Below are 56,256 nucleotides of genomic sequence, written 5' to 3' on the forward strand. Positions count from 1 at the left end.
CGGCGCCAATGGCCGCCATTTCGCTACTCAAGCTGAGCTGATCGACGCGGTTAGCGCCGAGAATGCCAGCGACACCACTATCTTGATCAAGGGCTCGCGCAGCGCTGCGATGGAAAACGTCGTGGCGGCATTGTGCGGTGCCAGCGGGGAGAAACATTAATGCTGCTGCTGTTGGCCGAGTATCTGCAACAGTTCCATAAAGGCTTCGCGGTCTTCCAGTACCTGTCCCTGCGCGGGATTCTGGGTGTGCTGACCGCGTTGTCGCTGGCGCTGTGGCTGGGGCCGTGGATGATTCGTACCCTGCAAATTCGCCAGATCGGCCAGGCCGTGCGTAACGACGGCCCGCAATCGCACCTGTCCAAGTCCGGCACCCCGACCATGGGTGGCGCGCTGATCCTGTCCGCCATCGCCGTCAGCACCCTGTTGTGGGCCGACCTGACCAACCGCTACGTGTGGGTAGTGCTGATCGTCACCCTGGCATTCGGTGCCATCGGCTGGGTCGACGACTACCGCAAGGTGATCGAAAAGAACTCGCGTGGCCTGCCGAGCCGCTGGAAGTACTTCTGGCAGTCGGTGTTCGGCCTGGCTGCGGCGGTGTTCCTGTACAAGACCGCGCCAACCAGCGTCGAGACCACACTCATCCTGCCGTTCATCAAGGATGTCACCATTCCGCTGGGCATTGGCTTCGTCGTGCTGACCTACTTCGTCATCGTCGGCTCCAGCAACGCGGTCAACCTCACCGATGGCCTCGATGGCCTGGCGATCATGCCGACGGTGATGGTCGGTGGTGCGCTGGGCATCTTCTGCTACCTGTCGGGTAACGTGAAGTTCGCCGAATACCTGCTGATCCCCTACGTGCCGGGCTCGGGCGAGCTGATCGTGTTCTGCGGCGCGCTGATCGGTGCCGGCCTGGGCTTCCTGTGGTTCAACACCTACCCGGCACAAGTGTTCATGGGTGACGTCGGCGCGCTGGCGCTGGGCGCCGCGCTGGGCACCATCGCAGTCATCGTTCGCCAGGAAATCGTGCTGTTCATCATGGGCGGCATCTTCGTTGTGGAAACCCTGTCGGTGGTGATCCAGGTCGCCTCCTTCAAGCTGACCGGCAAACGCGTGTTCCGCATGGCGCCGATCCACCACCACTTTGAACTCAAGGGCTGGCCAGAGCCACGGGTGATCGTCCGCTTCTGGATCATCACCGTGATCCTGGTGCTGATCGGCCTTGCAACCCTGAAACTGAGGTAGATGAGCGTGTCTTTGATCGCTTCCGACCAATTCCGCATCGTTGTCGGCCTCGGCAAGAGCGGCATGTCCCTGGTTCGCTTCCTGGCGAGCCGGGGCATTGCCTTTGCGGTCGCCGACACCCGCGAGCAACCGCCGGAACTGGACACCCTGCGCCGTGATTACCCGCAGGTGGAAGTGCGCTGTGGTGAGCTGGACGTGGACTTCCTGTGCCGCGCCAACGAGCTGTACGTGAGCCCGGGCCTGGCCCTGGCTACCCCGGCCCTGCAGCAGGCGGCCGCGCGTGGCGTGCAGCTGTCTGGCGACATCGAGCTGTTCGCCCGCCACGCCAAGGCGCCGATCATTGCAATCAGTGGTTCCAACGCCAAGAGCACCGTCACCACCCTGGTCGGCGAAATGGCCGCCAAGGCGGGCAAGCGCGTGGCGGTGGGCGGCAACCTCGGTACCCCGGCGCTGGACTTGTTGGCCGATGACGTCGAGCTGTACGTGCTGGAGCTGTCCAGTTTCCAGCTGGAAACCACCGACCAGCTCAACGCCGAAGTGGCCACCGTGCTGAACATCAGCGAAGACCACATGGACCGCTACAGCGGCCTGCCGGCCTACCACCTGGCCAAGCACCGGATTTTCCGCGGCGCCAAGCAGGTGGTGGTCAACCGCCAGGACGCCCTGAGCCGGCCACTGCCGGTGGAAGGCCGCCCATGCTGGTCCTTTGGCCTCAACCAGCCAGATTTCAAGGCCTTTGGCCTGCGTGAAGTGGACGGCGAGAAATACCTGGCGTTCGAGTTCCAGGCGCTGATGCCGGCGCGCGAGCTGAAAGTTCGTGGCGCCCACAACCAGAGCAACGCCCTGGCCGCGCTGGCCCTGGGCCATGCCGCAGGCTTGCCATTCGAGCCCATGCTCGAAGCCCTGCGCGAGTTTGGTGGCCTGGCCCACCGTTGCCAGTGGGTGCGCGAGCGTAACGGCGTGAACTGGTACGACGATTCCAAGGCCACCAACGTCGGTGCTGCCCTGGCCGCGATCGAAGGCCTGGGTGCCGACATTGAAGGCAAGCTGGTGCTGATCGCCGGTGGCGATGGCAAGGGCGCCGACTTTGCCGCGCTGCGCGAGCCGGTCAAGCGCTTCTGCCGCGCCGTGGTGCTGCTCGGCCGTGATGCCGAGCGCCTGGCCGAAGCCCTGGGCGATGGCGTGCAGCTGGTGCGGGTCAAGACCCTCGACGAAGCCGTGCAGCAATGCGCCGAGCTGGCCCAGGCCGGCGATGCGGTGCTGCTGTCGCCGGCGTGCGCCAGCCTCGACATGTTCAAGAACTTCGAAGAACGCGGGCGCCTGTTCGCCCAGGCAGCGGGAGGCCTTGCATGATCTTCGGCATCCTCAAGCCCTATCCGTCGCCGCTGATCAGCGGCCGTGGCATCGACCTGGACTTCGCGATGCTCGCCGGCTGCCTGGCACTGCTGGGCCTGGGCCTGGTGATGATCACCTCGGCGTCCTCGGAAGTGGCTGCGGTGCAGTCGGGCAACCCGCTTTACCACATGTTCCGCCACCTGGTGTATGTGTTCATCGGCCTGGTCGCCTGTGGCGCCACCATGCTGGTGCCGATCGCCACCTGGCAGCGCATGGGCTTCATGATGCTGCTGGGCGCCTTCGGCCTGCTGGTGCTGGTGCTGGTGCCGGGTATTGGCCGTGAAGTGAACGGCTCGATGCGCTGGATTGGCTTCAGCTTCTTCAACGTCCAGCCTTCGGAAATCGCCAAGGTGTTCGTGGTCGTCTACCTGGCCGGTTATCTGGTGCGCCGGCAGACTGAGGTGCGCGAGACCTGGATGGGCTTCTTCAAGCCGTTCATCGTGCTGCTGCCCATGGCTGCCCTGCTGCTGATGGAGCCGGACTTCGGCGCCACCGTGGTGATGATGGGTGCGGCCGCGGCCATGCTGTTCCTCGGCGGGGTGGGGTTGTTCCGCTTCAGCCTGATGGTGGTGCTGGCGGTTGTGGCGGTGTTCGTCCTGGTTCAGGCGCAGCCTTACCGGATGGCGCGTCTGATCACCTTTACCGACCCGTGGTCCGACCAGTTCGGTTCGGGCTACCAGTTGACCCAGGCGCTGATTGCCTTCGGCCGTGGCGAGTGGCTGGGCGTGGGCCTGGGCAACAGCGTGCAGAAGCAGTTCTACCTGCCTGAAGCGCACACCGACTTCGTGTTCTCGGTACTGGCCGAAGAACTCGGCGTGGTCGGCTCGCTGGTGACCATCGCACTGTTCGTGTTCGTCACCGTGCGTGCCCTGTACATCGGCCTTTGGGCCGAGAAGGCCAAGCAGTTCTTCGCCGCCTACATGGCCTTCGGCCTGGCGTTCCTGTGGATCGGCCAGTTCCTGATCAACATCGGCGTGAACGTCGGCCTGCTGCCGACCAAGGGCCTGACCCTGCCGTTCCTCAGCTACGGGGGCAGCTCGCTGGTGATCTGCTGCGCCTGCGTGGGCCTGTTGCTGCGCATCGAATGGGAAAGCCGCACGCACCTGGGCAGCGAGGAACACGAATTCAGCGAAAGCGATTTTGCCGAGGAGACCAGTCATGGCCGCTGACGGCAAGAACGTACTGATCATGGCGGGCGGCACCGGGGGCCACGTGTTCCCGGCCCTGGCCTGCGCCCGTGAGTTCCAGGCGCGCGGTTACAGCGTGCACTGGCTGGGCACCCCGCGTGGTATCGAGAACGAGCTGGTGCCCCAGGCAGGCTTGCCACTGCACCTGATCCAGGTCAGCGGCCTGCGCGGCAAGAGCAAGCTGTCGTTGCTCAAGGCGCCGTTCACCCTGGTCAAGGCCGTACTGCAGGCGCGGCGTATCATTCGCCAGCTCAAGCCCGTATGCGTACTGGGCTTTGGCGGCTATGTGACCGGCCCTGGCGGCGTGGCCGCACGGCTGTGCGGCGTGCCGCTGGTAATCCACGAGCAGAATGCCCGTGCCGGTACCGCCAATCGGTTGCTGGTGCCGCTCTCGGCGCGGGTTTGCGAAGCTTTCCCGAACACCTTCGAGGCCAGCGACAAACGTCGCACCACCGGCAACCCGGTGCGCCCGGAGCTGTTCATGGACGCGCAGCGCGCGCCCCTGGCCGAGCGCCGTGCACGCCTGTTGGTGCTGGGTGGCAGCCTGGGTGCGGAACCATTGAACAAATTGTTGCCTAAGGCCCTGTCCGAAGTACCCGCCGCGTTGCGGCCAGAGGTGTTCCACCAGGCCGGCAAGCAACACGCGCCGATCACCGCCGAGCGTTATCACGAGGTGGGCGTAGAGGCTCAGGTTGAGCCCTTCATCAAGGACATGGCCCAAGCCTATGGCTGGGCCGACATGGTGGTGTGCCGGGCCGGTGCCCTGACCGTCAGCGAGCTGGCGGCAGCGGGCTTGCCTTCGATGCTGGTGCCTTTGCCCCACGCAATCGACGACCACCAGACTCACAACGCTCAATATCTGGCCCAGGAAGGCGCGGCCTTCCTCATGCCACAAGCGACAACTGGCGCAGCGCAGCTCGCTGAACGCCTGAACGAGGTGCTGATGCAACCCGAAAAACTCAACGTCATGGCAGGCACCGCACGGCGCCTGGCCAAACCTGCCGCAACCAGCACCGTAGTCGATATTTGCCTGGAGGTGGCCCATGGTTGAGAGCCAGAAAGCCATGCCCCAGCCGAAGATGGGCCGCATCCGCCGTATCCACTTCGTTGGTATCGGCGGCGTGGGCATGTGCGGCATTGCCGAAGTGCTGTTGAACCTGGGCTATGAAGTATCCGGCTCCGACCTGAAGGCCTCGCCGGTCACCGAGCGCCTGGAGTCGTTCGGCGCCGAGATCTTCGTCGGCCACCGCGCCGAAAACGCCGCTACCGCCGATGTGCTGGTGGTGTCCAGCGCCATCAACCCGGCCAACCCGGAAGTTGCCACCGCCCTTGAGCGGCGCATTCCGGTGGTGCCGCGTGCCGAGATGCTCGCCGAGCTGATGCGCTACCGCCATGGCGTTGCCGTTGCCGGCACCCACGGCAAGACCACCACCACCAGCCTGCTGGCCTCGGTGTTTGCTGCTGGCGGCCTCGACCCGACTTTCGTCATCGGTGGCCGCCTGACCGCTGCAGGCACCAATGCCCAGCTGGGCACCAGCCGCTACCTGATCGCCGAAGCGGACGAAAGCGACGCCAGCTTCCTGCACTTGCAGCCAATGGTGGCCGTGGTTACCAACATCGACGCCGACCACATGGCGACTTACGAAGGTGACTTCAACAAACTGAAGAAAACCTTCGTCGAGTTCCTGCACAACCTGCCGTTCTACGGCCTGGCAGTGATGTGCCTGGACGACCCGGTGGTGCGCGAGATCCTGCCGCAGGTCAAGCGCCCGACCGTCACCTATGGCTTCAGCGAAGAGGCCGATATCCGCGCCATCAACGTGCGCCAGCAGGGCATGCAGACCCATTTCACCGTGCTGCGCCGTGACCGCGAGCCGCTGGAGGTGTCGGTGAACATGCCCGGCAACCACAACGTGCTCAACGCCTTGGCCACCATTGCCATCGCCACTGACGAAGGCATTACCGACGAAGCCATCATCCAGGGCCTGTCCGGCTTCCAGGGTGTTGGCCGTCGCTTCCAGGTATACGGCGAGCTGCCGGTCGAAGGCGGCAGCGTGATGCTGGTCGACGACTACGGCCACCACCCGACCGAAGTGGCCGCAGTGATCAAGGCCGTGCGCGGCGGCTGGCCAAGCCGCCGCCTGGTGATCGTCTACCAGCCGCACCGCTATAGCCGCACCCGCGACCTGTACGACGATTTCGTCCAGGTGCTGGGCGATGCCAACGTGCTGCTGCTGATGGAAGTCTACCCGGCGGGCGAAGAGCCGATCCCCGGCGCCGACAGCCGCCAGCTGTGCCACAGCATCCGCCAGCGCGGCAAGCTGGACCCGATCTACATCGAACGTGGCGTCGAGCTGGCACCGCTGGTCCAGCCATTGCTGCGCGCTGGCGACATCCTGATCTGCCAGGGTGCCGGTGATGTCGGCGGCCTGGCCCCGCAACTGATGAAAAGCCCGCTGTTCGCTGGCGCCAAGCAGGAGAAGAAGAAATGACCAGCGCCTACGAAAAACTGCACTCGACCCTGGACGTCAAGGCGTTCGGCCGCGTCGCCGTGCTGTACGGTGGCAAGAGTGCAGAGCGTGAAGTGTCGCTGAAGTCTGGCGCTGCGGTGATCGATGCGCTGACCACTGCCGGTGTCGACGTGGTTGCCATCGACGTGGGCGACGACCTGCTCGACCGCCTGCAAAGCGAGAAGATCGACCGCGCCTTCATCATCCTCCACGGCCGTGGCGGTGAAGACGGCAGCATGCAAGGCCTGCTCGAGTGCCTGGGCATCCCCTACACCGGCAGCGGCATCCTGGCCTCGGCGCTGGCGATGGACAAGCTGCGCACCAAGCAGGTGTGGCAGAGCCTGGGCATTCCGACCCCGCGTCACGCGGTGTTGGCGAGCGAAGAAGATTGTTTGCGGGCCAGCACGGAACTGGGCTTCCCGCTTATCGTCAAACCCGCCCATGAAGGCTCCAGCATCGGCATGGCCAAGGTGAACAGCGCCCAGGAACTGGTCGCCGCCTGGCAGGATGCCGCCAAATACGATTCCCAGGTACTGGTGGAACAGTGGATCCACGGCCCGGAGTTCACCATTGCGGTGTTGCGCGGCCAGGTGCTGCCACCGATCGCTCTGGGTACGCCGCACGTGTTCTACGACTACGACGCCAAGTACATCGCCAACGATACCCAGTACCGCATCCCGTGCGGCCTGGATAGCGTCAAGGAACAGGAACTGATCGACCTGACCGCGCGCGCCTGCGATGCCATCGGCATCGAAGGCTGGGGGCGGCTGGACGTGATGCAGGACGAGCAGGGCCGGTTCTGGCTGCTCGAAGTCAACACCGCACCCGGCATGACCGACCATAGCCTGGTGCCCATGGCGGCCCGCGCGGCCGGCCTGGACTTCCAGCAACTGGTGCTGGCAATCCTGGCCGAAAGCGTGGCGACGCGAGGTTAATAGCCATGCAAGGCGCGATGATACGTCAGCAGCAACCCGTTACCGGCCGCAGCAAGCCGGTGCCGCGTGGTGCCAGCAGGCTGGTGGCCGACGAGCCCGTATCGGCGCGCCTGCCGCGGCCAAGCCTGGGCGGCCTCAAGCGCCTGCTGTGGCCGGTGCTGCTGGTGGCGGCCGGCTTTGGTGCCTATGAGGGTGCCATTCGCCTGATGCCTTATGCCGACCGGCCGATCACCAAGATCGACGTGCAGGGTGACCTCAGCTACATCAGCCAGCAGTCGGTACAGCAGCGTATCGCGCCCTACGTGGCGGCGAGCTTCTTCAGTGTCGACCTGCCGGCGATGCGTGCGGAGCTTGAGCAGATGCCATGGATCGCCCACGCCGAAGTGCGCCGGGTGTGGCCTGACGAGGTGGTGATCCGCCTGGAAGAACAGCTGCCGGTGGCACGCTGGGGTGACGAAGCCTTGCTCAACAACCAGGGCCAGGCCTTCACCCCGCGCGAACTGGCCAACTACGAGCACCTGCCGCAGCTGGCCGGGCCGCAGCGTGCTCAGCAACAAGTCATGCAGCAGTATCAGGTATTGAGCCAGATGCTGCGCCCCCTGGGCTTTTCCATCGCTCGCCTGGAGCTGCGCGAGCGAGGCAGCTGGTTCCTGACCACTGGCGCGAGCAGCGCTGGGCCGGGCATCGAGCTGCTGCTGGGGCGCGACCATCTGGTGGAGAAGATGCGCCGTTTCATTGCCATATACGACAAGACACTCAAAGACCAGATCACCACTATCGCCCGCATTGATCTGCGTTATTCCAACGGACTTGCCGTTGGTTGGCGGGAACCGATTGCACCGACGACGGCCCAACCCGCCGTTGCGAAGAATTAGAGAGAGGCAGGACCATGGCAAACGCGCATAGCGGCAAAATGATCGTCGGGCTGGACATTGGCACCTCCAAGGTGGTGGCGCTGGTCGGCGAAGTGGGCGAAGACGGCACCCTGGAAATCGTCGGGATCGGTACCCATCCGTCCCGCGGCCTGAAAAAAGGCGTGGTGGTGAACATCGAGTCCACCGTGCAGTCGATCCAGCGCGCCGTTGAAGAAGCGCAGCTGATGGCCGGCTGCCGCATTCACTCGGCCTTTGTTGGCGTGGCCGGCAATCACATCCGCAGCCTTAACTCCCACGGCATCGTCGCCATCCGCGACCGCGAGGTCAGCCTGGCTGACCTGGAGCGTGTGCTCGACGCCGCCCAGGCCGTGGCGATTCCGGCCGACCAGCGCGTGCTGCACACCCTGCCGCAGGACTACGTGATCGATAACCAGGAAGGCGTGCGCGAGCCGCTGGGCATGTCCGGCGTGCGCCTGGAAGCCAAGGTCCACGTGGTCACCTGCGCGGTCAACGCGGCGCAGAACATCGAGAAGTGCGTACGCCGTTGCGGCCTGGAAATCGACGACATCATCCTCGAACAGTTGGCCTCGGCCTACTCGGTGCTGACCGACGATGAAAAAGAGCTGGGCGTATGCCTGGTGGACATCGGTGGCGGTACCACCGACATCGCCATCTTCACCGAGGGCGCGATCCGTCACACCGCAGTGATCCCGATTGCCGGCGACCAGGTGACCAACGACATCGCCATGGCCCTGCGTACCCCCACCCAGTACGCCGAAGAAATCAAGATCCGCTATGCCTGCGCCCTGGCCAAACTGGCTGGCGCCGGCGAAACCATCAAGGTGCCGAGCGTGGGCGACCGCCCACCGCGCGAGCTTTCGCGCCAGGCCCTGGCCGAGGTAGTGGAGCCGCGTTACGACGAGCTCTTCACCCTGATCCAGGCCGAACTGCGCCGCAGCGGCTACGAGGACCTGGTGCCAGCCGGCATCGTCCTTACCGGCGGCACCGCGAAGATGGAAGGCGCCGTGGAACTGGCCGAGGAAATCTTCCACATGCCGGTACGCCTGGGCGTACCGCACAGCGTTCGGGGGCTGAGCGACGTGGTTCGCAACCCGATCTATTCCACCGGCGTGGGCTTGCTCACCTACGGCCTGCTCAAGCAGTCCGAGGACATGGTCCTGACCGGTAACAGCAACAGCAGCAACAACAGCTATGGCGATGAACCGAAGGCCCCAGTGCTTGAACGCTTCAAGCGGTGGGTCCAGGGCAACTTCTAAGTTTCAAAGCAGTAGTGGTAGGCGCAACAACTAGAGAACTGTAAGGAGAGGGAAAATGTTCGAGCTCGTAGACAACGTCCCGCAAAGCCCGGTCATCAAGGTGATCGGCGTTGGCGGTGGCGGCGGCAACGCCGTCAACCACATGGTGAAGAGCAGCATCGAAGGCGTCGAGTTCATCTGCGCCAACACCGATGCTCAGGCGCTGAAAAACATTGGCGCACGCACCATCCTGCAACTGGGTACCGGCGTGACCAAGGGGCTGGGTGCCGGTGCCAATCCAGAAGTCGGCCGTCAGGCCGCACTGGAGGACCGTGAGCGCATCGCCGAGGTGCTGCAGGGCACCAACATGGTGTTCATCACCACCGGCATGGGCGGCGGTACTGGTACCGGCGCGGCGCCGATCATCGCCGAAGTGGCCAAGGAAATGGGCATCCTCACTGTTGCAGTGGTGACCCGTCCGTTCCCGTTCGAAGGCCGCAAACGTATGCAGATCGCCGATGAAGGCATCCGCATGCTGGCTGAGAGCGTCGACTCGCTCATCACCATCCCCAACGAAAAGCTGCTGACCATCCTGGGCAAGGATGCCAGCCTGCTGTCCGCCTTCGCCAAGGCCGACGACGTGCTGGCCGGCGCTGTACGCGGTATTTCCGACATCATCAAGCGCCCTGGCATGATCAACGTCGACTTCGCCGACGTGCGCACCGTGATGGGCGAAATGGGCATGGCGATGATGGGTACTGGCTGCGCCAGCGGCCCGAACCGTGCGCGTGAAGCCACTGAAGCGGCCATCCGCAACCCGCTGCTGGAAGACGTCAACCTGCAGGGCGCCCGCGGCATCCTGGTGAACATCACCGCAGGCCCGGACCTGTCGCTGGGTGAGTACTCCGACGTGGGTAGCATCATCGAAGCCTTTGCCTCCGACCATGCCATGGTCAAGGTCGGCACCGTGATCGACCCGGACATGCGCGACGAGCTGCACGTTACCGTGGTGGCCACTGGTCTGGGCGCGCGCATCGAGAAGCCTGTGAAGGTGGTGGACAACACCCTGCAGACCGCTCAGCAGGTGTACGAAGCGTCCAACCCGGCGCCGGTTCGCCAGGAACAGCCAGCGGTCAACTACCGTGACCTGGAGCGCCCGACTGTCATGCGCAACCAGGCCCATGCAGGTGCTGCTGCAGCCGCTAAACTGAACCCTCAGGATGACCTGGACTACCTCGATATCCCGGCATTCCTGCGTCGTCAGGCTGATTAATGGAATTTATCAGGGGTATAAAGGTGATTGGTATTCATCAAAGGTTGGGTCTGTTATCATCCCCAGCCTTTGTTGATACCTGTTCGCAATTTGCGCTGAAGCGGCCAATGCCATGATTAAACAACGCACCCTGAAGAATACCATCCGTGCCACAGGTGTCGGTCTGCACTCCGGTGAGAAGGTCTACCTGACCCTCAAGCCTGCACCTGTTGACACCGGCATCGTCTTCCGCCGCGCCGACCTCGACCCTGTGGTCGAAATCCCTGCGCGTGCGGCCAACGTCGGCGAGACAACCATGTCGACGACGCTGGTCAACGGTGACGTCAAGGTCGATACGGTCGAGCACCTGCTCTCCGCCATGGCGGGCCTGGGCATCGATAACGCCTACGTCGAGCTCTCCGCCTCGGAAGTGCCGATCATGGATGGCAGCGCCGGACCTTTTGTATTCCTGATTCAGTCTGCCGGCCTGGAAGAACAGGACGCAGCCAAGAAGTTCATCCGCATCCTGCGTGAGGTAACCGTGGAAGAGGGCGACAAGCGCGCCACTTTCCTGCCTTTCGACGGTTTCAAGGTGAGCTTCGAGATCGACTTCGATCATCCGGTGCTTCGCAACCGGACCCAGAGCGCCAGCGTCGACTTCTCCAGCACCTCGTTCGTGAAGGAAGTCAGCCGCGCGCGTACTTTCGGCTTCATGCGTGATATCGAGTACCTGCGCAAGCACAACCTTGCGCTGGGTGGCAGTGTCGAGAACGCCATCGTGGTCGATGAGGACGGCGTGCTCAATGAAGACGGCCTTCGTTACGAAGACGAATTCGTCAAGCACAAGATCCTCGATGCCATCGGCGACCTCTACCTGCTGGGCAACAGCCTGATCGGCGAGTTCAAGGGCTTCAAGTCCGGCCACGCGCTGAACAACCAGCTGCTGCGCAAGCTGATTGCCGAAACCGATGCCTGGGAAGTGGTCACCTTCGAAGATGCCAGCACGGCACCGATCTCGTACATGCGCCCTGTTGCGGCCGTGTAAGTTCGAACACTCTCTAGTTCATTAAGGCCACCTTCGGGTGGCCTTTTTTATGGCTTGCCCTGAGCGTGGGCGGCCAACCGTTCCAGCGCTGCGCGCAGCCTGGGGTCGGTGATGCCCTGCGCAGTGTCGCGCAGGCTTTCGGCGGCGCTGTTCGACAGCTCGGCGGCATGCCCGCTGCGCTTGGCCGGCACCAGCGGCGGCTGGACCTTGTACAGGATGCGCCTGAGGTTGCCGAAGGCTTCCATGGCCTGTAACGCCGCCAGCAAGCGCTTCTGCTGGTAACGCAGGCGCGTTGCCCAGTGGCCGTCGGTCACCACCAGCAACAGGGTTCCATCACGCCACGACGCTACGTGGCAGTGCTCGCGGGCGGCCGGTTGCAGCTGGCTTTCCAGTAGGCGCTGCAAATGCTCCAGGCGTTCGGCCTGGTTCAGCAGCAAGCGCAGTGGGCGCACCTGGCGTAGCAGGGCCGAGGGTGGTTGGGCGGGGGAGGGTTTGTAGGCCATGGGTATATGCATGAGGTTACAAGACCAGCAGTTTAACACCTCTATAGCCTGCACCGGCTTCTTCGCGGGCATGCCCGCTCCCACAGGTATTCTACAAGATTCGGGTCTGTAGTGATCCTGTGGGAGCGGGCGTGCCCGCGAAGAGGCCAGCACAGGCATCTAAAGATAAGACTAATTCTCGATACCTTTCATGTTGCCAAGCCTTGAACTCAGGGAAAATGCCCCTATCTAAAACAAGCCCCCGCCAAAACGCTGTAAAAGCATCGTGGAAATCCACCACTTTCCTCACCATCGTTTCCGGGTAGAATGCTCGTTCGCATGCGGCCTTAGGGCTGCACGGGCGACTCATGGGGCCGCCCTCCATCCCTACGTGTGGAAGATCCTGCCAATATGTTTGCGCCTTTGTTAAAGAAACTTTTTGGAAGCAAGAACGAGCGTGAAGTCAAACGCATGCTCAAGACGGTGAACATCGTCAATGCTCTCGAAGAGAAGATGGTGGCCCTCTCCGACGAGCAACTGCGTGGCAAGACCGCAGAGTTCAAGGAGCGCCTGGCCAAAGGCGAGACACTGGACCAATTGCTGCCCGAAGCCTTCGCCGTGGCCCGCGAGGCCGGCAAGCGCGTAATGGGCATGCGCCACTTCGACGTGCAGTTGATCGGCGGCATGACCCTGCACGAGGGTATGATCGCAGAAATGCGCACCGGTGAAGGCAAGACCTTGGTCGGTACCCTGGCCGTGTACCTCAACGCACTGTCCGGCAAGGGTGTGCACGTGGTCACCGTCAACGACTACCTGGCCCGCCGCGACGCCAACTGGATGCGCCCGCTGTACGAGTTCCTCGGTCTGTCCGTGGGCATCGTTTCGGCCTTCCAGCCGCCAGAGGAAAAGCGTGCCGCCTATGCGTCCGACATCACCTACGGCACCAACAACGAATTCGGCTTCGACTACCTGCGCGACAACATGGCGTTCAGCCAGGAAGAGAAGTTCCAGCGTGAACTGAACTTCGCCGTGATCGACGAAGTCGACTCCATCCTCATCGACGAAGCGCGTACCCCGCTGATCATTTCCGGCCAGGCCGAGGACAGCTCCAAGCTGTACATTGAGATCAACCGCCTGATCCCGCGCCTGACCCAGCACATCGAAGAGGTCGAAGGCCAGGTCACCCAGGAAGGCCACTTCACCATTGACGAGAAGAGCCGTCAGGTCGAACTGAATGAAGCCGGTCACCAGTTCATCGAAGAAATGCTTACCCAATCCGGGCTGCTGGCTGAAGGCGAAAGCTTGTACTCCGCGCACAACCTGGGTTTGCTGACGCATGTCTACGCAGGCCTGCGTGCGCACAAGCTGTTCCACCGCAACATCGAGTACATCGTCCAGGACGGCCAGGTCCTGCTGATCGACGAGCACACCGGCCGCACCATGCCAGGCCGTCGCCTGTCCGAAGGCCTGCACCAGGCGATCGAGGCGAAAGAAAACCTGAACATCCAGGCCGAGAGCCAGACCCTGGCTTCGACCACCTTCCAGAACTACTTCCGCCTCTACACCAAGCTGTCCGGCATGACCGGTACTGCCGACACCGAAGCGTTCGAGTTCCAGTCGATCTACGCCCTCAACGTGATGGTCATTCCGCCGAACAAACCTCTGGCGCGTAAAGACTTCAACGACCTGGTGTACCTGACCGCCGACGAGAAATACGCCGCGATCATCGCCGACATCAAGGAAAGCATGAAGCAGGGCCGGCCGATCCTGGTGGGTACCGCAACCATCGAAACCTCCGAGCACATGTCGAACCTGCTGAAGAAGGAAGGTATCGACCACAAGGTGCTGAACGCCAAGTACCACGAGAAGGAAGCCGAGATCATCGCGCAAGCCGGTGCCCCGGGTGCGCTGACCATCGCCACCAACATGGCTGGCCGTGGTACCGACATCCTGTTGGGTGGTAACTGGGAAGCCGAAGTGGCCGCCCTGGAAAACCCGACCGCCGAGCAGATTGCCCAGATCAAGGCCGACTGGCAGAAGCGTCATCAGCAGGTGATCGAGGCCGGTGGCCTGCACGTAATCGCTTCCGAGCGCCACGAATCGCGCCGTATCGACAACCAGCTGCGTGGCCGTTCCGGTCGTCAGGGTGACCCGGGTTCCAGCCGCTTCTACCTGTCGCTGGAAGACAGCCTGATGCGTATCTTCGCCTCTGACCGGGTGAAGAACTTCATGAAGGCACTGGGCATGCAGTCGGGCGAGGCCATCGAACACCGCATGGTCACCAACGCTATCGAGAAGGCCCAGCGCAAGGTTGAAGGCCGCAACTTCGACATCCGTAAACAATTGCTCGAATACGATGATGTGGCCAACGAGCAGCGCAAAGTGATTTACCACATGCGCAACAGCCTGTTGGCCGCCGAGAACATCGGCGACACCATCGTCGAATTCCGCCAGGAAGTGCTGGACGCTACCATCAGCCAGCACATTCCGCCGCAGTCGCTGCCAGAGCAGTGGGACGTGGCCGGCCTGGAAGCTTCGCTGGCCAGCGATTTCGCCATGAAGCTGCCGATCCAGCAGTGGCTCGACGAGGACGATCACCTCTACGAAGAGACCCTGCGCGAGAAGCTGCTGAGCGAGATCACCACTGCCTACACCGAGAAGGAAGACCAGGCGGGTATCGAAGCCCTGCGTACCTTCGAGAAGCAGATCCTGCTGCGCGTGCTGGACGACCTGTGGAAAGACCACCTGTCGACCATGGACCACCTGCGTCACGGTATTCACCTGCGTGGCTATGCGCAGAAGAACCCGAAGCAGGAGTACAAGCGCGAATCCTTCAGCCTGTTCCAGGAGCTGCTCGAGTCGATCAAGCGCGACACCATCCGCGTGCTGTCGCACGTTCAGGTTCGCCGCGAAGACCCGGCCGAAGAAGAAGCTCGCCTGCGCCGCGAGGCCGAAGAGCTGGCCAGCCGCATGCAGTTCCAGCATGCCGCTGCCCCGGGCCTGGAGAGCGAGCAGCTAAGCGAGGAGGGCGCTGAGGTAGCCGTCGCCGCCGCGCCGGTTCGTAACGACCAGAAGCTGGGCCGCAACGAGCCGTGCTGGTGTGGTTCGGGCAAGAAGTTCAAGCATTGCCACGGGCAGATCGAGTGATCTGACCTGAATGGGGCCGCTTCGCGGCCCTATCGCGACACAAGGCCGCTCCCACAGGGATAGTGCACAGCCACAATGCTGCGCAGTCCCTGTGGGAGCGGCCTTGTGTCGCGATGGGGCGCGAAGCGGCCCCGCTTTTCGATATCAACCGTATTTTCTAGGAGCGCTCTAATGGCTGTTGGTCTTGGTCCTTTGCCCACCCTGCACCCGGTTCCGGGTTTTGAACTCGGCATCGCTTCTGCCGGCATCAAGCGCCCGGGGCGCAAGGATGTGGTGGTCATGCGCTGTGCCGAAGGCTCCAGCGTGGCTGGTGTGTTCACCCTCAACGCCTTCTGTGCAGCGCCAGTGATCCTGTCCAAGCAGCGTGTACAGGGCACAGTGCGCTACCTGCTGACCAACACCGGTAACGCCAACGCCGGTACCGGTGCGCCAGGCCTGGTTGCCGCCGAGCGTACCTGCGCCAAGCTGGCCGAACTGGCCGGCGTGCCGGCCGAGTCGGTACTGCCGTTCTCCACTGGTGTGATCGGCGAGCCCCTGCCGGTCGAGAAGATCGAAGGCGCGCTGCAGGCCGCCCTCGACAACCTGTCGGAAAACCACTGGGCTGAAGCCGCCACCGGCATCATGACCACCGACACCCTGCCTAAAGGCGCCAGCCGCCAGTTCCAGCACGATGGCGTGACCGTTACCGTCACCGGCATCAGCAAGGGTGCAGGGATGATCCGCCCGAACATGGCCACCATGCTCGGTTACATCGCTACCGACGCCAAAGTCGCCCCGGCGGTGCTCAAGGACCTGATGCTGGACGGCGCCAACAAGTCGTTCAACCGTATCACCATCGATGGTGACACCTCGACCAACGACTGCTGCATGCTGATCGCTACCGGCAAAGCCAACCTGCCGGAAGTCACCGAAGCCAGCGGCGCGCTGTTCGAAGCGCTGAAAAAGGCCGTGTTCGAAGTGTGCATGGAAGTGGCCCAGGCCATCGTCCGTGACGGCGAAGGCGCGACCAAGTTCGTTACCGTGCAGGTCAACGGTGGTGGCAACCACCAGGAATGCCTGGACGTCGGTTACGCTGTGGCCCACTCGCCACTGATCAAGACCGCACTGTTCGCCTCCGACCCTAACTGGGGCCGTATCCTGGCTGCTGTTGGCCGTGCCGGCGTGCCAGAGCTGGATGTGAGCCTGATTGACGTGTACCTGGACAGCGTCTGCATCGCCAGCCAGGGCGGCCGCAGCCCGAGCTACACCGAAGCGCAGGGTTCGGCAGTGATGGCCCAGGAAGAAATCACCATCCGTATCGAGCTGGGCCGTGGCCAGTGCAGCGAAACCATCTGGACTACCGACCTGTCCCACGAGTACGTGAAGATCAACGCCGAATACCGTACCTGATGTAACTGGGGCCGCTGTGCGGCCCGATCGCGACACAAGGCCGCTCCTACATGAGTTCGCGCTGTATCTGTAGGAGCGGCCTTGCGTCGCGATGGGCTGCAAAGCAGCCCCAAAAAATCCAAACCGATGGAGCCGAACCATGAGCTATCACCTGATCATCGGCGACAAGCTGTATTCCTCCTGGTCGCTGCGTGGCGCCCTGGCCGTCGAACTGGCCGGTGTGCCCTACGAAGAATCGCTGATCAAACTCAACCAGCCTGACACCCGTCAGCGCATCCTCGCTTATTCCGCCACCGGCAAAGTACCGCTGCTCAAGACCGAGCACGGTGTGATCGCCGATTCTTTGGCAATCGCCGAATACCTCAACGAACGCCACCCCGAGGCCCAGCTGTGGCCTGCCGACGTGGCGGCCCGTGCCCAGGCCCGCTCGGCCTGCGCGCAGATGCACAGCGGCTTCTTCGCCCTGCGCGGTGCCATGCCGTTCGACCTGTCGCGCGACCAGGCGCTGGACAACCTGCCGCTGGACGTACAGATCGATATCGACCGTATCATCGCGCTGTGGTCCGAATGCCGCCTGGTGGCCAAGGACATCGGTCCGTTCCTGTTCGGCAAGCCGAGCCTGGCCGATGCCTTCTTCGCCCCGGTGGCCGTGCGCCTGCGCACCTACCGCGTGGAAGTTCCGGCCGAGGCGGCTGCGTACATCGAGACCATTTACCAGTGGCCAGCCTTCAAGGCCTGGCAGCAAGCTGGCCTGGCGGAGCGTGAAGTGTGAAACGGATTCATGTAGTCGCCGCGGTCATTCGTGGTACTGATGGGCGCATTCTGATCGCACGGCGTGCCGATACCCAGCACCAAGGCGGCCTGTGGGAGTTCCCTGGTGGCAAGGTGGAAGAGGGCGAAAGCGTCGAAGCGGCGCTGGCCCGTGAACTGCGGGAAGAGCTGGGCATCGAGGTGAGTCGTTCGCGTGCGCTGATCAAGGTCAGCCACGACTACCCGGACAAGCAGGTGCTGCTGGACGTGCGCGAAGTAGACACGTTCACCGGCGAGCCGCATGGCGCCGAAGGCCAGCCGTTGGAATGGGTGGCACCGCGCGATTTGCCGCAATATGAATTCCCCGAGGCCAACAAGCCGATCGTGGCTGCCGCGCGCCTGCCGGACCAGTACCTGATCACCCCGGATGGCCTGGAAGTGCCGCAGATGCTCAAGGGTATCCAGAAGGCGGTGGCCAGCGGCATACGCCTGATCCAGTTGCGTGCCCCGGATATGTACGACCCCAAGTATCGCGATGTGGCAGTGGATGCGGTCGGGCTGTGTGCGGGCAAGGCGCAGCTGATGCTCAAGGGGCCGCTGGAATGGCTGGGTGATTTCCCGTCCGCCGGCTGGCACCTGACGGCTGCGCAACTGCGCAAGTACGCGGCCAGAGGGCGGCCGTTCCCCAAGGAGCGCTGGCTGGCGGCGTCCTGCCATAGTGCCGAGGAGCTGGCGTTGGCCGAGCAGATGGACGTGGACTTTGTCACGCTGTCACCGGTGCAGGCTACCCAGACCCATCCCGACGCGGTGCCGCTGGGCTGGGATGAAGCACAGCGTTTGATTGCCGGGTTCAACAAGCCGGTTTATCTGCTGGGTGGAGTAGGGCCGAGTGAGCGCGTGCAGGCCTGGGATGCCGGGGCGCAGGGTGTGGCCGGGATCCGCGCGTTCTGGCCTGAGATTTGAGTCGGCTTTAATTGGGGCTGCAAAGCAGCCCCAAAATTATCAGCCCTTAGGCTTATCAGCAGGCTGCCACAAAACCTCAGCCACTCCTTGCCGCCGCCCAATGATCCGCGCCGCCACAAACAGCAGATCGGAAAGCCGGTTGATGTACGCCAAGCCAACCCCCTCCAGCGGCTCCACCGCATTCAACTGCTGACACCGCCGCTCGGCACTACGCGCCAGGCTGCGGCATACATGCGCCTGCGCCACTAGCATCGACCCACTGGGCAGAATGAAGTTCTTCAACGGCCCCAGCTCCTCGTTCCACACATCGATGGCTGCCTCCAGGCGCTCCACCTCCGCCAGGTTCAGCGCCTGGTAGCTGGGCATCGCCAGCTCGCCACCCAGGTCGAACAGGCGGTGCTGACAGGGTGCCAACACCGTGCTCACTTCCTCCAGGCCTTGTTCGGCCAGCCCCGCCAGCAGCAAGCCCAACTGGCTGTTCAGGCTGTCTACCTCGCCAATTGCTTCGACCCGTGGGTGGTCCTTGGGTACCCGGCGCCCGTCGCCCAGGCCGGTTTCGCCCTTGTCGCCGGTGCGGGTGTAGATCTTCGACAGGCGGTAGCCCATGTTATTTCTCCATTTCTGTCGGCGCCGTCGGTGCCGGCTGGCCGAGGGGCAGGCGCAGGGTGAAGCAGGTGCCCTGGCCGGGCGCGGACTGCACTTCCATCTGCCCCTTGTGGTTGTTGGTGATGATGAAGTACGAGACCGACAGGCCCAGCCCGGTGCCCTGGCCGATTTCCTTGGTGGTGAAGAACGGCTCGAAGGTGCGCTTGCGCACCCCCTCAGGCATGCCGACGCCGTTGTCCTCGACCTGGATTTCCGCCCATGGCGGATTCAGCCGGGTGCGCAGGGTGATACGCCCGGGCTCGCTGGGCTGTTGCCGCAGGTGGATGGCTTGGGCCGCGTTTTTCAGCAGGTTGAGCAACACCTGTTCCAGTTCGTTGGCAGTACAGGGCACTTGCCCCAGCAGGGGGTCGAACTGGCGCACGATGGCCTGGCCCTTGAAGTCGAAGCCGATGGCCAGGTCGAAGTCGTTGCCGGCAATTTCCACTGCCTGGTCGATCAGTGCCGGCAGGTCACAGGGCACCAGCTGGCGGTTGCTGCGGCGGCTGAAACTGAGCATGTGGGTGACGATTTTCGCCGCCCGGGCACCGGCCTGCTGGATGCCATCGAGCAGTTGCGGTACTTCGCGGCTTTCCAGGTAGCGGTTGACCGTGGGCAGGTCGATGTCCAGCTCTTCGGCCTGCTCCTGATTGCGCGGCAGGTCTGGCGACAGGCGCCGGCGGATGTTTTGCACGTTGTGCAGGATGGCGCCCAGCGGGTTGTTGATTTCGTGGGCCATGCCGGCAGCCAGGCCGCCGACCGAGAGCATTTTTTCCGACTGCACCATCATTTCTTCCAGCGACAGGCGCTGGGTGATGTCGTCGATGCGGATGACCACGCCACGGCCACCACCACCGGTCAGCGGGTAGAAGGTCAGGGCGTAGTGGCGCAGGTCTTCGCCCTTGGGCCAGGTGACCCGCTCGATCTTCGCCACCCGGTGTTTTTCCACGGTTTCCTTCAGTTGTGGCAAAAACGGCTTGAGCGGCTCGAAGGCGATGAAGATCGGCTGGTTCAGCGCTTCGTCCAAGGGCGTGCCGGAAAGCACCGTGGCTTCGTGGTTCCATTGGGTCACGTAGAGCTGTTCGTCGAGGGCGATCAGCGCCGAGGGCATGGAGTCGATGATGCTGTTGAGGTAGTTCTGGAAGCCGGTGAGCTTTTTCTCGATCTTGCTGCGAACCTGGACTTCCAGTTCTAGCTTGCGGTTGGTGTGGCGGGTTTCTTCGGCCAGGCCTTGGGCCTGGTCATAGGCATCCTGGAATTCGTCGCGGGTGCGCTTGAGCTGCTGCTCGCGGGCTTCGATACGCGAAAGCATGGTGTTGAAGGCCTCGGCGAGGCTGCCGATTTCGTCGTCGTTGCCGCGCTGGGCGCGCAGGGCATAGCTTTCTTCGCGGGTGACCTGGCGGCTGAGTTCTTCAAGCTGGTTGATCGGCTGGGTGATCAGGCGCTTGATCTGTCGGGCGACGACGATCCACAGCAAAATGCTGAACACCAGGATGCCCAGGCTGGCGCTGAGGGTGCCGGTGTAAAAGGCTGTGGGCAGTTCGCTGCTGGCCACCAGCAGCAGGTGCGCCGGCGGGTTGGCATCGCGCGGCATGCGGATCAGCTGGGTGCTGCGAAACTCCATCAGGCGCCAGCCGTCGATGTTGCGAAAACGCTTGGGTAGGGCCAGCGGCTCGCCGTGCTGCAACTGCGCCAGCATGCGGCCGTCGCCACCGTAGATGGCGGCGGCGCGCAGCGGTGTGTAGCTGTCCAGCTCCTTGAGCAGCGCACTGGCGGTTTCCGGGGTGTCGCCAGCGCGGGCTGACAACTGCGGGTTGGCCACCAGCCGGCCGATGGTCTGCAGCGCTTGGGGCGCCATGCTTTCCTGGGTGATCCAGTAGGCCGCGCTGATGAATGTGAGGTTGGCGACCAGCAGGATGGTCACCAGCAACACCAGCAGGGCCGCCAGCAGCTTCTGCCCGACCGGGAGGTTTTCCAGGCGTTGGCGCAAGGTCATGAGCTAGGCAATGTCCGTATCCGGTTGTAAGGGCCGCGTCAGTCGCAGGGCAAGCCGCGCACGCGCAGGTTATCGACCAGGCGCTGCAGCAGGTGTTCCAGCTGCTGCAGCTGCAGGCCATGACGGCCAGCCACGCGGCAGGCATGGCCAAGCAGGTAGTGCACCTCGGTGCGCCGGCCTGCACGCACATCCTGGTGCATGGAAGAGTAGTTGGCCGCAGTGGCGAGGATCACCCGCTGCACTTCTTCATCCAGCCCGTCCGCTGCTTGCGGCTGGCCGCAGCGGCGCAGCAGCTGGGCCAGTTCGGCGCACAGCGCCTCCACTTCAGCCAGGTGCCCCAGCAGCCCGCCGTTCTGGCAGTCGTGCAGTACGGTCAGCGGGTTGATGGCGCAATTGAGCGCCAGCTTGCGCCACAGGCGGGTGAGGATGTCCACCGTCCACTCGGCGGGGATGCCGGCCTGGTGCAGGTCATCGAACCAGGCCGGGATCGTCGGGTTGCGTGGGTCGCCCAGCCAGTTGAAGCCATGGCCGGCAAAGCGCACTTTCCAGTCACCCTCGCGAAAGGCGCCTTCGGTACTGGAGGCGAAGATGCAGCGTGCATGCGGTACCAGCTCGGCAACCTCATCCTGGCTGCCAAGGCCGTTCTGCAACAGCAGCACTTCGGCGCCTTCGGCCAGCCGAGGCGCCACGCTGGCAATGGCCGGGGCGGCGTCGTAGGCCTTGCAGGCCACCAGCAGGCGGTGGATCGGGCCATGTGCCTGCGCGGTTTCGGCGGGGATGGCGTAATGGTGGGGCTGGTCCTGTTCGACCAGGGTCAGGCCACCGGCCTGCTGGTAGGCCTGCAGCCGTTGCCCGTCACGCAGGATCAGGCGCACTGCCTTGCCTGCGCGCGCCAGGCGGCAGGCCCACAGGCTGCCCAGGCTACCGGCGCCGAGAATATGCCAGGTGCTGCTCATATGCGTTTCGCAACCCGTTATAATGAGCCCGCATTTTAACCGTCAAACCCAGCGCGCTCCATCGTCAGCCTGAGCGCGCTTTTATTTTGGGAGAACAACCATGCCTTCGTTCGACGTAGTATCGGAACTGGACAAGCACGAAGTGCAGAACGCGGTCGACAACGCCATCAAGGAGCTGGACCGCCGCTACGACCTCAAGGGCAAGGGCACCTTCGAGTTCAAGGACAAGGATCAGACCGTGATGCTCACCGCCGAGGAAGAGTTCCAGCTCGAAGCGATGCTGGAAATCCTGCGCCTGGCGCTGGTCAAGCGCAAGATCGACGTGAAGTGCCTGGAAACCAAAGACCCGTATCCTTCGGGCAAGGAAAAGAAGCAGGAAGCCAAGTTCCGCGAAGGCATCGACAAGGACCTGGCCAAGAAGATCGTTGCCACCATCAAGGATGGCAAGCTGAAAGTGCAGGCCGCCATCCAGGGCGAGCAGGTACGTGTAACCGGCAAGAAGCGTGACGACCTGCAGGAAGCCATCGCCCTGCTGCGCACCAAAGAGTTCGACATGCCGCTGCAGTTCAACAATTTCCGCGACTGATGCAGGTGCCGCCCGGAACCCCGATGGCCAAATGATGTCCATGGGGGCCGGGGCTGCGCAAACACGCGCGGCCTGTTCTACCGTGTACTTGCCGCTCGGCATCAGGAGATGAATATGGATTTGAACGCTGAAGTCGATCAGCTGGTCCGCCAATCGCAGACCTGGATCCCCTTGATCATGGAATACGGCAGCCGTGTGCTGCTGGCACTGCTGACCCTGGCGGTCGGCTGGTGGATCATCAACAAGATCAGCGCCCGGCTGGGCAAGCTGGTGGGCATGCGCAATGCCGATGTGGCGTTGCAGGGCTTCATCAGTACCCTGGCCAATATCGTCCTGAAGATTCTGCTGTTTGTCAGCGTTGCCTCGATGATCGGTATCGAGACCACTTCGTTCGTCGCTGCCATCGGTGCCGCGGGCCTGGCCATTGGCCTGGCGCTGCAAGGCAGCCTGGCGAACTTCGCCGGTGGTGTGCTGATCCTGATGTTCCGCCCGTTCCGCATCGGTGACTGGATCGAAGCGCAGGGCGTGGCTGGCACCGTCGACAGCATCCAGATCTTCCACACCGTGCTGCGCACCGGTGATAACAAGACAGTGATCATGCCTAACGGCAGCCTGTCCAACGGCATTATCACCAACACCAACCGCCAGCCGACGCGCAAGGTGGTGTTCGACGTGGGTGTGGATTACGAGGCCGACCTGCAGAAAGCCCGCCACGTGCTGCTGGAACTGGCCAAGGACCCGCGCGTACTGCCAGACCCGGCACCACAGGCCGTGGTGTCGACGCTGGGCGACAGTTCGATCACTGTATCGCTGCGCTTGTGGACCAAGACGTCCGATTACTGGGACGTGATGTTCATGCTCAACGAGCATGCGCGTGACCGGTTGAAGGCCGAAGGGATCGACATTCCGTTTCCGCAGCGGGTGATTCGTGTGGTGCAGGAGACTGCCGCGCAGTAACACCGCGTTAAAACCGGGGCGCGCAGCGGCCCCGGTTTTACACTTGTTCACAGCAATATCCCGCCATTTCTGGCATATAGCCTGACCCCAGCTGCCACACCCGATACGCCATCATGAAACCACTGCTGTACATCACCCCGCTGCGCGCCTTGTTGTTCGGCCTGACCCTGGCCCTGTTCGAGCTGCTCACCTACCTGGCCAGCGACGCGGTCATGCCGGCCATGCCGGTGGTGGTCGGCGAACTGAACGCCAGCCCCGAATACATCCCCCACGCCCTCAACCTGTACCTGCTCGGTGGTGTGGTACTGCAATGGCTGATTGGCCCGCTGGCTGACCGTTATGGCCGGCGCCCGTTGCTGCTGGTCGGCTGCGCGTTCTTCGGCCTGGCCTGCCTGGCCACCTTCTGGGTCCACGACATCGGCCTGTTCAACCTGCTGCGCCTGTTGCAGGGCATTGGCCTGGGCTTTGTGGTCACGGTCAGCTATCCGGCCTTGAACGAGGCCTTCAGCGAGGCGGATGCCGTGCGCATGATGGCTCTGCTGGCCAACATCGCCTTGTTGTCGCCACTGCTCGGGCCGTTGGTGGGCACCTTGCTGCTGCAGTGGCTGGACTGGCGCTGGCTGTTCGTGGCCTTTGCCATCGGCGCGGTGCTGGCCTGGGTGCTGTTGTACCGCCTGATGCCGGAAACCCTGGGCGTGGAGCGCCGTGACGGCTCGCGCCTGGCGTTCACACCCATCCACTTGCTGCCGCTGCTGGCCGGGTATGCCCAGTTGCTGGCCAACCGGCGCTTTGTCGCTGGCAGCGCTGCCTTGGGCCTGGTCGGTTTGCCGTTGATTGGCTGGATTGGCCTGTCGCCGGTGCTGCTGATTCACGATGAGGGGCTGAGCACCATGGAATATGCCTTGTGGCAGCTGCCGGTGTTCGGCGGGCTGATCCTCGGCAACCTGATCATCAACCGCATCGCCGATCGCTACCCACTGCCGGCCTTGGTGCGTGGTGCGCTGTGGCCGTACCTGGCAGGATTGAGCCTGATGGTGCTGGCGACCTGGTACTGGCCGAGCGTGACCAGCGTGGTGGCGGGCATGTCGCTGTATGCGCTGGGGTTGGGCGTGGCCAACGCGGTGCTGTACCGCATGACGTTGTTCTCCAGCGAACAGAGCAAGGGCCTGGTATCGGCCATGCTGGGGATGATCACCATTGCCTTGCTGGGGCTAGGCGGGGCGCTGCTGGCGATGATTGGTGCCGGTGCCAGCTTGCTGCACTTTGCCCTGGCGGCAGGTGTGGCGGGGGCCTTGGCGCTGTGGCCGCTATGGTTTGTAGTGGGTGGGCGGCCTGGTGAAGGGGCTGTCGCCCAGTAATTTCTTATCGCCTGTACTGGCCCTTACGCGGGTGAACCCGCGAAGAGGCCGGTGCAGGCGGTGCAAATCTTTCAGGGCCGCTCAGCCGCTGAATTTTCCTCTGCCACCGGGGTCCCGCGCCCGGCCTCCTGGCGCCACTGCAGGGCGATCAGGATCAGCGTAGGCACACCCAGCAATGCGGTAATCAGGAAGAAGTCGTGGTAACCGAACTTCTCCACCATAACCCCCGAATACCCGCCGATCAGCCGCGGCAACAGCAGCATGATCGAACTGAGCAGCGCGTACTGGGTCGCCGAGAACTTCAGGTTGGTCAGGCTCGACAGGTAGGCGACAAAGGCCGAGGTGGCCATGCCGGAACTGAAGTTGTCCAGCGAGATGGTCACCACCAGCATTTCCAGGTTCGGGCCCATGTCGGCCAGCATCAGGAACAGGATGTTGGTGCCGGCCGAGGCTGCGCCGCCGAGGAACAGGATTGGCATGATGCCGAAGCGCACGATCAGCAGGCCGCCGACCCCGGCGCCGACCAGGGTCATGATCAGGCCGAAAATCTTGCTGACGCTGGCAATCTGGTCCTTGGTAAAGCCCATGTCGATGTAGAACACGTTGGCCATCACGCCCATCACCGTGTCAGACATGCGATAGGTGGCGATCAGGCCGAGCAGCAGCAGGGCCTGCCAGCGGTAGCGGGCAATGAAGTCGTTGACCGGCGTCAGCACCGGGGCCAGGCCGCGACGCCCCAGGCTCGACAGGCACGCCCAGGTCAGCAGCACGTAGAGGATCAGGCGCAGGAAGGCGCGGTCTTCCAGCAGCAGGTCCAGCGGCGTGGCATCGCCAGAGACGACAGTGGACCAGCCGGTGTTGAACATCTGGGTGAAGCTGGCCGGTACCGACACCAGCAGAATGATCAGCACGAACACCGAGGCCAGCTGGTGCACCAGCCCGTAGCGCGCCGCTGACAGCTGTGTACGCATGGGCACGGGCGGCTCGCGCATGATCAAGGTGGTGAACACCGCGGGCAGCATCATCACGCCGAACATGACGTAGGTGCCGGCCCAGGCCTTGTGCAAGTAGCTGAAGCCGGTGGAGCCGAACCACTCGGCAAAGAACAGTGCGCCGGCTGTGGCAAGCAGGGCGGCCACCCGGTAACCGGCCATGTAGCTGGCGGCGAGCGCTGCCTGGCGCTGGTCGTCGGCGATTTCCAGGCGGTAGGCATCGACGGCGATGTCCTGGGTGGCCGAGGCGAACGCTACCAGCACCGCCATGGCGATCAGCCATGAAAGGTGTTGTTGCGGGTCGCACAGGCTCATGCCGACCAGGCCGATCACCACCAGCGACTGCGACAGCAGCAGCCACGAACGCCGACGCCCAAGGCCGCCGAGCAGCGGCAGGCGCCATTGGTCGAGCAGCGGCGACCACACCCACTTGAAGGCGTAAGCCAGGCCGATCAGGCTGGCATAACCGATGGTCTCGCGGGCCACGCCTGCTTCGCGCAACCACACCGACAGGGTCGAGAACACCAGCATGTAGGGCAGGCCGGCGGCGAAGCCGAGCAGCAAAAGTACCAAGGTTGACGGGCTGGCATAGGCAGCAAGCGCAGCGCGCCAGGTTTTACGGGGCATGGGCCAACATCTGCCTCAAGTTTGCTAAAACAAAGCGCGCACTCTAACCGCTGTGCTCCATTGGGCGCCAGCCATGGCGCGTCATATCCACACGATTGTTGGTTACATTTACACCTTCCGCGCGTAACCGCGCCCGTTGTTCGTCCCCCGACGGGGTACCCAGTGCCAGGCTCAACCGGCCGCCCGCGCCAAGCACCCGGTGCCAGGGCAGGCGGGTATCTGCGGGCAACTGGCCAAGGGTACGCCCGACCCAGCGCGCTGCACGCCCAAGCCCTGCCAGCTCGGCCAGTTGACCGTAGCTCACCACCTTGCCGGTCGGCACCTGGCCGAGTACCGAATACAGCACCGTTCGTCGGCCCTCGGCGGAGTCGAGGGCGTGCTCATATCCATCAGACATCACGCCCCCCTTGGGCTGCAGATGAAACCGGACCGGCGGTCTGGCAAATGAGAGTTGAACTCAACGGCATGCACCGGGTCTGTCCTTGCTCTAATCGTCGGTATCTGGATAATGCCCGGCTTTTTTCGTCAAAACGAACCCGTAGTCCGCAAACAAAAGCCTGCTTATGTATTTTAGATCCTTGTTGTGCCTGCTAGCTGCATCCCTGTGTGCCTCCCCGGTGTTCGCCGACACCGTGTGGATGAAGAACGGTGACCGGCTCAGCGGCAAGATCAAAGTCTTCGACGGTGGCAAGCTGCTGCTGGAAACCCCTTACGGCGGGTCCATCGCCCTGGACTGGAAGCAGGTCCAGACCCTGGAGAGTGACCAGGAGATGCTGGTCAAGCAGGACGCCTATACGGGTGAAAAGGCCAAGTCGCTGAAGGCCGCCGAACCCGGCAAGGTGACCTTGGCCAACGGCGAGGCGCCCAAGACCGTGGAGCTGGCCAGCATCGAGCAGATCATGAAGCCCAAGCCGCTGGTCGAGGACTTCGTGTGGAAAGGCAACGTCGACGTGGCCCTGGACTACAAACGCGCCGAGAACGACACCGACGACTATGACGTCAGCTTCAAGACCAGCGCCCGCCACGGTCGCTGGCGGCACAACGCCGAAGGCGAATACAACCGCGAGACCAAGGACGACGTCACCACCACCGACAACTGGAATGCCGAGTACGCCCTGGACCGCTTCATCACTGAGAAGTGGTTCTGGCAGGGCCGTGCTGAATACAAGCGCGACCGCATCGAAGACCTGGCCCGCCAGCGCACGGTCGGTACCGGCCCGGGTTACCAGTTCTGGGATGACGAGTTGGGCGCGTTCTCGCTGGGTTCGCTGATCAACCGTACCGACTTCGAGTACCAGGACGGCACCAAGGACAACTTCTATTCCGCCGCAGTGAAGTGGGACTACACCCGCTACCTGATTGGCAAGAACGTACAGCTGTTCACCAATGGCGAGTTCGCCAAGCCCCTGGGCGGCGTGGCCGACTATGCGCTGGATGCCGAGGTTGGCCTGCGCTACAAGGTCACCGAATGGGCCTCGCTCAACCTCAAGGCGGAGAAGGACATCATCACCGGTACGCGTGAGAGTGACCTGGACAAGACACGCTATACCGCTGGGTTTGGCGTGACCTGGTAGACCTTTGCGGCCCTATCGCGACGCAAGGCCGCTCCCACAAAGGTACGGTGTACGCCGGCCAAATGTGGGAGCGGCCTTGTGTCGCGATAGGGCTGCGCAGCAGCCCCATTGGCACTGGATCTGATAATGCTATCTTGTGCCCATCCAGTCCGCCGCCAGGAGCCATCCTCAAGTGAGTACCAACGCCATCCGCCCCGCCCGGGAACTGCTGCTCAAGGAATACCGCGGCGTGCTCTCGACCCATTCCAAGTCGATGCCTGGCTACCCGTTCGGTTCGGTCGTGCCGTACTGCCTGGACGCCCATGGCAACCCGCTGATCCTCATCAGCCGCATCGCCCAGCACACCCACAACCTGCAGAAAGACCCCAAGTGCTCGCTGCTGGTAGGGGAGCGCGAGGCTGAGGATGTGCAAGCGGTGGGCCGCCTGACCGTGATGGCCGAGGCGCACAAGCTGGTCGACGAGGCGGCCATCGAGGCTGCCGCCGAACGCTACTACCGCTACTTCCCGGACGCTGCCAACTACCACAAGGCGCACGACTTCGACTTCTGGGTACTGCAGCCGGTGCGCCACCGCTACATCGGCGGCTTCGGCGCGATCCACTGGCTCGACCAGGTGACCCAGGCCAACCCGTTCGCCGGCAAGGCCGAGGCAAGCATGGTCGAACACATGAACAGTGACCACGCCAACGCCATCGCCCACTACGTGGAGCTGACCGACCTGCCACGCCATGCGCCGGCGCAGATGGTCGGGGTAGACAGCGAGGGCATGCACCTGCGCATTGGCCAGGCGGTGTACTGGTTACCTTTCCCAAGCACTTGCAACACGCCGACACAAGTCCGCGAAGCCCTGGTTTTGCTGGCGCGCGCCGACCAGTGGCCGGTTGCGGCTGAAGTCGAGGGTTGAAATACCGAGCGCACGCATCCATCTGTAGGTCTTACAGGAAGGTTCTCTTCCGACGAGGAATGCTTTGATGCGTGCTTTTCTACTGTTGCTTCTACTGTTTCCCGTGCTGGAGCTGTTCGTCTTCGTGAAGGTCAGCGCGGCCATCGGGTTCTTCCCGGCGCTGCTGCTGATCATCGCCGGCTCCGCTCTGGGTGTGCTGGTGATGCGTGTAGCCGGGCTGGCCACCGCACTGCGCGCCCGCGAAAGCCTGCAGCGTGGCGAACTGCCCGCCGAGGACATGTTCCAGGGCATGATGCTGGCCGTTGGTGGTGGCCTGTTGCTGCTGCCGGGCTTCATCAGCGACGTGTTGGGCCTGCTGTGCCTGCTGCCATTCACCCGTCACCTGGCCGCGCGCAAGATGCGCGAGCGTGCCGAGGCCCAGGCCATGCGCCAGCGTGCCTTCCAGGACAGCCCGTTCCAGGCACAGCCGCGTGATGGCGGCCATCGCCCGAACGTGATCGAAGGCGAGTACGAGCGCCGCGACAAGTAACAAGTAATATCCGGGGGCCGCTTCGCGCCCCAATTCGCGACTCAAGGCCGCTCCCATAGGAGGTATGCGTCCCCTGTGGGAGCGGCCTTGAGTCGCGATCGGGGGGCGAAGCGGCCCCAGCTTTTTGCGGGCGCCACCGGCTAATGAAAAATTTTCTGAAACAAGCCTTGTAATTGAATATGGCGGCCTCATGTATGTGGTCACCGCAAGGTTTCTGGTGGCAACGCCAGACATGACACAGGTGGTTCGCCCATTGCGGGCCACTTCCCGGCAACGCCGGACAGCATCAACCCGCCGGTGTCGATACCGGCCGATGAAAACCACAATTTGGGAGAGATCGACAATGAAGCTTCGTCCTCTGCATGACCGCGTCGTTATCCGTCGCAGCGAAGAAGAATCGAAAACCGCTGGCGGTATCGTCCTGCCGGGTTCGGCCGCTGAAAAACCAAACCGCGGCGAAGTCGTTGCCGTCGGCACCGGTCGCATCCTGGACAACGGCGAAGTTCGCGCGCTGGCCGTGAAAGTGGGTGACAAAGTGGTTTTCGGCCCTTACTCGGGCAGCAACACCGTGAAAGTCGATGGCGAAGACCTGCTGGTCATGGCCGAGAACGAAATCCTCGCCGTTATCGAAGGCTGATTTCCCCGACTTCCCGTTACTCCAAAGAATTCCAAGGATTAAACGATCATGGCTGCTAAAGACGTAAAATTCGGCGATTCCGCTCGTAAGAAAATGCTGGTTGGTGTCAACGTTCTGGCTGACGCGGTAAAAGCGACCCTAGGCCCGAAAGGCCGTAACGTGGTACTGGCCAAGAGCTTCGGCGCGCCAACCATCACCAAGGACGGCGTTTCCGTCGCCAAAGAAATCGAGCTGAAAGACGCCTTCGAAAACATGGGCGCCCAGCTGGTCAAGGAAGTTGCTTCCAAGGCCAACGACGCTGCCGGTGACGGCACCACCACCGCTACCGTTCTGGCTCAGGCCATCGTCAACGAAGGCCTGAAAGCCGTCGCTGCCGGCATGAACCCAATGGACCTGAAGCGCGGTATCGACAAGGCCACCGCTGCCGTCGTCGCCGAGCTGAAGAACCTGTCCAAGCCATGCGCCGACTCCAAGGCCATCGCCCAGGTAGGCACCATCTCCGCCAACTCCGACAACTCCATCGGTGAAATCATCGCCGAAGCCATGGAAAAAGTCGGTAAAGAAGGCGTGATCACCGTTGAAGAAGGCTCGGGCCTGGAAAACGAACTGTCCGTTGTAGAAGGCATGCAGTTCGACCGTGGCTACCTGTCGCCGTACTTCGTCAACAAGCCAGACACCATGGTTGCCGAGCTGGAAGGCCCGCTGCTGCTGCTGGTCGACAAGAAAATCTCCAACATCCGTGAGCTGCTGCCAGTTCTGGAAGCCGTTGCCAAGGCCGGCCGCCCACTGCTGATCGTTGCCGAAGACGTTGAAGGCGAAGCGCTGGCTACCCTGGTAGTCAACAACATGCGCGGCATCGTCAAGGTTGCTGCGGTCAAGGCCCCGGGCTTCGGCGACCGCCGCAAGGCCATGCTGCAGGACATCGCTGTCCTGACTGGCGGCCAGGTCATCTCCGAAGAAATCGGCCTGTCCCTGGAAACCGCTACCCTGGAGCACCTGGGTAACGCCAAGCGCGTGATCCTGTCCAAGGAAAACACCACCATCATCGATGGTGCTGGCGCTGACACCGAGATCGAAGCACGCGTTAAACAGATCCGTGCCCAGATCGAAGAAACTTCCTCGGACTACGACCGTGAGAAGCTGCAAGAGCGTCTGGCCAAGCTGGCTGGCGGTGTTGCCGTGATCAAGGTCGGTGCCGGCACCGAAGTTGAAATGAAAGAGAAGAAAGCCCGCGTTGAAGACGCCCTGCACGCTACTCGTGCAGCCGTTGAAGAAGGCGTGGTGCCTGGCGGTGGTGTGGCCCTGGTTCGCGCCCTGGCAGCCATTGCTGAGCTGAAAGGCGACAACGAAGACCAGAACGTCGGTATCGCCCTGCTGCGTCGCGCTGTTGAAGCCCCGCTGCGCCAGATCACTGCCAACGCCGGCGACGAGCCAAGCGTTGTTGCTGACAAGGTCAAGCAAGGTTCGGGTAACTTCGGCTACAACGCTGCCACCGGCGAATACGGCGACATGATCGAGATGGGTATCCTGGACCCAGCCAAGGTCACTCGTTCGGCGCTGCAAGCTGCTGCTTCGATCGGCGGTCTGATGATCACCACCGAAGCCATGGTTGCCGACCTGCCAGAAGACAAGCCAGCTGCTGGCATGCCTGACATGGGCGGCATGGGTGGCATGGGCGGCATGATGTAAGCCAGCCTTACCCCCTGCACCATCAAAAGCCCCGGTTCGCGAGAACCGGGGCTTTTTCGTTTTCCTGTACTGGCTTTTGAGCCGTAAAGCGGCCCCTGGTTCAGGCGACGCTGCGCTCAGCGGCTGGCGCTTCGACCATACCCCGGCGATACAGAACCAGGTAATACGACCCCAACCCGATCAACCAGCAGAACACCCCCGTCCACACGTTGTGCGACAAGAAGTGCGCCCCCTGCAGCATCCTTCCCACGCCGAGTACCGAGCCAGCTACAAAGGCCACCGCCAATGCCACCCGTGCCAGGCGCGGCTTGCGATCACGCAGCATGAAGAACAAGCCGAACAGGCAGAACCCGGTAGCAGCATGCCCGCCCGGCCAGCACAGCCCTGGCTTGTCGGTAGCCGGCCGTGGCTCCAGCAGCTTGCTGTAGGTCTCGGTGCCGCCAAACTGGGTCAGGCTCCATGGGCACTGCACCTGGGTCACCTTCTTCAGCGGCGTGACAAACGCCGTGGACAGGCCCAGCGCCAGCACCAGGCAACCCAGTTCGCGGCGCCAGCCGAACAGGCGTTTCACGAAGAAGCTTGCGGCAAAGGTCAGCAGTGACATCACTCCCAGCAGGATCACCACTTGCTTGACCCGGTCATGCAGAATGTTTTCCAGCAGGTAACTGTGGCGGCCAATAAACTGCCCGGCAGCGGGGTCGAAGAACAGGTTGGCGATATCCATGTCGACGGAGGTCTGCTCCAGCAAGATCAAGGCCAGCGCGGTAGCCAGGGGAATCCCCAGGTACAGCCAGACATTGATCGGGCGAGGGCGGGTTGGTTGCTGCATGACGGCTCCAGGGCGCGAAAAAGATCGGGCATTGTCGGCCGCCCGCTATCCTGTGTCCGTGAAGGATCAGTGAAAAAACCGTCAAGGGCGGTGAATTTTCCCTGGGGCTGGCACCGTGCAGGCATAGGCCTTAAGCTGCGCCTGCCGCGCACCACAGCGAGAAGCGCCGCACAGGAGAACCCGATGCGCATTCTTTTGGTTGAAGACAACCGCGATATCCTGGCCAACCTGGCCGATTACCTGGGCATGAAGGGCTACACCGTCGACTGTGCCCAGGATGGCCTGTCCGGCCTGCACCTGGCTGCCACCGAGCATTACGACCTGATCGTGCTGGACATCATGTTGCCCGGCATCGACGGCTACACCCTGTGCAAGCGCTTGCGCGAGGACGCCCGCCGCGACACACCGGTGATCATGCTCACTGCCCGTGACCAACTGGACGACCGCCTGCAAGGCTTCCGCTCCGGTGCCGACGATTACCTGCTCAAGCCCTTTGCCCTGTCGGAGCTGGCAGCCCGCATCGAAGCGGTGCTGCGCCGTGCCCAGGGTGGTGGGCGCCGCACCCTGCAGGTGGCCGACCTCAGCTATGACCTCGACACCCTCGAGGTCAACCGCCAGGGGCGCTTGCTCAAACTCAACCCGGTCGGCCTCAAGCTGCTGGCAGTGCTGATGCAGAAAAGCCCGCACGTCTTGCGCCGCGAAGTGCTTGAAGAAGCCCTGTGGGGCGATGATTGCCCCGACAGCGACAGCCTGCGCAGCCATGTGCACCAGCTGCGCCAGGTGATCGACAAACCGTTCGAAAAACCGTTGCTACATACCGTCCATGGCGTCGGCTATCGCCTCGCCGAGGGCCGCGATGGAGTTTAAGCAAAGCCTTGCACAGCGCATCATCATCGCCTTTGCCCTGATGAGTGCGCTGGTGGCCGGGGCCTTTGCCTTCGGCATCGTTGCCACCGTGCACCTGGTTGAAGAGCGGCTGATTTCTTCGGTATTGGGTGGCGACCTGCAGCGCCTGCTGCGCATGGACAGTGTCGGCGACTGGAGCCATCGGCCACGCCCCGATCAGCTGTTCTACTTCAGCGGCGGGCGTGACGACTTTGAGCTGCCCAAGGACCTGCGCCACCTCGATCGGGGCTTTCACGAGGTATTCCGCGATCAGCTGTCGTACCACGCCATGGTCGAGATCGTCGATGGCCGCCGTTATGTGCTGCTGCAGGACCAGAGCGACTTCGAAGAACGTGAGCGCGTGCTGTTCGCCGTGGTGGTGGTGGGCTTCGTCCTTAGCCTGGTGTTGGCGGTCATCCTTGGCTGGCTGGTGGCGCGCCGGGTAATGGCGCCGGTGGTTCGCCTGGCACGTCAGGTGCGGCACCGTGACCAGCTGCTTGGCCTTGCCCCGCCGTTGGCGCCGGATTATGCCGCGGATGAAGTCGGCCAGCTGGCGGTGGCCTTCGACGATACCCTGGGCCGTCTGCGCGACGCGCTGACCCGTGAACGGCTGTTCACAAGTGACGTCAGCCACGAACTGCGCACACCCTTGATGGTGCTGGCCACCTCGTGCGAACTGCTGATGGAAAACCCGACGCTGGATGCCCGCTCGCGCAGCCAGGTGGAACGCGTGGCGCGGGCCACGGAAGAAATGCGTGAACTGGTCAAGACCTTCCTGATGCTGGCGCGGGCGCAGCGCGACGAGGGCGCGGTGGCATCGCGGGCGACCCTGCGTGAAGTGGCCGAAGAGCTCGTCGGTGTATGGCGTGACACCATCGAGCAGAAGGGCCTCAAGCTGTATTTCGACGGCCGGGTCAGCGCCAGCCCCGTACTGTACAACGCCACTTTCCTGCAGTCGGTGATGGGCAACCTGCTGCGCAATGCTGCCCACTATACCGACGGCGGCTATATCCGCCTGAGCCTGGAGCCCAATGGCTTCAGCGTTGAGGACAGCGGCGTGGGTATCCCTGAAGAGCAGCGCGAGGCGATGTTCCGGCCGTTCGTACGCGGTGATGAGCGGCGCGGCGAGGGCTTGGGCCTGGGCCTGTCACTGGTGCAGCGGATATGTGACGACCAGGGCTGGCAGGTCACCCTGACATCCACCTTGCCGCACGGTTGCCGTTTCCAGGTGAACCTGAGCAACACCGCAGTCAAAGGCGGCACAGGGGCTTTGGCCGAGTAATTTGTAGTAATACATTACTTGCTCCTTAACATTTTTTTCACATTGGCATGACCTGTTTCCAACGTCTGCCTACCTAATGTGGGAGGAATGGACCAGGAGATGCCCAATGCGTAACCCCATCAAGCTTGAGTTTTCCGAGAAGTACGACAAACAGCATGCCAAGGAGTACTTCCTCAAGCATCAGGATGGCCTGGCGCGGCGCCTTTCCCACAAGCGAGATGAACAACTGGCGCGTCGCGCCCTGGCCTTGGCCGGCGAACCTGGTTTGGTCCTTGACCTGCCGTGCGGGGCTGGCCGCTTCTGGCCGCTGCTGGCAGAAAAGCCAAACCGGGTGATCATTGGTGCCGACAACTCCGAGGCGATGATCGAGACCGCCTGTACTGCGCAACCACCAGAGGTGGTAGCCCGGGTACGTCCATTGCAAACATCGGCGTTTGCCATCGACCTGCCAGACAATTCGGTGGACAGCATTTTCTGCATGCGCCTGTTCCACCACATCGGCGAAGCCGCGCACAGAAAGACAATTCTGTCGGAATTCCAGCGGGTTAGCCGTGATAGTGTGATCCTGTCGTTGTGGGTGGATGGCAACTTCAAAGCCTGGCGCCGGAAAAAGCTGGAGCAGCGCCGCAGTGCCAAGGCTGAACAGGACAATTACCAGAACCGTTTCGTGTTACCGGCCGACACGGTCGAAGAAGAATTCAGAGCCGCCGGCTTCAGAATCCAGGAACGCCTCGACTTTCTGCCGTTCTATGCCATGTGGCGGGTCTATGTATTGCGTAAGGGGTAGTGTTTGATGGCTGTAGCCCAGAGAGGGGAGTCGCGGTTCGATTTTTACTGGCGCCAGCAGGGCGAGTGGGTCGAGGAACCTAACCAGCGACGTGGTGGCGAGAGTGGCGTGCAACGCCTCAACGATGCCAACGGCAAGCTGCTGTATGCCAAGCGTCAGGTTGGGCATATCTACCGCAGCCTGCTGCACCCTTTCGGCCGGCCGACCGTATTGCGTGAGCTCGATGCGCTGAACAGCTTCGAGCAACTGGGCGTGCGTGTACCACGCATCGTCTTCTGTGGTGCCGAGCGCGATGCCGACCACCAATGGCGGGCATTGCTGGTGAGCGAGGCGCTGGACGGTTTCATCGAACTCGACACCTGGCATGCCGAAGGTGCCCGTGAGCGTTACCCGCAGGTGGTGCATGAGCGCATGCTCAAGGACCTGGCGGACAACCTGGCGCGTATGCACCTGGGGCACTGGCAGCACGGCTGCCTGTATGGCAAGCATGTGTTCATCAAAGTGATCGGTGAGGGCGAGCAGGCTCGCGTCGAGGTGGCATTGCTGGACCTGGAGAAGTGCCGGCGGCGCATCAGCTGCCAGCGTGCGGCGGGCAACGACCTACGCCAGCTGCGTCGCCATTCGTCGTTGAACGATGCGGAGTGGCAAACGCTGCTCTATTTTTACCAGATGGCGTTTGGCAGCGCTGTCAAAGGGTTAGGGTAATGAAACTAGAAATAGCTCGAGCTTTATTCCTGATAGCTGGCCTGGCGGTGACCACCGTGGCGGTGGCTGCCTGGGAAGAGCCGAGGCCGACAGTGTTCAGCAAGGCCGAGATGGCTGACCAGTGCGTGTTGCCGCGGGATGTGAAACTGCAGCAGCATGCCAAGGTCGCGCCGGATCAGGACCTGTTGCTGTTCCTGTTCGGCATGCGCCAGGGATTGCGGCCGTTTGGCTGAACCCGGTGTGAGCTAGAGATGCCAGAGGCCCCGCTATTGCGGGGCCTCTGGCATTTTTGCATGTGCCTTGCGGGCCTCTTCGCGGGTGAACCCGCTCCCACAGTTACTGCACAGCACTTGAGTTCAGCACTATCCCTGTGGGAGCGGGTTTACCCGCGAAGAGGCCGGGTCAGGCAATCGATGTCTCCCTGGCCACTGCCTTGTGCGCCAGCAAGGTGTAGATACACGGCAGCACAAACAAGGTAAACAGCGTGCCGATCGACATCCCGGTGGCAATCACCGTGCCGATGTCGAAGCGGCTGACCGCCCCGGCCCCGGTCGCCAGAATCAGCGGCACCATGCCAAATACCATCGCTGCCGTGGTCATCAGCACCGGCCGCAGGCGAATTGCCGCCGCTTCCTCTATCGCTTCGCGCACGCTCAAGCCGCGCTCCTCACGCAGCTGGTTGGCGAACTCGACGATCAGGATGCCGTGCTTGCTGATCAGCCCGATCAACGTCACCAGCCCGACCTGGGTGTAGATGTTCATGCTCGATATGCCGAGGAACAGCGGTAGCAATGCGCCACAGATCGATAACGGCACCGTCACCAGAATCACCAACGGGTCGCGGAAGCTTTCAAACTGCGCCGCCAGCACCAGGAAGATGATCGCCAACGCCAAACCGAAGGTAACCCACAGCGCACTACCTTCCTGCACATACTGGCGGGCCACGCCGGCATAGTCGAAGGCGAAGCCTTCCGGGGCCTCTTCGCGGGCGATGTCCTGCACGGTCTTCAGCGCCTCGCCCAAACTGACCATGGGCACGCCCTGGATGATTGCCGAGTTCAGCTGCTGGAACTGGTTGAGCTGGCGTGGCCGGGCGCGATCGGTGAGGGTGATCAGTGTCGACAGCGGCAACAGCTGGCCTTGGTCGTTCTTCACGTAGTAGTTGTTCAGCCAACCGGGGTTGTCACGGTACGGCCGCTCGACCTGGGCAATTACCTTGTAGCTGCGGCCTTCCAGGGTGAAACGGTTGATTTCCGCCTCGCCCAGCAGGGTCGCCAGAGTGCCGCCCAGGGTGTCCATCGACACGCCCATCTGCGCCGCCTTGGCCCGGTCGATATCCACCACCACCTCGGGCTTGTCGAATGCCAGGTCGATATCGAGGAAGGCGAACTTGCCCGACTCCTGGGCCCGGGCCTTGATGCGCTGGGCTACATCCAGCAGCGCCGGGTAATCGCCAGCGGTGTTGATCACGAACTGGAACGGCAGGCCCTCGCCAGTGCCCGGCAATGACGGCAGGTTGAAGCCGAAGATTTGCAGGCCGCCGATTTCCTCGAGCTTGGCCTGCACCAGCGGTAGCAGCTCCATCTGCGTGCGCTCGCGCTCGTTCCAGGGCTTGAGCAGGAAGCCGCCGATACCGGTCTGCACGCCATTGAAGCCGTTGATCTGGAACGACGAGTAGTACTCGGGGAAGGCCTTGAACAGTGGGGTGAACTCGTCGGTATAGGCGTTCAGGTAATCAAGGTTGGCCGTCTGCGGTGAGCTGCTCATCATGAAGATCACACCCTGGTCTTCGTTGGGCGCCAGTTCGTTCTGGGTGAACTTGAGCAGCACCGGGATCAGGCACAGGATGATCACGGCAAACACCAGCACCACCGGGCGGCTGTCGAGGGTGGCATGCAGCAGGTGCTGGTAGCGCACCTTCAGGCGTTCGAACAGCAAGTCGAGGCGGTGGGCCAGGCCGCTGGGGTTTTGTTCCTGGCGCAGCAGCAGGGCGCACATCATCGGTGACAGGGTAAGGGCAACGATGCCGGAAATGATCACTGCACCGGCCAGGGTCAGGGCGAACTCTTTGAACAAGGCGCCGGTGAGCCCGGTAAGGAAGCCGATTGGCGCATATACCGCGGCCAGGGTGATGGTCATCGACACCACCGGCATGGCGATCTCGCGGGCGCCCTCCAGCGCCGCGTCGAACGGCGACTTGCCTTCTTCCATGTGCCGGTGGATGTTCTCCACCACGACAATGGCATCGTCCACCACCAGGCCGATGGCCAGCACCATGGCCAGCAGGGTCAGCAGATTGAGCGAATAGCCCATCATCTGCATGAAGAACAGCACGCCGATCATCGACAGCGGGATGGTGACCACCGGGATCAGCACCGAGCGCAGGGCACCGAGGAACAGGAACACCACCACGATAACGATCAGCACCGCTTCGCCGAGGGTCTTGATCACCTCGTCGATGGAGGCCTGGATGAACAGCGTGGCGTCGTAGGCGATCGATACTTTCAGCGCCGAGGGTAGCTGGCTTTCCAGCTCGGGCATGATCCGCCGCACTTCCTTGATGACTTCCAGCGGGTTGGCGGCCGGGGTGGCCTTGATGCCGATGTATACCGACGGGGTGCCGTCGAACGAGCTGACCGTGTCGTAGTTTTCCGCGCCCATTTCGACCCGCGCTACATCGCCCAGCAGCACACGGCTGTCGCCGCTGGTCTTGACCGGCAGGGCGGCGAACGCCTCGGCCGACTTCAGCTCGGTGCTGGCGTTGATGCTGGTGACCACGTATTCGCCCTTCACCTCGCCAGCGGCGGAGAGGAAGTTGTAGCGGCGTACGGCATTGGTCACGTCGGTGGCCGAGAGGCCGAAACCGGCCAGTTTCACCGGGTCGATCCAGATACGCATGGCGAACACCTGGTTGCCGAGGATTTCCGCCTCGGCCATGCCCGGCAGGGTGGCCAGCTTGGGCTGGATCACCCGCGACAGGTAGTCGGTGATCTGCGGGTTGCTCATCTCCTTGCTGTAGAAGCTGAGGTACATCAGCGCCGAGGCATCGGCTGCTTCCTTGCTCAGCACCGGGTCTTCGGCGTCCTGGGGCAGCTTGTTACGCACTTCGTTGGCCTTGGCCAGCAGCTCGGTGAACAGCCGGTCACTGTCGGCACCGATGCGCGCATAGATGGAAATGATCGAGAAGTTCTGCCGGCTCACCGAGGTCATGTAGTCGATGCCTTCGGCGCTGGCCAGGCTTTGCTGCAGCGGCTGGGTGATGTAGCCCTGGATGGTTTCGGCGTTGGCCCCGGGGTAGGCGGTGGTCACCGTGATCAGGGCGTTTTCCATTTGCGGGTACTGGCGGATCTGCAGCTTGCTCCAGGCCTGGAAGCCCAGCAGCAGGATCAGCAGGCTGACCACGCTGGCCAGCACCGGGCGGCGGATGAACGGGTCGGTGAACGCCATGCCTGCCTCCTGTCAGTCCTTGCCCGCCGAGCCCTGTTCGGGCTTGAGGGCTTTGTCCTGGCCAATGCGGATCGCGGCGCCGGGGGTGAGCTTCAGTTGCCCTGCAGTGACCACCTGTTCCCCGGCCTGCAGGCCTTTGCTGACCACCACCACGCCATCGCGGCGCTCGCCGGTCTGCACGGTGCGTTGCTCGGCGACCAGCTGCGGCTGGCCCTTGTCGTCGTTTTCCGGCTTGCCGTCCTTGTCCTTTTTCGGCGTGGCGACGTATACCGAGTTGCCATACAGGGTGTAGGTGATGGCACTTTCCGGCACTACTACCTGCGGCTGCGGGTTGGGCAGCAGGATCAGCAGGCTGGCGAACATGCCTGGCAGCAGTTTGCCGTCCGGGTTGGCCATGGTCGCGCGTACCAGCAGGTTACGTGTGGCTTCCTCGACTTTGGGGTTGATGGCGCTGAGGCTGGCGGGGAAGATCTGGCCCGCGTAGGCGGCCACCTGCACCAGCACCTGCTGGCCCAGGCTCAGGTGCGGCAGGGCCTGTTCCGGCACGTTGAAGTCGACGTACAGGCTGGATGTGTCCTGCAGGGTGGCGATGACCGTACCGGCGGCCAGGTAATCGCCAACGTCCACCTGGCGGATGCCGATGGTGCCGCTGAACGGGGCGCTGATGCTCTTCTTGGTCTTCGATGCCTTGAGTTGCTCGACGATGGCCTGGTTGCGCCGGTACTGGGCGGTGAGGCGGTCGTACTCGCCACGGGAGATGGCCGAGTCGCCGACCAGCTGGCTGCCACGGCCGAAATCGACCTTGGCCAGGCCCAGGTCGGCCTGGGCGGTGCCGAGCAGGGCGGTTTCCTGGTCGTCGTTGAGTTGCAGCAGCAGTTGCCCGGCCTTTACCCGCTGGCCCGAGTCGAAGTGCAGGGTCTTGACGATGCCCTCCACCTCCAGGCTCAGCTCCACGCCCTGCAGCGCCTTGAGGCTGCCGACGGCGGGCAGGCGCTCCTGCCACTGGCGCTGTTCGGCCAAGGCCGCCGCCACGGTGATGGGCGGCTTGGGGGCACTGAACATCTGGATCTGCTGATAGATCGAGAAGGCCTTGTAGCCCCCCAGGGCCAACACGATCAGCAGAACCACGGCCAACATGATGAGCATGCGGCGGCGCAGCATAGGTCCGGTTCCTTGGATTCGGTTGTTATTCGCTTAGACACGACAACGGGCAATCCTGCCCACGTGGATGGGGGAATTATTGACTGTTTTTGCTTTGAAGGGGAATGAAATGCCTGTGCCGGCCCTTTCGCGGCTAAAGCCGCTCCCACAGGAACCGCGTAGTCAATGGGTAACGCGATCCCTGTGGGAGCGGCTTTAGCTGCGAAAGGGCCGGTTCAGGCAACAGAAAAATCAGACGAGATGCAGGTGGTTGTCCCAGAACCCGGACGGCAGGTTCATCGGTTGCCCGACCAGTTCGGCCTTGCGGCAATCATAGAACCGGCAGCGGCCCTGCCCGGAGGTGACGACAAAACCGTCTTTCACCGCGCCAACCCCCGCACAATCGGGCATCGGTGCATCCAGGCGCACCGCGCCGCTGTCCAGGTCCCAGACGAACAGGCGATTGGCACGTGGTGCGGTCAGCGCCACCAGCCGCAGCTCGCTGTGGATGGCAACGCTGGCGGTGTACTGGGCCATGGCCTGCAGTTGCCGCTCCGGTACCGGGAAGGCCTTGAACGGCTGGCCTGGGCGTTTGATCGCCAGCAGCTCGGCGGTTTCATCGGCATCGCCCATGAACTGCTGACAGGCGGCGATGGTGCCATCGCTGCCCACCGCCAGGTGGCGCACGCTGTTCATCTGCTGGGCCAGGGTTTCCTTGCTCAGCAGGGTGCCGTCACGCTGCATCAGCACCAGGCTCGGCTCCATGGCATTCAGGTTCATCTCGACCCGGCTCTCGGCCTCGGTACGGATACCGCCGTTAGCCACGATCAGCGTCTCGCCGTCGGGCAGCCAGGCCACTTCGTGTGGGCCGATGCCATGGGTCGGGATCTCGCCGGTATGCACCAGGCGCTCACCTTCGAAGCGGTAAACCCCGAGCACGCCACGCCCTGGGTCGGTGGTGTCGTTCTCGGTGGCGTACAGCCATTCGCCCCCCTTGTGCACCACCGCATGGCCGTAGAAGTGCCGGTTCGGCTGCGAGGTGACGGTTTGCAGCAGGCGCCCGTCGCGCAGGTCGACCAGGTAGCTTTCGGTACCGGGGCGGCGGGCGACGAACAATGCGATTGGCTGCTCGGGGTGGTGGATGATGGCATGGCAACGCTGGGCGACCTGGGTGCTGAACACCTGGGTGCCGTCCAGGCGGAAACCGACCGCATAGTGCTTGCCGTCGCCATCGTCACGCGCCGACAGCAGCAGGGGCTCGCTGCCTTTGTTGCGGAACAGGCTCCAGCCGCCCAGGGTGAGGGCGCTGAGCAATACGCTACCGAGTTTGAGGGCCTGGCGTCGCAGCATGATCAGTCACCGTCGTTGGCATTGAAGCCCAGCTGGATGTTCAACGCCTTGGCCAGCTCGCCTTCGTGCAGGCGGTGGACGGCGTTGAGGCTGTCGTAGAGCTGGTTGAGGGTTTGCTGGCCAGCGTCGTCGGCCAGCAGCTCACCCAGGGTTTTCTGGTTGTCGGCCAGCAGTTTGAGCGCGCTAGCGTAGGCGTCGTCGATCTTGTCCGCCAGCGCTTTCTGATCGCTGGGCAGCAAGCCGCGCAGGCCTTGGTTATCGACCCCGACCCAGACTGTTTCGGCAGCCTTGAGGGTGGCTTCCAGGCTCTTCAGCGAAGAATGGCTGCGCCAGGCTTCGGCCTGCAGTGGCTGCGGGATGCCCTTGCTTTGGCGGCCCATCGGCGCACCCAGCTTTTTCTTCAGGGTATCCAGGGCGGTGACCTGGGAGCGCAGCAGGTCGGCGATGGCCTCGTGGGAATCGGCGTAGCGCTGGTTGGGGAACTTGGTCATCTGCGACAGCATGCCGTCGGTGCTGTTCCAGCTCTTGAGGATGTCCTCGGCCAGGACCTTCTGGTGCTCACCGATAGCCACCAGCAGCGGGCAGTAGCGGGCTTTCTGCTCGGCGGTGGCGACGTCTGGCTTGCTGTCGAACAGGATGTATTCATAGGCGGAGAGGCCGCGTACCACCACGCTGGCCTTGCCCAGGGCAGCAGCATCGAGCGGCTTGTCGCCGTTGACCAGTTGCTCGACCTGGCGGCCGACCAGGTTCTTCTTGTCGGGCCAGAACTGTACCTGCCAGGCGCGGTTGCCTTCGGCCAGTGGGCCGACCAGCAGCGGTTGCAGCTCGGCCCAGGCTTTTTGCGCGTTGAGGAAGTCGGCGCGGGCCTTGTCCAGGGTTTCCTTGCCGTCGCAGTAGGCCAGGGCGCTGGCGGCCAGCGCGCGGTCGGCTTCTACCCAGCGGCTGTAGGTAGGCAGGATCACCTGCTTGGCAATGGCGGCGGAGGTCACGGCTTGCGGGTCCTGCGGCGAGCAGGCACCGAGGGCGAGTGCGGCGAGGCTGGTGAACAACAGTTTGGGTCGGAACATGCCCGGCTCCTTTGCGCGTTTTAAAGTGAGTTCAGGAACGCCAGCAACGCGGCGCGTTGCTCGGCATTGAAAGTGAGCACGAAATTGCGTGCCGCCTCGGCTTCGCCACCATGCCAGAGCACGGCTTCGAGCAGGTTGCGGGCACGACCGTCGTGCAGGAACTGGCTGTGGCCACTGACTGTTTCGCTCAGGCCGATGCCCCACAGTGGCGGGGTACGCCAGTCCTGGCCATTGGCGGCGAATTCGGTGCGCTCGTCGGCCAGGCCTGGGCCCATGTCATGCAGCAACAGGTCGCTGTAGGGGCGGATCAGCTGGTTGGCAAGCTCGGGTTCGGCGGCATTGGCGGCGGTGGTGAACTGCGGTGTATGGCAGGCCTGGCAGCCGGCCTGGTAGAACAGGTTCTTGCCCGCCAGCACTTGCGGCGAGCCCACATCCCGGCGGGCCGGTACGCCCAGGTTACGGGTGTAGAAGGTGACCAGGCGCAAGATGTTGTCGCTGACTTCCTTCTCGCCATCGGCACCGTCGCCGTTGGGCGAGGCCAGGCAGCCAGTTTGCGCCGGGGTGCAGTCGTCGTTGGGCTGCAGGGTGCTGGTCAGGCCCATGTCGCCGGCAAAGGCGTGCACGTTCTGCTGGTTGACGTTGGGCTGCCCGGCCTTCCAGCCAAAGCGGCCGACCACGGTCTTGCCCTGGGCGTCGTCCCACACCCGGTTGGCCCGCCCGCGGATGCCATCGCGGTTGTGGTCGTCAGGGTCTTCGTTGGCCAGCAGGTCGGCTTCGGGGATGGCTTCGAGCAAGCCCAGGCCGATCATCGGCGGCGCCACCCGCGCCGAAAAACGCGTGTCGGGGTGCATCACGCCATAGCCGAGCTGGGTGATCTGCAGGGCTGGCTTGCGCAGCTCGACCTGGTGGCCATCCTTGAACGCCACCGTTTCGCTGGTGTAGCTCACCCGCACTTTGCCCTCTGGCGTCACGCCGGGGATGGCCATGTCCTGCAATTGGGTGCCGTAGACCGGCTCTGGCACCACGCCCAGGCGCTCGATCACCTTGGCCAGGTAGGGCTGGTCGGGGATCGACAGGCGTACCAGCATGCCCACCGCGTTGCTGTCGCCTGGCGCTGGCGGGTGGCCGCGGCCGTCGCGCACGTGGCAGTTCTGGCAGGCGTTGGTGTTGAACAGCGGGCCCAGGCCGTCACGCGCGGTGGTGGTGGACGGAGCTATCACCCACGGGTTGCGGAAGAAGCTGTTGCCCACGGCGAAGTCCAGGCGCCGCTCGGGCGAGAGGTTGGCCGAGGGCAGGGAATAGGCATTACGGTCACTGCGTTGCACGGTCGCCTTGCCAGCCGACAAGGCTTCGCCGGGCTCGGCCTGGGTGAAGCGCGGGGCGTCGTCACAGGCGGCAAGGGCCAGGGTCAGTAGCAAAGGGGATAGTCGGGACAGCGACGAGGACATCGAGAATCCTGGGCGTGGGCGAAAACCGGCGTGCAAGCTTAGCAGGCCAGCGTTTTTTGAATAAGAGCAATTTGCAATTACCTGGGTGAAAAGGATGTGAAACGCCAGCATTTTCATGTGCAGTACCGGCCCTTTCGCGGGTAAACCCGCTCCTGCAAGCCTGCACGGTCCTTGTAGAAGCGGGTTTACCCGCGAAGAGGCCAGAAGAAAAAAAGGCGACCCGAAGGCCGCCTTTTTCGTAACCGCTACAGCAGGATCAGAATTCGTGATCCGCGGTATCCGGGTTCAGGTTGGCAATGCCCAGCTTGCCCGCGGCTTGCTCGATCGCACCGGTCTGCTTGACCAGCGAGGCGATGGCGTCACGCACGATCTGGTTGCCTGCAGCATTGTCGGCAGCGATCAGCTGGTCGTAGTGCTCGCCTTTGAGGGCGTGGTCGACGATCACCTGGATCTTGGCTTCGGTGGCTTCCAGGTCGGCCTTGAGGGTGGCGTCGGCGGCCGGGTCGACCTTGGCTACCAGCGACGACAGGCTCGGGCCGCTCAGCTTGGTGCCGTCTGGGCGGGTGTACTCGCCCAGGTAGACGTTGCGGATGCCCTTGGCGTCGTAGAAGTGCGAGTAGTGGGTGTTGTCGCTGAAGCAGTCTTGCTCGTCTTCCGGCGAGTTGGCTTCCAGCGAAACCTTCATGCGCTCGCCAGCCAGTTCGCCCAGCGACAGGCTGCCCATTCCGAACAGCATCTTGCGCAGGCCGTCGTTGACCGGCTCGGCTTCCAGCTTGGCGCGGTAGTTGTCGGCGACGTTCGGTGCCCAGTTGCCGACCATCTCTTCGAGGTCCGTGACCAGCAGGTCGGTGACCGCCTTCAGGTAGGCACGGCGACGTTCGTTGTGGCCGCCGGTGGCGCCCTTGCCTTCCAGGTAATCGGAAGCCGGACGGGCGCCGGCGCCTGGGCCGGTGCCGTTGAGGTCCTGGCCCCAGAGCAGGAATTCGATGGCGTGGTAGCCAGTGGCAACGTTAGCCTCGGAACCGCCCAGCTCGTTCAGGCTGGCCAGCTTCTCGGGGGTGATGTCCTTGACGTCGACCTTCTCTTCGCCTACCTGGATCTCGGTGTTGGCGATGATGTTGGCGCCAGCGGCCGGGTTGCCCAGGGCGTGCTCGTAGCTCTTGTCGACGTAGTCGATCAGGCCTTCGTCCAGGGGCCAGGCGTTCACCTGGCCTTCCCAGTCGTCGATGATGGTGTTGCCGAAGCGGAAGGCTTCGCTCTGCAGGTACGGTACGCGCGCGGCGAACCAGGCTTCCTTGGCGGCCTTCAGGGTTTCGTCGTTGGGCTTGGCGAGGAACGCGTCAACCGCGGTCTGCAAGGTTTTGGCGGTGCTCAGCGAGTCGCTGTACACGGCGTAGACCATCTCGGTGTAATGCTTGACCACGGCTTTGCCGGCGGCTTCGTCAACAGCCCCTGGCGCAGCAGCGGTGGTGCTGGCGGCAGCAGGTGCCTGGGCTTGCGGCGCGGCGGCCTTGTCGTCCTTGCCTTCACCGCAACCGGCGAGAGCGATGGCAATGGCCAGCAGACTGGCGGAGGCCAGAGGCATTCGAATCATTATTGGTTTTCCTGCGTCGTGTGGTTGGACCAAGGGGTGGACCGTGCGCCGTGGCACGCGAAACCGCAACATCATGCGAAAGATTTGCATTTGCTGTAAAGGGGCGTGCGCGCAAATCATGTAAATGCCGGTCACGGCTTGTAACCGGCAGGCGGGGTCAGAGCATCGAAACCTGGTTGCGCTGCGCCTGCTTGAGGAAATGGGTCAGTTCGCGGGCCGGCAGCGGCTTGCTGTAGTGGTAGCCCTGGCCCTCGTGGCAACCCTGGGCGACGATGTAGGTTTCCTGCTCGGCGGTTTCCACGCCTTCGGCGATTACCTGCATCCCCAGGCTTTTGCCAAGCTGGATGATGGCGCGAACGATGGTGGCGTCGTCATCGTCGTCGAGCAGGTCCTGGACGAAGCTCTTGTCGATCTTGATCTTGTCCAGCGGCAGCGATTTCAGGTAGCTGAGCGACGAGTAGCCGGTGCCGAAGTCGTCGATGGCAATCAGTGCGCCGGAGCGGCGCAAGCTCAGCAGGTGCTGGGCGGCGGTGCTGATGTCTTCCATCAGGCCGGTTTCGGTGACTTCCAGTTCCAGGCTGCGCGGCGGCAGGCGGTAAGCCTGCAGCAAGTTGTTGACCACCCGCGGCAGCTCGTTGTGGTGCAGTTGCACGGTGGACAGGTTGACCGCCATGCGCAGGTCGCTGAAGCCCAGGTCGTGCCATTCGCGCAGTTGCCGGCAGGCCTGGTCGAGCACCCATTCGCCGATGCTGATGATGCTGCCGTTCTGTTCGGCCAGCGGGATGAACTGGTCGGGTGGCACCATGCCCAGCTCCGGGTGTTGCCAGCGCAGCAGCGCCTCCACACCAACCACGCGGTGGTCGCGGTAGCTGATCTGTGGTTGGTACACCAGGTACAGCTGGTTGCGTGGCAGGGCTTCGCGCAGGTCCTTTTCCAGCTCGCGGCGACGGCGCATCTCGCTGTCGACGCTGGCGATGTAGAACTGGTAGCGGTTGCGCGAACGGGCCTTGGCCAGGGTCATGGTCTGTTCGGCTTTCTGCAGCAGCTTCTCGGTGCTGTCACCGTCTTCGGGGAACAGGGTGATGCCGATGGTGGCGCGCAGGCGGATCTGCTGGTGGTGGTCGAGGTCGAATGGCACTTCCAGATCGTCGAGGATGCTCTGTGCCAGCTCGGCCGCTTCGTAGGGCTGCTCGATATTGGCCTGCACCAGGGCGAACTGGTCACCGCCCAGCCGTGCCAGGGCGCCCAGGCGGCCGCTGTGGGCGCGCAGGCGGTCGGCCAAGGCCAGTAGCAGCTGGTCACCAACCTGGTAGCTGAACTGTTCGTTGATGCCCTTGAAATCGTCCAGGCCCACGCACAGCACCGCCACACGGTGTTGCAGGCGGCCGCCGTCGATGAGGATCTTGTCCAGTTGCTGCTGCAGTTGCTGGCGGTTGGGCAGGCCGGTGAGGAAGTCGTACTGGGCCATGCGTTGCAGGCTGTTTTCGGCCTCGTGGCGCAGGTGGGTGTTGCGCTCGATCGAGGCCAGCAACTGGTTGGCAGTGTTCACCCACAGGCCCAGCTCGTTCTTCTCGTGCCCCTTGAGCAGCGGTATCTGGTGCTGGCTGGGGCGGTCGGGGTTGATCTGGGTAAGGTGCTCGATGATTTTCGACAGCGGTTTGGTCAGCAGCCAGTGGTAGACCAGGTACAGCACCAGGCCCATGGCCAAGGCCCGTAGCACGCCAGATATGAAGATGATTACCGCATTGATCAGGAAGTCTTCGCCGTAGGACGAGGTGTCGAGGGTGATGCTGAGGTCGCCGTAGTATTCGCTGTAGGGGCCGCGGCCGACCAGTTGGGTGGTGTAGGTGCGTTCCTGGCCGAGGATCGGATCGGTCAGCCAGCGCATGGACATGTCCTGCAGCGGGCGGGACTTTTCTGCCAGCATGGTTTCGTTGGGGTGGCCGATGGAGGCCATGCGCACCGATTCGTCCTGGAACAGGCCTTCCATCACCTGCATGCCCATTTCGCGGTCGAGGCTGTATACCGCCTGGGTCGAAGGGTCACGGAACATGTCGAGAATGCGCTGGGCGTCGTTGTTAACGGCCTGGCGGGTCTTGTAGGTGTCGTAGACGATTTGCGCACAGCTGAGCACGACGCCGACTGCCAGCGCCGACAGCAGCACGACCCTGAGCAACTTGACCGACAAGCTGTTCCGCAATTCCAGCTTCAATGGGGGTTTCCTTAATCCATGCGCATGGCATCATTTTGCCATCAACGATGACGATACACTATCGGTCGACCATGAGTAGTGTATCGGTTGCCTGACCCCGCAACTTGAGTGCGCTGTGTCAATCTTCCAGTGGTTTGATGTTAGCGTGCTATGCGGGCTGAGCAAGCAAAACCGTACCGGCCTTTTCGCGGGTTAACCCGCCCCCACAGGGATAGCATCACGCTCACCAGCTACGCAGACTCTGTGGGAGCGGGCATGCCCGCGAAGAGGCCGGCAGAGGCATAAAAAAACCCGGCACATGGCCGGGTTTTCTACTCAAGGCTGAATGACTCAGGCCTTGAAGGTCTTGCCTTCGAACTGTTCGGCAACGAAGGCCCAGTTGACCAGGTTCCAGAACGCCTCGACGTACTTCGGACGCAGGTTGCGGTAGTCGATGTAGTAGGCGTGTTCCCAGACGTCGCAGGTCAGCAGCGGGGTGTCGCCGCTGGTCAGCGGGCAGCCGGCGCCGATGGTGCTGGCCAGGGCCAGGGAACCGTCAGCCTTCTTCACCAGCCAGCCCCAGCCGGAACCGAAGGTGCCAACCGAAGTCTTGGTGAACTCTTCCTTGAACTTGTCGAAGGAACCGAAAGCGGCGTTGATGGCGTCAGCCAGGGCACCGGTCGGCTGGCCACCGGCGTTTGGCGCCAGGCAGTTCCAGTAGAAGGTGTGGTTCCAGACTTGAGCGGCGTTGTTGAAGATGCCACCCGAAGAGCTCTTGACGATCTCTTCCAGGGTCTTGCCTTCGAATTCGGTACCTGGGACCAGGTTGTTCAGGTTCACGACATAGGTGTTGTGGTGCTTGTCGTGGTGATACTCCAGGGTTTCCTTGGAGATGTGCGGCTGCAGGGCATCGTGGGCGTACGGCAGCGGCGGCAATTCAAAAGCCATGGTAGATCTCCTGATTCAGGTCTGTTTGCGGTTTGCGCAAGGCCGATCACGGGCGGCCCGATGAGCGTCGGCGAGTTTGTACTCTTTGCGACGCAAGGGCTGGATCATAGCACCGGGCTTGGCGCATAACCACGCAACAAACATAGGGAATAGAGGTTCCAGAGCGGTTGGCGGGTGCCGACCGGTGGTCTCGGGTTTTGCCTGCAAGGGCCTCATCGCCGGCAAGCCAGCTCCCACAGGGATATCACCGACCTCAGGCCTGGTGATATCCCTGAGCTGGCTTGCCGGCGATGAGGTCCTTGAGGTCAGTTGAAGATCAACTGCGCCGCCACCGCGAACATCATCACCGCCACCATCAGGTCGAGCATGCGCCAGGTGGCCGGGCGGGCCAGCCACGGTGCCAGCCAGGCCGCGCCGATCGCCAGGGTCGAGAACCACAGCAGCGAGGCGCTGGCCGCCCCGGCCACATAGGCGCCAGGCTCGGTCTGCTGGGCGCCCAGCGAGCCGATCAGCAACACCGTGTCGAGGTACACGTGCGGGTTCAGCAGCGTCACCGCCAAGGCACTGAGCAGCACCGCCCGGCGTGAGCGCACGCCCTGGCCTTGCTGGTGTTGCAGGCTCTGTTTCGAGCAGGCGCTGCGCAAGGCCTTGGTGCCGTACCAGATCAGGAACACCGCGCCGCCCCAGCGGGCCACCGCCAGCAAGGTCGGGTTGTGCGCCAGCACGGTGGCCAGGCCGAACACCCCGGCGGCCACCAGGATGGCGTCACAGACGATGCACAGCGCCGCCACCGGCAGGTGATGCTCGCGGCGCAGGCTTTGGGCGAGGACGAAGGCGTTCTGCGCGCCGATGGCCATGATCAGGCCGAAGGCCACCAGCATGCCGTTGAGATAGCTTTGCCACATGGCTGGGCTCTCCAAAAATGGGTAGGGAAGATGCTGGCTATTGTGGTGTTCGGCGCTGTATAAGAAAAACAAATAAAGCTGATCTGTCATTAGGAAAATCGATGTTCGACTACAAGCTGCTGGCCGCCCTCGCGGCGGTGATCGAACAGGGCGGTTTCGAGCGTGCGGCGCAGGTACTGGGTTTGTCGCAGTCGGCCATTTCCCAGCGCATCAAGCTGCTTGAGGCGCGGGTTGGCCAACCGGTGCTGGTGCGCGCCACGCCGCCGAGCCCGACCGAAGTCGGCCGCCAGTTGCTTAACCATGTGCAGCAGGTGCGCCTGCTCGAACGCGACCTGCAACGCCAGGTGCCGGCGCTGGACGAAGAGGGCATGCCAGAGCGCCTGCGCATCGCCCTCAATGCCGATAGCCTGGCCACGTGGTGGGCCGGCGCGTTGGGCAACTTCTGCGCGCAGCAGAACGTGCTGACCGACCTGGTGGTGGAGGACCAGGAAGTAGGCTTGAAACGCATGCGTGCGGGCGAGGTGGCGGCCTGCCTGTGTGGTAGCGAGCGGCCGGTGGCCGGGGCGCGCAGCCTGCCGCTGGGCGCCATGCGCTACCGGGCGTTGGCCAGCCCCGGGTTCATGACACGGCATTTTCCCCAGGGCTTTGTCGCCAACCGCCTGGCCCGTACTCCGGCGATCGTGTACGGCCCGGACGACTTCCTGCAGCATCGCTACCTGGCATCGCTGGGCATCGAGGACGGTTTCCTGCACCACCTGTGCCCATCGTCCGAGGGTTTTCTGCGCATGACCGAGGCCGGCCTGGGCTGGGGCCTGGTGCCCGAACTGCAAGCCCGTGAGCAACTGGCCAGCGGGCAGTTGGTAGAAATCTGCAGCGATACCCCCATCGATGTGCCGTTGTACTGGCATCATTGGCGCAATGGCGGGCAATTGCTCGCGCAACTGACTGACCACCTGCGGCACACGGCACGGCAATGGCTGGTGCCCTTGTAGCCCCGGCTGGCGTCAGTTGCATCTGAAATCTGGCAAGACGGAGTGTTACATGCGAATTCTGGTCACCGGCGCGAGTGGCTTCATTGGCGGGCGTTTTGCGCGCTTCGCCCTGGAGCAGGGCCTGGACGTGCGGGTCAGCGGCCGCCGCGCCGAAGGGGTCGAGCACCTGGTCAAGCGTGGCGCCCAGTTCATCCCCGGCGACCTGGGTGATGCCGAGCTGGCCCGGCGCTTGTGCCAGGGCGTCGAGGCCGTGGTGCACTGTGCTGGCGCCGTAGGCAACTGGGGGCGTTACCAGGACTTCTACCAAGGTAATGTGGTGGTCACCGAGAACGTGGTCGAAGGCTGCCTGAAAGAGCACGTACGGCGCCTGGTGCACCTGTCGTCACCCTCGATCTACTTCAATGGCCGCTCGCGCCTGGACATCCGTGAAGACCAGGTGCCGCGCCGCTTCCACGACCACTATGGGCAGACCAAGCACCTGGCCGAGCAGAAAGTGTTCGGCGCCCAGGAGTTCGGCCTCGAAGTGCTGGCGCTGCGCCCGCGCTTCGTCACCGGCGCCGGCGATGCCAGCATTTTCCCGCGGCTGATGCAGATGCAGCGCAAGGGGCGGGTGGCGATCATCGGCAACGGCCTGAACAAAGTCGATTTCACCAGTGTGCACAACCTCAACGAGGCGTTGCTCAGTGCGCTGTTCGCCGATGACCGGGCGCTGGGCCAGGCCTATAACATCAGCAACGGCCAGCCGCTGCCGCTGTGGGATGTGGTCAACTATGTGATGCGCCAGATGCAGCTGCCGCAGGTTACCCGCTACCGCTCCTACGGCCTGGCCTACAGCCTGGCCGCGCTGAACGAGGCGGCCTGCATGCTCTGGCCAGGGCGCCCACAACCCACCCTGTCGCGCTTGGGCATGCAGGTGATGAGCCGTGATTTCACCCTGGATATCAGCCGCGCCCGGCAGTACCTGGACTACCAGCCCAAGGTCAGCCTGTGGACGGCGCTGGATGAATTCTGTGCCTGGTGGAAGCACCTGCCGCCGGGGCAGTGATGGCGCTGGGCTGACAATCGTCATCAACGCGCCGCGCTTGCGGTTTATACTTGGGCCTCTTTGCGACTACCGCGGTTGAATGTATCCATGCGTAACCATGTTCACGATGACTACGATGACGTGCCTACCTTGCGGGCCGGCACTGTCGATGATGACGAGCTGATGCCGGCGCACGTGGTGCGCAGCCGCCAGAAAGCCGCCCGCGGCGCCAGCACGGCACCGCTGTGGGCATTGCTCGGGGCCTCGTTCATCGCGCTGGCTGGGCTGGGCTGGTGGAGCTTCCAGCAGATTTCGCTGATGGAGCAGCAACTGGTGGCGACCCAGGAAAGCTTTGCCCGCATCAGTGAAGAAGCGGCCGGGCGCCTGCAGGCGATCAGCGGCAAGGTGGCGGCCAGCGAGTCCGGCGCCACTACCAACAGTGAGGCGCTGAAGCTGCAGCTTCGCCAGTTGCAGAAGGGCGTGGCCGGGCAGACCGGCGACCTGGGCAAGCGCCTGGAGCAGGTATTGGCCGATACCCGTGAACAGCAAAAAGCCGTGACCGAGCTGCAAGGCCAGCTACAGGCGCAGTTGAAGCTGGTGAATAGCGAGCTGGCCGCATTGCGTTCGGGCCAGGTTGATGGTGGCAAGCTGGATGCCCAGTTCAAGGGCCTGAACGAGCAGGTTGTCGCGCTGAAGGCCGCGCAGGCAGATAGCGCCAAGCTGGACGGCCAGCTCAAGAGCTTGGGTGGTGAGGTGGCTGCGCTGAAGAAGCAGGGTAACCCCAGCGCGGCCATCCAGGGCCTGGAGCAGGACATGCTGGTGCTCAAGAGCCAGATCGACAACCGCCCGGCTGCTTCGTCGGCGGGTGGTGCTTCGGTGCAGGAGTTCGACGCCTTCCGCGCGCAGACGACTCGTAACCTGAATACCTTGCAGAGCCAGATCCAGAACCTGCAACAGCAGATCAACGCCCGGCCCTGAGATCACCTGAGCCTTCTTCGCGGGCACGCCCGCTCCCACAGGATAAGTACAGCCTTCAAACGGGTCGCTGTACTTGTGGGAGCGGGCGTGCCCGCGAATGGCCCTTAGTCACAACCGCGGATAATCGATGTAACCGACCGGCCCCTTGCCATAGAAAGTCTCAGGCCGCGCCTCGTTCAACGGCGCATCCGCCGCCAGCCGCGCCGGCAGGTCGGGGTTGGCGATGAACGGTACGCCGAACGCCACCGCATCCGCCTTGCCACTGGCCAAGGCCACATTGGCACTGGCCTTGTCGAAGCGCTCATTGACGATGTACGGGCCACCGAACGCCTCCTTGATCAAAGGGCCAATGCTGTCGTCGGCTTCCTTCTCCCGCGAGCAGATGAAGGCAATACCTCGCTTGCCCAGTTCACGGGCCACATAGGTAAAGGTTTCGGCACGGTCGGCATCACCCATGTCATGGGCGTCGGCACGCGGTGCCAGGTGCACGCCTACACGGTTCGCACCCCACACTTCGATGGCCGCATCGGTCACTTCCAGCAGCAGGCGTGCGCGGTTTTCCAGCGAGCCGCCGTAGCGGTCGTTGCGCTGGTTGGTGCTGCTTTGCAGGAACTGGTCGAGCAGGTAGCCGTTGGCGCCGTGGATTTCCACACCATCGAAACCGGCGGCCTTGGCATTTTCCGCACCACTACGGTAAGCCTCGACGATGTCGGTGATTTCTTCGGTCTCCAGCGCGCGCGGGGTTGGGTAGTCACTGAGCGGGCGCACCAGGCTCACATGGCCCTTGGCCTGGATCGCGCTGGGCGCTACCGGCAACTCGCCGTTCAGGTAGCTGGGGTGGGAGATACGGCCAACATGCCACAGCTGCAGGAACATGCGCCCGCCTGCGGCATGCACGGCCTTGGTCACATTGTTCCAGCCACGCACTTGTTCGTCGTTCCAGATGCCTGGGGTATCCGGGTAGCCGACGCCCATGGCGCTGACCGAGGTCGCCTCGCTGAGGATCAGCCCGGCGCTGGCGCGCTGCACGTAGTACTCGGCCATCAGCGCGTTGGGCACGCGGCCTTCGTCGGCGCGGCAGCGGGTGAGCGGGGCCATGATGATGCGGTTGGGCAGTTGCAGGTCGCCCAGGGTGATCGGATCGAAAAGCGTGGTCATAACGGTTACCTGCTGGTCAAAGCGCTTGGCGCAGTTGTTCGAGGAACGCCTGGATGGTGGCTTCGTCGCGTTTGAAGAAGTGCCATTGGCCGATCTTCTGGCTGCTGATCAGCCCGGCGCGCTGCAAGGTGGCCAGGTGGGCAGAGACGGTCGACTGCGACAGGCCGCAGCGTTGGTCGATCTGCCCGGCACACACACCGTTTTCGGTGCTGTGGTACTGGTCGGGGAACTGGGTTGCCGGGTCTTTCAGCCAGCTGAGGATTTCTCGCCTGACCGGGTGGGCCAGCGCTTTTATGATTTCGTCGAGATCGAGTGGCATGGGTTGGGGCTCGTTGTAGCGGTATATCGCGATAGGGCGAAATGTAAATCGCTGGATCCCGATATACAAATATGAAGAGGTTCTGAGCTGAGCACGAATCGCTATATCGCGTTATAACGATATAAGGCCGAGCGGTGCTAGACTGCGCTCATGAACTACCTCGCACACTTGCACCTGGGCGGCCCGGCGCCGCAACAACTGCTTGGCAGCCTGTATGGCGACTTTGTCAAAGGCTCGCTGGAGGGGCGCTTCCCGCCTGCGCTGGAGGCGGCCATTCGGCTGCACCGGCATATCGACAGTTATACCGACCAGCACCCGCTGGTGCTGGTGGCGCTGGCGCGCTTTCCACGCGAGCGTCGGCGCTTTGCCGGGATTGTGCTGGACGTGTTCTTCGACCATTGCCTGGCCCGGCATTGGCGCGATTATGCCGAGCAGCCGCTGGCGCAGTTCACCGGGGATTTTTATCGGGTGTTGCTGGCCGAGCCTGAGCTGCCGGGGCGCTTGGCGCGGATTGCGCCGTTCATGGCGGCGGATGACTGGTTGGGGGCGTATGGCGATTTCGCCACGCTGGAGCAGGTGTTCAACGGCATTGCCCGGAGGTTGTCGCGGCCGGAGGGGATGGCTGGGGTGATGGGCGAGCTGGAGCGGTTGTATGAACCGCTGATGGCGGATTTTCGTGAGTTCTACCCGCAGTTGCAGGCGTTTGCGGCGGCGGGGCGGATGTCAGACAGTTAGTCCTGTGTTTGCAGGGCCGGCCTCTTCGCGGGTAAACCCGCTCCCACAGAGATCACATTATTCCTGTGGGAGCGGGTTCACCCGCGAAAGGGCCAGAACAGGCAGTGCATAAGCTCAGGCAGCTCGCGCCTGCCGCCGTGGCGCCAGCTCAACTTCTTCAACCCCGAACAACGCCAGCTGAATAGCCTGCTGCGCCTGCAACGCCAGCACCGCACGCTCCTTGCCCACGCTACCAATCGGCGGCAACAGGTGGATGCACACCTCGCCCCGCGGCTGGGCAAACAGGCGCATCAGGTGCGATACCAGGTCATCGTCACCGATGAACGGCGCAATCGGGTCGATCTGGCCATCACGCAAGTACTGGATAGCCACCGGCTGCACCGCCACGCCACGGTCGATGGCGCCTGCCAGCAGGCGGCCGTGGAAGGTGCGCAGGGTGCGCCCGCTGGTAGTGGTGCCTTCGGGGAAGATCAGCAGCGGGCGGGCCAGGCCCAGTTGCCCGGCAATCTGCTCACGCAGGCGTTGGCTGTCCCCCCCGCCACGGCGAATGAACAGCGTACCGGCTTTTTCCGCCAGCCAGCCGGCCACCGGCCAATG

General features: G+C 63.2%; 51 protein-coding genes (2 of these 51 only partly in view). 32 read left to right on the forward strand and 19 right to left on the reverse strand.

Going from position 1 to position 56,256, the window contains the following annotated elements; all coding sequences use genetic code 11:
- From murF to lpxC, 11 genes are all read left to right on the forward strand, one after another.
- Positions 1-160 carry the end of a UDP-N-acetylmuramoyl-tripeptide--D-alanyl-D-alanine ligase gene (gene murF / locus ABE456_RS01905; RefSeq protein WP_346642472.1) on the forward strand. 1,208 nt of this gene lie to the left of the window's left edge, so only the last 160 of its 1,368 coding nucleotides appear in the window; the start codon falls outside the window, past its left edge; its stop codon occupies positions 158-160.
- Positions 160-1,242 carry a phospho-N-acetylmuramoyl-pentapeptide-transferase gene (mraY, locus tag ABE456_RS01910; protein ID WP_346642473.1) on the forward strand — a complete coding sequence of 361 codons (1,083 nt, stop codon included), beginning with the start codon at positions 160-162 and terminating at the stop codon, positions 1,240-1,242. The genes murF and mraY overlap by 1 nt, the downstream gene beginning before the upstream one ends.
- A 6-nt stretch (positions 1,243-1,248) precedes the next feature.
- Positions 1,249-2,595: a UDP-N-acetylmuramoyl-L-alanine--D-glutamate ligase gene (gene murD, locus ABE456_RS01915; RefSeq protein WP_346642474.1), complete on the forward strand. Its 1,347-nt coding sequence runs from the start codon at positions 1,249-1,251 to the stop codon at positions 2,593-2,595.
- Positions 2,595-3,806 (forward strand): putative lipid II flippase FtsW, encoded by a 1,212-nt coding sequence (ftsW, locus tag ABE456_RS01920; protein WP_346642542.1) that lies wholly within the window; start codon positions 2,595-2,597, stop codon positions 3,804-3,806. The genes murD and ftsW overlap by 1 nt, the downstream gene beginning before the upstream one ends.
- A complete protein-coding gene (murG, locus tag ABE456_RS01925) occupies positions 3,796-4,875 on the forward strand; it encodes an undecaprenyldiphospho-muramoylpentapeptide beta-N-acetylglucosaminyltransferase (protein WP_346642475.1) in 1,080 nt (359 codons plus the stop codon). The genes ftsW and murG overlap by 11 nt, the downstream gene beginning before the upstream one ends.
- Positions 4,868-6,316: a UDP-N-acetylmuramate--L-alanine ligase gene (murC, locus tag ABE456_RS01930; RefSeq protein WP_346642476.1), complete on the forward strand. Its 1,449-nt coding sequence runs from the start codon at positions 4,868-4,870 to the stop codon at positions 6,314-6,316. The genes murG and murC overlap by 8 nt, the downstream gene beginning before the upstream one ends.
- Positions 6,313-7,269: a D-alanine--D-alanine ligase gene (locus ABE456_RS01935; RefSeq protein WP_346642477.1), complete on the forward strand. Its 957-nt coding sequence runs from the start codon at positions 6,313-6,315 to the stop codon at positions 7,267-7,269. Before murC ends, ABE456_RS01935 begins: the two co-directional genes overlap by 4 nt.
- Before the next feature lie 5 nt (positions 7,270-7,274).
- Positions 7,275-8,144, forward strand: a complete 870-nt coding sequence (locus tag ABE456_RS01940; RefSeq protein ID WP_012274056.1) for a cell division protein FtsQ/DivIB — start codon at positions 7,275-7,277, stop codon at positions 8,142-8,144.
- Positions 8,145-8,158: 14 nt separating this feature from the next.
- On the forward strand, positions 8,159-9,421 hold the full coding sequence (ftsA, locus tag ABE456_RS01945; protein ID WP_264311699.1) for a cell division protein FtsA: 1,263 nt from the start codon (positions 8,159-8,161) through the stop codon (positions 9,419-9,421).
- Positions 9,422-9,476: 55 nt separating this feature from the next.
- Positions 9,477-10,673 carry a cell division protein FtsZ gene (gene ftsZ, locus ABE456_RS01950; RefSeq protein WP_003260772.1) on the forward strand — a complete coding sequence of 399 codons (1,197 nt, stop codon included), beginning with the start codon at positions 9,477-9,479 and terminating at the stop codon, positions 10,671-10,673.
- A gap of 112 nt (positions 10,674-10,785) precedes the next feature.
- Positions 10,786-11,697 carry a UDP-3-O-acyl-N-acetylglucosamine deacetylase gene (lpxC, locus tag ABE456_RS01955; protein ID WP_112250319.1) on the forward strand — a complete coding sequence of 304 codons (912 nt, stop codon included), beginning with the start codon at positions 10,786-10,788 and terminating at the stop codon, positions 11,695-11,697.
- Positions 11,698-11,744: 47 nt separating this feature from the next.
- Here the strand turns inward: lpxC and ABE456_RS01960 are convergent, their stop codons facing one another.
- On the reverse strand, positions 11,745-12,200 hold the full coding sequence (locus ABE456_RS01960; RefSeq protein WP_346642478.1) for a DciA family protein: 456 nt from the start codon (positions 12,198-12,200) through the stop codon (positions 11,745-11,747).
- Between the two features lie 390 nt (positions 12,201-12,590).
- On the opposite strand from ABE456_RS01960, the gene secA reads away from it, so the two are divergent.
- The 4 genes from secA (at position 12,591) to ABE456_RS01980 (ending at position 18,428) form a co-directional block, all read left to right on the forward strand.
- The gene (gene secA, locus ABE456_RS01965) at positions 12,591-15,326 is read left to right on the forward strand and encodes a preprotein translocase subunit SecA (RefSeq protein WP_346642479.1); all 2,736 of its coding nucleotides are present in this window, start codon (positions 12,591-12,593) and stop codon (positions 15,324-15,326) included.
- A 171-nt stretch (positions 15,327-15,497) separates the two neighbouring features.
- Complete coding sequence (gene argJ, locus ABE456_RS01970; protein WP_346642480.1) at positions 15,498-16,715, forward strand: bifunctional glutamate N-acetyltransferase/amino-acid acetyltransferase ArgJ; 1,218 nt, start codon at positions 15,498-15,500, stop codon at positions 16,713-16,715.
- A 139-nt stretch (positions 16,716-16,854) separates the two neighbouring features.
- Complete coding sequence (locus ABE456_RS01975; protein WP_346642481.1) at positions 16,855-17,487, forward strand: glutathione S-transferase family protein; 633 nt, start codon at positions 16,855-16,857, stop codon at positions 17,485-17,487.
- The gene (locus tag ABE456_RS01980) at positions 17,484-18,428 is read left to right on the forward strand and encodes a Nudix family hydrolase (RefSeq protein WP_346642482.1); all 945 of its coding nucleotides are present in this window, start codon (positions 17,484-17,486) and stop codon (positions 18,426-18,428) included. Before ABE456_RS01975 ends, ABE456_RS01980 begins: the two co-directional genes overlap by 4 nt.
- A gap of 39 nt (positions 18,429-18,467) precedes the next feature.
- Here ABE456_RS01980 and ABE456_RS01985 read toward each other — a convergent pair whose 3' ends face one another.
- From ABE456_RS01985 to ABE456_RS01995, 3 genes are read right to left on the reverse strand one after another with little or no spacing between them, the layout of a single operon-like run.
- The gene (locus tag ABE456_RS01985) at positions 18,468-19,034 is read right to left on the reverse strand and encodes a cob(I)yrinic acid a,c-diamide adenosyltransferase (RefSeq protein WP_346642483.1); all 567 of its coding nucleotides are present in this window, start codon (positions 19,032-19,034) and stop codon (positions 18,468-18,470) included.
- A gap of 1 nt (position 19,035) precedes the next feature.
- Complete coding sequence (locus ABE456_RS01990; RefSeq protein ID WP_346642484.1) at positions 19,036-21,066, reverse strand: ATP-binding protein; 2,031 nt, start codon at positions 21,064-21,066, stop codon at positions 19,036-19,038.
- Between the two features lie 38 nt (positions 21,067-21,104).
- Positions 21,105-22,022 carry a putative 2-dehydropantoate 2-reductase gene (locus ABE456_RS01995; protein WP_346642485.1) on the reverse strand — a complete coding sequence of 306 codons (918 nt, stop codon included), beginning with the start codon at positions 22,020-22,022 and terminating at the stop codon, positions 21,105-21,107.
- A 100-nt stretch (positions 22,023-22,122) separates the two neighbouring features.
- On the opposite strand from ABE456_RS01995, the gene ABE456_RS02000 reads away from it, so the two are divergent.
- The 3 genes from ABE456_RS02000 (at position 22,123) to ABE456_RS02010 (ending at position 24,923) form a co-directional block, all read left to right on the forward strand.
- Positions 22,123-22,608 carry a YajQ family cyclic di-GMP-binding protein gene (locus ABE456_RS02000; RefSeq protein ID WP_016488946.1) on the forward strand — a complete coding sequence of 162 codons (486 nt, stop codon included), beginning with the start codon at positions 22,123-22,125 and terminating at the stop codon, positions 22,606-22,608.
- A gap of 114 nt (positions 22,609-22,722) precedes the next feature.
- Positions 22,723-23,565, forward strand: coding sequence for a mechanosensitive ion channel family protein (locus tag ABE456_RS02005; protein WP_346642486.1), 843 nt, complete (start codon positions 22,723-22,725; stop codon positions 23,563-23,565).
- Between the two features lie 113 nt (positions 23,566-23,678).
- Positions 23,679-24,923, forward strand: a complete 1,245-nt coding sequence (locus tag ABE456_RS02010; protein WP_346642487.1) for an MFS transporter — start codon at positions 23,679-23,681, stop codon at positions 24,921-24,923.
- A gap of 71 nt (positions 24,924-24,994) precedes the next feature.
- Here the strand turns inward: ABE456_RS02010 and ABE456_RS02015 are convergent, their stop codons facing one another.
- Positions 24,995-26,542: an AmpG family muropeptide MFS transporter gene (locus ABE456_RS02015; RefSeq protein WP_346642488.1), complete on the reverse strand. Its 1,548-nt coding sequence runs from the start codon at positions 26,540-26,542 to the stop codon at positions 24,995-24,997.
- A 43-nt stretch (positions 26,543-26,585) separates the two neighbouring features.
- Positions 26,586-26,939, reverse strand: a complete 354-nt coding sequence (locus ABE456_RS02020) for an MGMT family protein (RefSeq protein ID WP_346642489.1) — start codon at positions 26,937-26,939, stop codon at positions 26,586-26,588.
- 166 nt (positions 26,940-27,105) lie between these two features.
- On the opposite strand from ABE456_RS02020, the gene ABE456_RS02025 reads away from it, so the two are divergent.
- From ABE456_RS02025 to groL, 5 genes are all read left to right on the forward strand, one after another.
- A complete protein-coding gene (locus ABE456_RS02025; protein WP_346642490.1) occupies positions 27,106-28,116 on the forward strand; it encodes a DUF481 domain-containing protein in 1,011 nt (336 codons plus the stop codon).
- Positions 28,117-28,288: 172 nt separating this feature from the next.
- Entirely contained in the window at positions 28,289-29,020 is a 732-nt protein-coding gene (locus ABE456_RS02030; protein WP_346642491.1) for a DUF2470 domain-containing protein, read from the forward strand.
- A gap of 67 nt (positions 29,021-29,087) precedes the next feature.
- The gene (locus ABE456_RS02035) at positions 29,088-29,549 is read left to right on the forward strand and encodes an FxsA family protein (protein WP_346642492.1); all 462 of its coding nucleotides are present in this window, start codon (positions 29,088-29,090) and stop codon (positions 29,547-29,549) included.
- Positions 29,550-29,892: 343 nt separating this feature from the next.
- Positions 29,893-30,186, forward strand: a complete 294-nt coding sequence (locus ABE456_RS02040) for a co-chaperone GroES (RefSeq protein ID WP_003260750.1) — start codon at positions 29,893-29,895, stop codon at positions 30,184-30,186.
- 48 nt (positions 30,187-30,234) lie between these two features.
- Entirely contained in the window at positions 30,235-31,875 is a 1,641-nt protein-coding gene (gene groL, locus ABE456_RS02045) for a chaperonin GroEL (RefSeq protein WP_346642493.1), read from the forward strand.
- 100 nt (positions 31,876-31,975) lie between these two features.
- On the opposite strand, the gene ABE456_RS02050 is transcribed toward groL, so the two are convergent.
- Positions 31,976-32,704: a phosphatase PAP2 family protein gene (locus ABE456_RS02050; RefSeq protein WP_346642494.1), complete on the reverse strand. Its 729-nt coding sequence runs from the start codon at positions 32,702-32,704 to the stop codon at positions 31,976-31,978.
- Positions 32,705-32,887: 183 nt separating this feature from the next.
- Between ABE456_RS02050 and colR the strand changes: the two genes are divergently transcribed.
- From colR to ABE456_RS02075, 5 genes are all read left to right on the forward strand, one after another.
- A complete protein-coding gene (gene colR, locus ABE456_RS02055; protein WP_346642495.1) occupies positions 32,888-33,571 on the forward strand; it encodes a two-component system response regulator ColR in 684 nt (227 codons plus the stop codon).
- Positions 33,561-34,871: a HAMP domain-containing sensor histidine kinase gene (locus tag ABE456_RS02060; protein ID WP_346642496.1), complete on the forward strand. Its 1,311-nt coding sequence runs from the start codon at positions 33,561-33,563 to the stop codon at positions 34,869-34,871. The genes colR and ABE456_RS02060 overlap by 11 nt, the downstream gene beginning before the upstream one ends.
- Before the next feature lie 106 nt (positions 34,872-34,977).
- Positions 34,978-35,658 carry a class I SAM-dependent methyltransferase gene (locus ABE456_RS02065; RefSeq protein ID WP_346642497.1) on the forward strand — a complete coding sequence of 227 codons (681 nt, stop codon included), beginning with the start codon at positions 34,978-34,980 and terminating at the stop codon, positions 35,656-35,658.
- A 6-nt stretch (positions 35,659-35,664) separates the two neighbouring features.
- Positions 35,665-36,363: a lipopolysaccharide kinase InaA family protein gene (locus ABE456_RS02070; protein ID WP_346642498.1), complete on the forward strand. Its 699-nt coding sequence runs from the start codon at positions 35,665-35,667 to the stop codon at positions 36,361-36,363.
- Positions 36,363-36,596 (forward strand): hypothetical protein, encoded by a 234-nt coding sequence (locus tag ABE456_RS02075; RefSeq protein WP_346642499.1) that lies wholly within the window; start codon positions 36,363-36,365, stop codon positions 36,594-36,596. Before ABE456_RS02070 ends, ABE456_RS02075 begins: the two co-directional genes overlap by 1 nt.
- A 169-nt stretch (positions 36,597-36,765) precedes the next feature.
- Here ABE456_RS02075 and ABE456_RS02080 read toward each other — a convergent pair whose 3' ends face one another.
- The 9 genes from ABE456_RS02080 to ABE456_RS02120 form a co-directional block, all read right to left on the reverse strand.
- Complete coding sequence (locus ABE456_RS02080; protein WP_346642500.1) at positions 36,766-39,810, reverse strand: multidrug efflux RND transporter permease subunit; 3,045 nt, start codon at positions 39,808-39,810, stop codon at positions 36,766-36,768.
- 12 nt (positions 39,811-39,822) lie between these two features.
- Positions 39,823-40,971: an efflux RND transporter periplasmic adaptor subunit gene (locus ABE456_RS02085; protein ID WP_346642501.1), complete on the reverse strand. Its 1,149-nt coding sequence runs from the start codon at positions 40,969-40,971 to the stop codon at positions 39,823-39,825.
- Between the two features lie 231 nt (positions 40,972-41,202).
- A complete protein-coding gene (locus ABE456_RS02090) occupies positions 41,203-42,300 on the reverse strand; it encodes a DUF1513 domain-containing protein (RefSeq protein ID WP_346642502.1) in 1,098 nt (365 codons plus the stop codon).
- Positions 42,301-42,302: 2 nt separating this feature from the next.
- The gene (locus tag ABE456_RS02095) at positions 42,303-43,367 is read right to left on the reverse strand and encodes an imelysin family protein (protein ID WP_346642503.1); all 1,065 of its coding nucleotides are present in this window, start codon (positions 43,365-43,367) and stop codon (positions 42,303-42,305) included.
- A 20-nt stretch (positions 43,368-43,387) separates the two neighbouring features.
- The gene (locus ABE456_RS02100; protein WP_346642504.1) at positions 43,388-44,815 is read right to left on the reverse strand and encodes a di-heme oxidoredictase family protein; all 1,428 of its coding nucleotides are present in this window, start codon (positions 44,813-44,815) and stop codon (positions 43,388-43,390) included.
- A gap of 256 nt (positions 44,816-45,071) precedes the next feature.
- Positions 45,072-46,409, reverse strand: a complete 1,338-nt coding sequence (locus ABE456_RS02105) for an imelysin family protein (RefSeq protein ID WP_346642505.1) — start codon at positions 46,407-46,409, stop codon at positions 45,072-45,074.
- A 157-nt stretch (positions 46,410-46,566) separates the two neighbouring features.
- Positions 46,567-48,621, reverse strand: coding sequence for an EAL domain-containing protein (locus ABE456_RS02110; RefSeq protein WP_346642506.1), 2,055 nt, complete (start codon positions 48,619-48,621; stop codon positions 46,567-46,569).
- A gap of 330 nt (positions 48,622-48,951) precedes the next feature.
- Positions 48,952-49,548, reverse strand: a complete 597-nt coding sequence (locus tag ABE456_RS02115; protein WP_013974076.1) for a Fe-Mn family superoxide dismutase — start codon at positions 49,546-49,548, stop codon at positions 48,952-48,954.
- A 305-nt stretch (positions 49,549-49,853) separates the two neighbouring features.
- Positions 49,854-50,453, reverse strand: a complete 600-nt coding sequence (locus ABE456_RS02120) for a LysE/ArgO family amino acid transporter (protein ID WP_346642507.1) — start codon at positions 50,451-50,453, stop codon at positions 49,854-49,856.
- Between the two features lie 101 nt (positions 50,454-50,554).
- Here ABE456_RS02120 and ABE456_RS02125 point away from each other — a divergent pair, with 101 nt between their 5' ends.
- The 3 genes from ABE456_RS02125 (at position 50,555) to ABE456_RS02135 (ending at position 53,447) form a co-directional block, all read left to right on the forward strand.
- Complete coding sequence (locus tag ABE456_RS02125) at positions 50,555-51,445, forward strand: LysR family transcriptional regulator ArgP (protein ID WP_346642508.1); 891 nt, start codon at positions 50,555-50,557, stop codon at positions 51,443-51,445.
- Positions 51,446-51,494: 49 nt separating this feature from the next.
- Entirely contained in the window at positions 51,495-52,490 is a 996-nt protein-coding gene (locus tag ABE456_RS02130) for an NAD(P)-dependent oxidoreductase (RefSeq protein WP_346642509.1), read from the forward strand.
- Positions 52,491-52,577: 87 nt separating this feature from the next.
- The gene (locus tag ABE456_RS02135; protein WP_346642510.1) at positions 52,578-53,447 is read left to right on the forward strand and encodes an ATPase; all 870 of its coding nucleotides are present in this window, start codon (positions 52,578-52,580) and stop codon (positions 53,445-53,447) included.
- 108 nt (positions 53,448-53,555) lie between these two features.
- Here ABE456_RS02135 and ABE456_RS02140 read toward each other — a convergent pair whose 3' ends face one another.
- Both ABE456_RS02140 and ABE456_RS02145 read right to left on the reverse strand, forming a co-directional pair.
- Positions 53,556-54,605 (reverse strand): alkene reductase, encoded by a 1,050-nt coding sequence (locus ABE456_RS02140; RefSeq protein ID WP_346642511.1) that lies wholly within the window; start codon positions 54,603-54,605, stop codon positions 53,556-53,558.
- Positions 54,606-54,621: 16 nt separating this feature from the next.
- The gene (locus tag ABE456_RS02145; protein ID WP_003255178.1) at positions 54,622-54,924 is read right to left on the reverse strand and encodes a helix-turn-helix transcriptional regulator; all 303 of its coding nucleotides are present in this window, start codon (positions 54,922-54,924) and stop codon (positions 54,622-54,624) included.
- A 150-nt stretch (positions 54,925-55,074) separates the two neighbouring features.
- On the opposite strand from ABE456_RS02145, the gene ABE456_RS02150 reads away from it, so the two are divergent.
- The gene (locus ABE456_RS02150; protein WP_346642512.1) at positions 55,075-55,659 is read left to right on the forward strand and encodes an ACP phosphodiesterase; all 585 of its coding nucleotides are present in this window, start codon (positions 55,075-55,077) and stop codon (positions 55,657-55,659) included.
- 114 nt (positions 55,660-55,773) lie between these two features.
- Here ABE456_RS02150 and ABE456_RS02155 read toward each other — a convergent pair whose 3' ends face one another.
- Positions 55,774-56,256 carry the 3' portion of a lysophospholipid acyltransferase family protein gene (locus ABE456_RS02155; RefSeq protein ID WP_346642513.1) on the reverse strand. Its footprint extends 306 nt past the window's final position, so the window shows 483 of its 789 coding nt (coding positions 307-789); the start codon falls outside the window, past its right edge — the gene reads right to left on this strand; it ends in the stop codon at positions 55,774-55,776.

The organism is Pseudomonas sp. TWI929, from assembly GCF_039673335.1.
In the GTDB taxonomy this organism is placed as follows: domain Bacteria; phylum Pseudomonadota; class Gammaproteobacteria; order Pseudomonadales; family Pseudomonadaceae; genus Aquipseudomonas.

Excerpts from the sequence above, each read along its gene's own strand:
- ABE456_RS01995 (WP_346642485.1), bottom strand. The coding sequence starts at position 22,022 with ATGAGCAGCACCTGGCATATTCTCGGCGCCGGTAGCCTGGGCAGCCTG.
- ABE456_RS02120 (WP_346642507.1), bottom strand. The coding sequence starts at position 50,453 with ATGTGGCAAAGCTATCTCAACGGCATGCTGGTGGCCTTCGGCCTGATC.
- ABE456_RS02085 (WP_346642501.1), bottom strand. The coding sequence starts at position 40,971 with ATGCTGCGCCGCCGCATGCTCATCATGTTGGCCGTGGTTCTGCTGATC.
- ABE456_RS02035 (WP_346642492.1), top strand. The coding sequence starts at position 29,088 with ATGCGTGCTTTTCTACTGTTGCTTCTACTGTTTCCCGTGCTGGAGCTG.
- ABE456_RS02050 (WP_346642494.1), bottom strand. The coding sequence starts at position 32,704 with ATGCAGCAACCAACCCGCCCTCGCCCGATCAATGTCTGGCTGTACCTG.
- secA (WP_346642479.1), top strand. The coding sequence starts at position 12,591 with ATGTTTGCGCCTTTGTTAAAGAAACTTTTTGGAAGCAAGAACGAGCGT.
- ABE456_RS02000 (WP_016488946.1), top strand. The coding sequence starts at position 22,123 with ATGCCTTCGTTCGACGTAGTATCGGAACTGGACAAGCACGAAGTGCAG.
- ABE456_RS02150 (WP_346642512.1), top strand. The coding sequence starts at position 55,075 with ATGAACTACCTCGCACACTTGCACCTGGGCGGCCCGGCGCCGCAACAA.
- ABE456_RS01960 (WP_346642478.1), bottom strand. The coding sequence starts at position 12,200 with ATGGCCTACAAACCCTCCCCCGCCCAACCACCCTCGGCCCTGCTACGC.
- mraY (WP_346642473.1), top strand. The coding sequence starts at position 160 with ATGCTGCTGCTGTTGGCCGAGTATCTGCAACAGTTCCATAAAGGCTTC.
- ABE456_RS02100 (WP_346642504.1), bottom strand. The coding sequence starts at position 44,815 with ATGTCCTCGTCGCTGTCCCGACTATCCCCTTTGCTACTGACCCTGGCC.
- ABE456_RS01975 (WP_346642481.1), top strand. The coding sequence starts at position 16,855 with ATGAGCTATCACCTGATCATCGGCGACAAGCTGTATTCCTCCTGGTCG.
- ABE456_RS02070 (WP_346642498.1), top strand. The coding sequence starts at position 35,665 with ATGGCTGTAGCCCAGAGAGGGGAGTCGCGGTTCGATTTTTACTGGCGC.
- ABE456_RS02145 (WP_003255178.1), bottom strand. The coding sequence starts at position 54,924 with ATGCCACTCGATCTCGACGAAATCATAAAAGCGCTGGCCCACCCGGTC.
- ABE456_RS02090 (WP_346642502.1), bottom strand. The coding sequence starts at position 42,300 with ATGCTGCGACGCCAGGCCCTCAAACTCGGTAGCGTATTGCTCAGCGCC.
- groL (WP_346642493.1), top strand. The coding sequence starts at position 30,235 with ATGGCTGCTAAAGACGTAAAATTCGGCGATTCCGCTCGTAAGAAAATG.
- ABE456_RS02060 (WP_346642496.1), top strand. The coding sequence starts at position 33,561 with ATGGAGTTTAAGCAAAGCCTTGCACAGCGCATCATCATCGCCTTTGCC.
- ABE456_RS02125 (WP_346642508.1), top strand. The coding sequence starts at position 50,555 with ATGTTCGACTACAAGCTGCTGGCCGCCCTCGCGGCGGTGATCGAACAG.
- ABE456_RS02005 (WP_346642486.1), top strand. The coding sequence starts at position 22,723 with ATGGATTTGAACGCTGAAGTCGATCAGCTGGTCCGCCAATCGCAGACC.
- ABE456_RS02065 (WP_346642497.1), top strand. The coding sequence starts at position 34,978 with ATGCGTAACCCCATCAAGCTTGAGTTTTCCGAGAAGTACGACAAACAG.
- ABE456_RS02040 (WP_003260750.1), top strand. The coding sequence starts at position 29,893 with ATGAAGCTTCGTCCTCTGCATGACCGCGTCGTTATCCGTCGCAGCGAA.
- ABE456_RS01935 (WP_346642477.1), top strand. The coding sequence starts at position 6,313 with ATGACCAGCGCCTACGAAAAACTGCACTCGACCCTGGACGTCAAGGCG.
- ABE456_RS02015 (WP_346642488.1), bottom strand. The coding sequence starts at position 26,542 with ATGCCCCGTAAAACCTGGCGCGCTGCGCTTGCTGCCTATGCCAGCCCG.
- ABE456_RS02080 (WP_346642500.1), bottom strand. The coding sequence starts at position 39,810 with ATGGCGTTCACCGACCCGTTCATCCGCCGCCCGGTGCTGGCCAGCGTG.
- ABE456_RS01990 (WP_346642484.1), bottom strand. The coding sequence starts at position 21,066 with ATGACCTTGCGCCAACGCCTGGAAAACCTCCCGGTCGGGCAGAAGCTG.
- ftsZ (WP_003260772.1), top strand. The coding sequence starts at position 9,477 with ATGTTCGAGCTCGTAGACAACGTCCCGCAAAGCCCGGTCATCAAGGTG.
- ABE456_RS02010 (WP_346642487.1), top strand. The coding sequence starts at position 23,679 with ATGAAACCACTGCTGTACATCACCCCGCTGCGCGCCTTGTTGTTCGGC.
- ABE456_RS02105 (WP_346642505.1), bottom strand. The coding sequence starts at position 46,409 with ATGATTCGAATGCCTCTGGCCTCCGCCAGTCTGCTGGCCATTGCCATC.
- lpxC (WP_112250319.1), top strand. The coding sequence starts at position 10,786 with ATGATTAAACAACGCACCCTGAAGAATACCATCCGTGCCACAGGTGTC.
- ABE456_RS02025 (WP_346642490.1), top strand. The coding sequence starts at position 27,106 with ATGTATTTTAGATCCTTGTTGTGCCTGCTAGCTGCATCCCTGTGTGCC.
- murC (WP_346642476.1), top strand. The coding sequence starts at position 4,868 with ATGGTTGAGAGCCAGAAAGCCATGCCCCAGCCGAAGATGGGCCGCATC.
- ftsA (WP_264311699.1), top strand. The coding sequence starts at position 8,159 with ATGGCAAACGCGCATAGCGGCAAAATGATCGTCGGGCTGGACATTGGC.
- ABE456_RS02115 (WP_013974076.1), bottom strand. The coding sequence starts at position 49,548 with ATGGCTTTTGAATTGCCGCCGCTGCCGTACGCCCACGATGCCCTGCAG.
- murG (WP_346642475.1), top strand. The coding sequence starts at position 3,796 with ATGGCCGCTGACGGCAAGAACGTACTGATCATGGCGGGCGGCACCGGG.
- ABE456_RS01985 (WP_346642483.1), bottom strand. The coding sequence starts at position 19,034 with ATGGGCTACCGCCTGTCGAAGATCTACACCCGCACCGGCGACAAGGGC.
- ABE456_RS02020 (WP_346642489.1), bottom strand. The coding sequence starts at position 26,939 with ATGTCTGATGGATATGAGCACGCCCTCGACTCCGCCGAGGGCCGACGA.
- ABE456_RS02075 (WP_346642499.1), top strand. The coding sequence starts at position 36,363 with ATGAAACTAGAAATAGCTCGAGCTTTATTCCTGATAGCTGGCCTGGCG.
- ABE456_RS02130 (WP_346642509.1), top strand. The coding sequence starts at position 51,495 with ATGCGAATTCTGGTCACCGGCGCGAGTGGCTTCATTGGCGGGCGTTTT.
- ABE456_RS02095 (WP_346642503.1), bottom strand. The coding sequence starts at position 43,367 with ATGTTCCGACCCAAACTGTTGTTCACCAGCCTCGCCGCACTCGCCCTC.
- ABE456_RS01940 (WP_012274056.1), top strand. The coding sequence starts at position 7,275 with ATGCAAGGCGCGATGATACGTCAGCAGCAACCCGTTACCGGCCGCAGC.
- argJ (WP_346642480.1), top strand. The coding sequence starts at position 15,498 with ATGGCTGTTGGTCTTGGTCCTTTGCCCACCCTGCACCCGGTTCCGGGT.
- colR (WP_346642495.1), top strand. The coding sequence starts at position 32,888 with ATGCGCATTCTTTTGGTTGAAGACAACCGCGATATCCTGGCCAACCTG.
- ABE456_RS02140 (WP_346642511.1), bottom strand. The coding sequence starts at position 54,605 with ATGACCACGCTTTTCGATCCGATCACCCTGGGCGACCTGCAACTGCCC.
- ABE456_RS02135 (WP_346642510.1), top strand. The coding sequence starts at position 52,578 with ATGCGTAACCATGTTCACGATGACTACGATGACGTGCCTACCTTGCGG.